The sequence below is a fragment of the Rhodocytophaga aerolata genome (assembly GCF_030503435.1).
GTDB classification, from domain to species: domain Bacteria; phylum Bacteroidota; class Bacteroidia; order Cytophagales; family 172606-1; genus Rhodocytophaga; species Rhodocytophaga aerolata.
Map to the genome: position 1 here is coordinate 519,044 of NZ_JAUKPO010000002.1, position 57,671 is coordinate 576,714.

At 40.6% G+C, this 57,671-nt stretch carries 47 protein-coding genes (1 of these 47 cut by a window edge); 28 read left to right on the plus strand and 19 right to left on the minus strand.

The window, feature by feature from the left end; translation table 11 throughout:
• Together Q0590_RS06590 and Q0590_RS06595 are read right to left on the minus strand one after the other, a co-directional pair.
• Window positions 1-508 carry the 5' portion of an NUDIX hydrolase gene (locus Q0590_RS06590; RefSeq protein ID WP_302036708.1) on the minus strand. Its footprint begins 185 nt before the window's first position, so 508 of the gene's 693 nt are visible here — the first part of the coding sequence; it begins with the start codon at window positions 506-508; its stop codon lies beyond the left edge, outside the window.
• A 160-nt stretch (window positions 509-668) separates the two neighbouring features.
• A complete protein-coding gene (locus Q0590_RS06595) occupies window positions 669-3,074 on the minus strand; it encodes an alpha-ketoacid dehydrogenase subunit alpha/beta (protein WP_302036709.1) in 2,406 nt (801 codons plus the stop codon).
• A gap of 214 nt (window positions 3,075-3,288) precedes the next feature.
• Between Q0590_RS06595 and Q0590_RS06600 the strand changes: the two genes are divergently transcribed.
• Complete coding sequence (locus Q0590_RS06600) at window positions 3,289-4,065, plus strand: DUF1573 domain-containing protein (protein ID WP_302036710.1); 777 nt, start codon at window positions 3,289-3,291, stop codon at window positions 4,063-4,065.
• 49 nt (window positions 4,066-4,114) lie between these two features.
• Here Q0590_RS06600 and Q0590_RS06605 read toward each other — a convergent pair whose 3' ends face one another.
• Window positions 4,115-5,665 (minus strand): bifunctional metallophosphatase/5'-nucleotidase, encoded by a 1,551-nt coding sequence (locus Q0590_RS06605; RefSeq protein ID WP_302036711.1) that lies wholly within the window; start codon window positions 5,663-5,665, stop codon window positions 4,115-4,117.
• Between the two features lie 213 nt (window positions 5,666-5,878).
• Here Q0590_RS06605 and lpdA point away from each other — a divergent pair, with 213 nt between their 5' ends.
• The 5 genes from lpdA (at window position 5,879) to Q0590_RS06630 (ending at window position 10,367) form a co-directional block, all read left to right on the plus strand.
• Window positions 5,879-7,273 (plus strand): dihydrolipoyl dehydrogenase, encoded by a 1,395-nt coding sequence (lpdA, locus tag Q0590_RS06610; RefSeq protein WP_302036712.1) that lies wholly within the window; start codon window positions 5,879-5,881, stop codon window positions 7,271-7,273.
• Between the two features lie 133 nt (window positions 7,274-7,406).
• Window positions 7,407-7,790: a RidA family protein gene (locus tag Q0590_RS06615; protein WP_302036713.1), complete on the plus strand. Its 384-nt coding sequence runs from the start codon at window positions 7,407-7,409 to the stop codon at window positions 7,788-7,790.
• An 83-nt stretch (window positions 7,791-7,873) separates the two neighbouring features.
• Complete coding sequence (locus Q0590_RS06620; RefSeq protein ID WP_302036714.1) at window positions 7,874-8,350, plus strand: hypothetical protein; 477 nt, start codon at window positions 7,874-7,876, stop codon at window positions 8,348-8,350.
• A gap of 98 nt (window positions 8,351-8,448) precedes the next feature.
• A complete protein-coding gene (gene gltX / locus Q0590_RS06625; protein WP_302036715.1) occupies window positions 8,449-10,005 on the plus strand; it encodes a glutamate--tRNA ligase in 1,557 nt (518 codons plus the stop codon).
• Between the two features lie 71 nt (window positions 10,006-10,076).
• Window positions 10,077-10,367, plus strand: coding sequence for a hypothetical protein (locus Q0590_RS06630; protein WP_302036716.1), 291 nt, complete (start codon window positions 10,077-10,079; stop codon window positions 10,365-10,367).
• Window positions 10,368-10,434: 67 nt separating this feature from the next.
• Here the strand turns inward: Q0590_RS06630 and Q0590_RS06635 are convergent, their stop codons facing one another.
• Window positions 10,435-11,202, minus strand: a complete 768-nt coding sequence (locus tag Q0590_RS06635) for a creatininase family protein (RefSeq protein ID WP_302036717.1) — start codon at window positions 11,200-11,202, stop codon at window positions 10,435-10,437.
• Between the two features lie 88 nt (window positions 11,203-11,290).
• Window positions 11,291-12,955, minus strand: a complete 1,665-nt coding sequence (gene ettA, locus Q0590_RS06640) for an energy-dependent translational throttle protein EttA (RefSeq protein WP_302036718.1) — start codon at window positions 12,953-12,955, stop codon at window positions 11,291-11,293.
• Between the two features lie 403 nt (window positions 12,956-13,358).
• Between ettA and Q0590_RS06645 the strand changes: the two genes are divergently transcribed.
• The 3 genes from Q0590_RS06645 (at window position 13,359) to Q0590_RS06655 (ending at window position 15,852) form a co-directional block, all read left to right on the plus strand.
• Window positions 13,359-14,654, plus strand: a complete 1,296-nt coding sequence (locus Q0590_RS06645; RefSeq protein ID WP_302036719.1) for a DUF349 domain-containing protein — start codon at window positions 13,359-13,361, stop codon at window positions 14,652-14,654.
• A 180-nt stretch (window positions 14,655-14,834) separates the two neighbouring features.
• Window positions 14,835-15,056: a DUF2795 domain-containing protein gene (locus Q0590_RS06650; RefSeq protein ID WP_009284883.1), complete on the plus strand. Its 222-nt coding sequence runs from the start codon at window positions 14,835-14,837 to the stop codon at window positions 15,054-15,056.
• A gap of 76 nt (window positions 15,057-15,132) precedes the next feature.
• Window positions 15,133-15,852 (plus strand): ABC transporter ATP-binding protein, encoded by a 720-nt coding sequence (locus Q0590_RS06655; RefSeq protein ID WP_302036720.1) that lies wholly within the window; start codon window positions 15,133-15,135, stop codon window positions 15,850-15,852.
• A 9-nt stretch (window positions 15,853-15,861) separates the two neighbouring features.
• Here Q0590_RS06655 and Q0590_RS06660 read toward each other — a convergent pair whose 3' ends face one another.
• Together Q0590_RS06660 and queA are read right to left on the minus strand one after the other, a co-directional pair.
• Entirely contained in the window at window positions 15,862-16,539 is a 678-nt protein-coding gene (locus Q0590_RS06660) for a 2-C-methyl-D-erythritol 4-phosphate cytidylyltransferase (protein ID WP_302036721.1), read from the minus strand.
• A gap of 67 nt (window positions 16,540-16,606) precedes the next feature.
• Window positions 16,607-17,653: a tRNA preQ1(34) S-adenosylmethionine ribosyltransferase-isomerase QueA gene (queA, locus tag Q0590_RS06665; RefSeq protein WP_302036722.1), complete on the minus strand. Its 1,047-nt coding sequence runs from the start codon at window positions 17,651-17,653 to the stop codon at window positions 16,607-16,609.
• Window positions 17,654-17,999: 346 nt separating this feature from the next.
• On the opposite strand from queA, the gene Q0590_RS06670 reads away from it, so the two are divergent.
• Window positions 18,000-19,469 carry a M20/M25/M40 family metallo-hydrolase gene (locus Q0590_RS06670; protein ID WP_302036723.1) on the plus strand — a complete coding sequence of 490 codons (1,470 nt, stop codon included), beginning with the start codon at window positions 18,000-18,002 and terminating at the stop codon, window positions 19,467-19,469.
• A gap of 53 nt (window positions 19,470-19,522) precedes the next feature.
• On the opposite strand, the gene Q0590_RS06675 is transcribed toward Q0590_RS06670, so the two are convergent.
• Complete coding sequence (locus Q0590_RS06675) at window positions 19,523-19,969, minus strand: DUF5004 domain-containing protein (RefSeq protein ID WP_302036724.1); 447 nt, start codon at window positions 19,967-19,969, stop codon at window positions 19,523-19,525.
• A 721-nt stretch (window positions 19,970-20,690) separates the two neighbouring features.
• On the opposite strand from Q0590_RS06675, the gene Q0590_RS06680 reads away from it, so the two are divergent.
• The gene (locus Q0590_RS06680) at window positions 20,691-27,332 is read left to right on the plus strand and encodes a T9SS type A sorting domain-containing protein (protein WP_302036725.1); all 6,642 of its coding nucleotides are present in this window, start codon (window positions 20,691-20,693) and stop codon (window positions 27,330-27,332) included.
• Between the two features lie 107 nt (window positions 27,333-27,439).
• On the opposite strand, the gene Q0590_RS06685 is transcribed toward Q0590_RS06680, so the two are convergent.
• The 3 genes from Q0590_RS06685 to Q0590_RS06695 all read right to left on the minus strand — a co-directional run bounded on the left by Q0590_RS06685 (window position 27,440) and on the right by Q0590_RS06695 (window position 30,424).
• Window positions 27,440-28,036 carry a DUF6992 family protein gene (locus tag Q0590_RS06685; RefSeq protein ID WP_302036726.1) on the minus strand — a complete coding sequence of 199 codons (597 nt, stop codon included), beginning with the start codon at window positions 28,034-28,036 and terminating at the stop codon, window positions 27,440-27,442.
• A 122-nt stretch (window positions 28,037-28,158) separates the two neighbouring features.
• A complete protein-coding gene (locus tag Q0590_RS06690; RefSeq protein ID WP_302036727.1) occupies window positions 28,159-28,779 on the minus strand; it encodes a LysE family translocator in 621 nt (206 codons plus the stop codon).
• 91 nt (window positions 28,780-28,870) lie between these two features.
• On the minus strand, window positions 28,871-30,424 hold the full coding sequence (locus Q0590_RS06695) for a GH3 family acyl-acid amido synthetase (protein WP_302036728.1): 1,554 nt from the start codon (window positions 30,422-30,424) through the stop codon (window positions 28,871-28,873).
• A 172-nt stretch (window positions 30,425-30,596) separates the two neighbouring features.
• Between Q0590_RS06695 and Q0590_RS06700 the strand changes: the two genes are divergently transcribed.
• A complete protein-coding gene (locus tag Q0590_RS06700; protein WP_302036729.1) occupies window positions 30,597-31,262 on the plus strand; it encodes a YggS family pyridoxal phosphate-dependent enzyme in 666 nt (221 codons plus the stop codon).
• A 44-nt stretch (window positions 31,263-31,306) separates the two neighbouring features.
• On the opposite strand, the gene Q0590_RS06705 is transcribed toward Q0590_RS06700, so the two are convergent.
• Complete coding sequence (locus Q0590_RS06705; protein ID WP_302036730.1) at window positions 31,307-31,750, minus strand: hypothetical protein; 444 nt, start codon at window positions 31,748-31,750, stop codon at window positions 31,307-31,309.
• Window positions 31,751-32,078: 328 nt separating this feature from the next.
• Between Q0590_RS06705 and Q0590_RS06710 the strand changes: the two genes are divergently transcribed.
• From Q0590_RS06710 to Q0590_RS06730, 5 genes are all read left to right on the plus strand, one after another.
• The gene (locus Q0590_RS06710; protein ID WP_302036731.1) at window positions 32,079-32,903 is read left to right on the plus strand and encodes a hypothetical protein; all 825 of its coding nucleotides are present in this window, start codon (window positions 32,079-32,081) and stop codon (window positions 32,901-32,903) included.
• A 66-nt stretch (window positions 32,904-32,969) separates the two neighbouring features.
• A complete protein-coding gene (locus Q0590_RS06715) occupies window positions 32,970-34,058 on the plus strand; it encodes a glycosyltransferase family 2 protein (protein WP_302036732.1) in 1,089 nt (362 codons plus the stop codon).
• Between the two features lie 71 nt (window positions 34,059-34,129).
• Window positions 34,130-34,552 carry an HYC_CC_PP family protein gene (locus Q0590_RS06720; protein WP_302036733.1) on the plus strand — a complete coding sequence of 141 codons (423 nt, stop codon included), beginning with the start codon at window positions 34,130-34,132 and terminating at the stop codon, window positions 34,550-34,552.
• Between the two features lie 99 nt (window positions 34,553-34,651).
• Complete coding sequence (locus Q0590_RS06725; protein ID WP_302036734.1) at window positions 34,652-36,958, plus strand: TonB-dependent receptor; 2,307 nt, start codon at window positions 34,652-34,654, stop codon at window positions 36,956-36,958.
• A 31-nt stretch (window positions 36,959-36,989) separates the two neighbouring features.
• Entirely contained in the window at window positions 36,990-37,346 is a 357-nt protein-coding gene (locus tag Q0590_RS06730; protein ID WP_302036735.1) for a heavy-metal-associated domain-containing protein, read from the plus strand.
• Between the two features lie 78 nt (window positions 37,347-37,424).
• Here Q0590_RS06730 and Q0590_RS06735 read toward each other — a convergent pair whose 3' ends face one another.
• On the minus strand, window positions 37,425-38,150 hold the full coding sequence (locus Q0590_RS06735; protein WP_302036736.1) for a 1-(5-phosphoribosyl)-5-[(5-phosphoribosylamino)methylideneamino]imidazole-4-carboxamide isomerase: 726 nt from the start codon (window positions 38,148-38,150) through the stop codon (window positions 37,425-37,427).
• Window positions 38,151-38,459: 309 nt separating this feature from the next.
• Between Q0590_RS06735 and lysA the strand changes: the two genes are divergently transcribed.
• From lysA to Q0590_RS06760, 5 genes are all read left to right on the plus strand, one after another.
• Window positions 38,460-39,692 carry a diaminopimelate decarboxylase gene (gene lysA, locus Q0590_RS06740; protein WP_302036737.1) on the plus strand — a complete coding sequence of 411 codons (1,233 nt, stop codon included), beginning with the start codon at window positions 38,460-38,462 and terminating at the stop codon, window positions 39,690-39,692.
• 59 nt (window positions 39,693-39,751) lie between these two features.
• Window positions 39,752-40,639 (plus strand): DMT family transporter, encoded by an 888-nt coding sequence (locus Q0590_RS06745; RefSeq protein ID WP_302036738.1) that lies wholly within the window; start codon window positions 39,752-39,754, stop codon window positions 40,637-40,639.
• A 288-nt stretch (window positions 40,640-40,927) separates the two neighbouring features.
• Window positions 40,928-43,471 (plus strand): AsmA-like C-terminal region-containing protein, encoded by a 2,544-nt coding sequence (locus Q0590_RS06750; protein ID WP_302036739.1) that lies wholly within the window; start codon window positions 40,928-40,930, stop codon window positions 43,469-43,471.
• A gap of 266 nt (window positions 43,472-43,737) precedes the next feature.
• Window positions 43,738-44,058, plus strand: coding sequence for a hypothetical protein (locus Q0590_RS06755; RefSeq protein ID WP_302036740.1), 321 nt, complete (start codon window positions 43,738-43,740; stop codon window positions 44,056-44,058).
• A gap of 188 nt (window positions 44,059-44,246) precedes the next feature.
• The gene (locus tag Q0590_RS06760) at window positions 44,247-45,851 is read left to right on the plus strand and encodes an alpha-amylase family glycosyl hydrolase (protein WP_302036741.1); all 1,605 of its coding nucleotides are present in this window, start codon (window positions 44,247-44,249) and stop codon (window positions 45,849-45,851) included.
• An 86-nt stretch (window positions 45,852-45,937) separates the two neighbouring features.
• Here the strand turns inward: Q0590_RS06760 and Q0590_RS06765 are convergent, their stop codons facing one another.
• The 4 genes from Q0590_RS06765 to Q0590_RS06780 all read right to left on the minus strand — a co-directional run bounded on the left by Q0590_RS06765 (window position 45,938) and on the right by Q0590_RS06780 (window position 49,048).
• Complete coding sequence (locus Q0590_RS06765) at window positions 45,938-46,276, minus strand: hypothetical protein (RefSeq protein ID WP_302036742.1); 339 nt, start codon at window positions 46,274-46,276, stop codon at window positions 45,938-45,940.
• An 85-nt stretch (window positions 46,277-46,361) separates the two neighbouring features.
• Window positions 46,362-47,432 (minus strand): hypothetical protein, encoded by a 1,071-nt coding sequence (locus tag Q0590_RS06770; RefSeq protein ID WP_302036743.1) that lies wholly within the window; start codon window positions 47,430-47,432, stop codon window positions 46,362-46,364.
• Window positions 47,432-48,193, minus strand: coding sequence for an ABC transporter ATP-binding protein (locus Q0590_RS06775; RefSeq protein ID WP_302036744.1), 762 nt, complete (start codon window positions 48,191-48,193; stop codon window positions 47,432-47,434). The genes Q0590_RS06770 and Q0590_RS06775 overlap by 1 nt, the downstream gene beginning before the upstream one ends.
• Window positions 48,194-48,319: 126 nt before the next feature.
• Window positions 48,320-49,048, minus strand: coding sequence for an MlaE family ABC transporter permease (locus tag Q0590_RS06780; protein ID WP_302036782.1), 729 nt, complete (start codon window positions 49,046-49,048; stop codon window positions 48,320-48,322).
• Between the two features lie 284 nt (window positions 49,049-49,332).
• On the opposite strand from Q0590_RS06780, the gene Q0590_RS06785 reads away from it, so the two are divergent.
• The 6 genes from Q0590_RS06785 (at window position 49,333) to Q0590_RS06810 (ending at window position 55,105) form a co-directional block, all read left to right on the plus strand.
• Entirely contained in the window at window positions 49,333-50,037 is a 705-nt protein-coding gene (locus Q0590_RS06785) for an SDR family oxidoreductase (RefSeq protein ID WP_302036745.1), read from the plus strand.
• Between the two features lie 50 nt (window positions 50,038-50,087).
• Window positions 50,088-52,091, plus strand: coding sequence for a (E)-4-hydroxy-3-methylbut-2-enyl-diphosphate synthase (ispG, locus tag Q0590_RS06790; RefSeq protein WP_302036746.1), 2,004 nt, complete (start codon window positions 50,088-50,090; stop codon window positions 52,089-52,091).
• A 103-nt stretch (window positions 52,092-52,194) separates the two neighbouring features.
• Entirely contained in the window at window positions 52,195-52,374 is a 180-nt protein-coding gene (locus Q0590_RS06795) for a DUF6728 family protein (protein ID WP_302036747.1), read from the plus strand.
• Window positions 52,375-52,467: 93 nt separating this feature from the next.
• Complete coding sequence (locus Q0590_RS06800; protein WP_302036748.1) at window positions 52,468-52,800, plus strand: hypothetical protein; 333 nt, start codon at window positions 52,468-52,470, stop codon at window positions 52,798-52,800.
• 18 nt (window positions 52,801-52,818) lie between these two features.
• Entirely contained in the window at window positions 52,819-53,166 is a 348-nt protein-coding gene (locus Q0590_RS06805; protein WP_302036749.1) for an MmcQ/YjbR family DNA-binding protein, read from the plus strand.
• 208 nt (window positions 53,167-53,374) lie between these two features.
• Window positions 53,375-55,105 (plus strand): phospho-sugar mutase, encoded by a 1,731-nt coding sequence (locus tag Q0590_RS06810; protein WP_302036750.1) that lies wholly within the window; start codon window positions 53,375-53,377, stop codon window positions 55,103-55,105.
• Between the two features lie 71 nt (window positions 55,106-55,176).
• Here the strand turns inward: Q0590_RS06810 and feoB are convergent, their stop codons facing one another.
• Window positions 55,177-57,303 (minus strand): ferrous iron transport protein B, encoded by a 2,127-nt coding sequence (feoB, locus tag Q0590_RS06815; RefSeq protein ID WP_302036751.1) that lies wholly within the window; start codon window positions 57,301-57,303, stop codon window positions 55,177-55,179.
• Window positions 57,304-57,365: 62 nt separating this feature from the next.
• Complete coding sequence (locus tag Q0590_RS06820) at window positions 57,366-57,596, minus strand: FeoA family protein (RefSeq protein ID WP_302036752.1); 231 nt, start codon at window positions 57,594-57,596, stop codon at window positions 57,366-57,368.
• Window positions 57,597-57,671: the final 75 nt, after the last annotated feature.

Sequence of the window (57,671 nt, forward strand, 5' to 3'; positions counted from 1 at the left end):
ACAAGTGCTGGAGTTGAGAAAGCGTAAATTTTTTCGGAAGCAATTCAAATCCGATAGGCTGGTAACGTACCTTACCTTTTAGTCTTTCCAGGGCTGTTTGCAGAATTTTTGCATGATCGAAAGCCAGGGGCGGTACTTCCGAAATATTGAACCACTGGGCATTATCGGCATCCGAACCTGCCTGTAGCAGATAATCTGATAATTTAATTAAAGCATAATAGGCTACTGAAACAGTACGTCCCCTGGGATCGCGGCCTACGTCGCCAAACGTATATAACTGCTCCATAAACACATTTTTCAATCCGGTTTCCTCTTCCAGCTCACGTTTGGCAGCAAACTCAATAGTAGGATCTTCCATATCCAGAAAACCACCTGGAAATGCCCACAACCCTTTGAATGGATCAGAAGCCCGTTGAATGAGCAGTACTTTTAGTTCTCCATCGTCGAACCCAAATAAGATACAATCTACTGTTACAGACGGCCGCGGATATTCGTAGGTATAGGACATGAGGTTAGTTAATTTGCAGGAATGGTTTCTATGCGTTTACTGATATGTAAAGTAAAAAGATTTTCCTACATTAAAATATACAGCATTCGCCTTTCTGAAGAAGCAATAAAAAAACTGGCTTATTTACTTGCCAGTTTCTTGATGTTGCCTAGGATTTGTGTTAATAAATAGACGGAAATTTATCCGGGTCGGCTTCGTGCATCATTTCATACACTGTGTCAAACACATCTTCGACATTAGGCTTAGAGAAGTAATCGCCATCGGAAGCATAAGCCGGGCGGTGTTCTTTGGCAGGAAGCGTGCGGGGCTTTGAATCCAGCCATAGGTAGGCATTCTGCTCTTCTACTACCTGCTGCATCATGAAGGCAGTAGCTCCGCCCGGTACATCTTCATCCGTAAACAATACCCGGTTGGTACGCTTTACTGAATCGGCAATAACATGGTGTATATCAAAAGGCAGCAGTGTTTGCACATCAATCACCTCACAGGAAATTCCGATTTCGGCTAGTTGCTGAGCAGCATCCACTACAATGCGGCACATGGAGCCATACGTAACAACAGTTATGTCTGAGCCTTCGCGCAATATTTCCGGAACACCCACAGGCACACAAAATTCAGCAATGTTGGCAGGTAGTTTTTCCTTTAACCGGTAACCGTTCAGGGTTTCAATAATTAATGCAGGCTCATCCGACTGAAGCATGGTATTGTAAAACCCTGCCGCCTGGGTCATGTTACGAGGCACTAATACTAGTACTCCCCGCAAACTATTCAGAATCATGCCCAGGGGTGAACCGGCATGCCATACACCCTCCAGGCGGTGCCCTCTTGTACGGATAATAACTGGTGCTTTTTGCCCGCCTTTGGTGCGGTATTGCAGATTGGCCAGATCGTCAGAGAGAATTTGAATGGCATAGAGCAGGTAATCCAGGTACTGAATTTCGGCAATAGGCCGTAAGCCCCGCATGGCCAAACCAATTCCCTGGCCGGCAATAGTGCATTCCCGTATGCCAGTATCTGTTACGCGTAGTTCACCATATTTATCCTGCAAACCGGCAAAAGCCTGGTTTACATCGCCTATTTTACCTACGTCTTCCCCAAAGGCTACTACTCTCGGGTCTCTGGCTAACATCGCATCAAAGCAGGTGCGAAGCACTTCCCGGCCATCCATTACTGGACTGGATTCAGTATAAACTGGTTTTACACCTTCTACATGCACCGCGGCTTCTGCCGACTGGCTGTATAAGTGAGAGCTGAACCTGTCAACATTTTCGGTTTTAACCCGATTTACCCAGGCTAGCAAGTTTTCTTTAGCCGGGATATCTTCTGAACGAAGATGCCGCAATGTTTTCTTAACTGCGCTTATGGCATCCGCCCGTATAGGATTAATCGTACGGACCAGCGTTTCGCGAATAAGTTTTATTTTTTCTCCAGCTTTGCTTTCTTTTACCGTTTGCTCCAGCAGTTTTAAGGCTTCTTCATAATCTGGCTGCATGGAATCCATAAACTCTTTCCAGGCGGTATTTTTAGCGATTCTGGCTGTTTCTTTTGCTTTTGCTTCTATTTCATTTAATTCGTCGGCTGTAGCAAACTCATTACTGATCAGCCATTCACGCATCTTTTTAATACAATCGTGCTCTGCTTCCCAGGCCAGGCGTTCTTTAGACTTGTAGCGTTCATGCGAACCAGAGGTTGAATGGCCCTGGGGTTGGGTCATTTCCACTACATGCACCAGTGCTGGCACATGCTCTTTGCGGCAAACCTGCTCGGCCTGTGAAAATACTTCACACAAAGCTGGAAAATCCCATCCTTTTACCCGGTAAATTTCATAGCCTTGTTCGTCTTCTGTCCGCTGGAAGCCAGAGAGTATTTTGGAAATATCACCTTTGGTTGTCTGGTAAGCAGCCGGTACCGAAATGCCATACTCATCATCCCATACAGCTACCAGCATAGGTACTTGAAGTACGCCGCCAGCATTGATGGTTTCAAAAAACAATCCTTCGGAAGTAGAGGCATTGCCAATGGTCCCAAATGCCACTTCGTTACCTTGCCTGGAAAATGTAGTCAGGTGTTGTAAGCCAGGGTTGTTCCTATATAATTTAGATGCATAGGCCAGGCCCAAAAGCCGGGGCATTTGTGCAGCTGTAGGAGAAATATCAGCAGAAGAATTTTTTATCTGCATAAGGTCTTTCCAGTTCCCATTATTGTCCAGACTACGCGTAGAAAAATGCCCATTCATCAACCGGCCTGCTGTAGCCGGATCTGCTTCTATATCTGTATGTGCGTATAACTGGGCAAAGTATTGCTGCAAGGTAAGTTCGCCAATAGCGAGCATAAAGGTTTGGTCGCGGTAGTAGCCAGACCGGAAATCTCCCTTTCTGAACACTTTTGCCATGGCTAGCTGCGCTACTTCTTTTCCGTCTCCAAATATGCCAAACTTTGCTTTCCCCATGAACACCTCTTTGCGCCCCATCAAACTTGCCTGCCTGCTTTCACAGGCGATGCGGTAGTCCCGGAGAACCTCCTCTTTAGTAAAGCTGAGTTGAGTTTGTATATCGTGTGTTATCACTATAATTTATCTTAGGTTAAATATGATATTTTACGGAAAACCTAAAGGGATTGTAACAAAAATATATAAAAAGTTGTAGCTTTCAAACCTATTTATTACATACTAGCACACCTCATACTTTTTCAGCACAAAACGATTCTGGCATAATCCTTCTTATTTCCATATATTTGTGTATACCCCGTTGAGAACAAACTATTTTCTATTTTATATTCTTATGAAACTGAAATTTTCATTTTTTTCCGTACTTATGGCTTTACTAGCGCAGGTCAGTTTAGCCCAAGGCATTATTACGTTCACTAAAGACACCCATGAGTTTGGCAATGTAGAAGAAGGCAAGCTGGCCACTTACGAATTTGAATTTACGAACACAGGCAAATCGCCGGTTGTTATCTCTAATGTAAGTGCTTCATGCGGTTGTACTACCCCTTTCTGGACTAAAGACCCAGTATTACCAGGTAAAAAAGGTAAGATAACGGCTTCGTATAATAGTGCCGGCCGTCCAGGGGCATTTCACAAAACGATTACTGTTACCAGCAATGCTGAACCTGCTACCAAAATGCTCACTATTAAAGGCGCCGTAGTACCCAAAACAGACAAAGCCGTAACACCAGAGGAAATAGCTACTTCGCCTACCTTGCAATTAGATAAAACGCTGCACAATTTTGGTAAACTGGAAAAAGGACAGCTAGTGAGCCAGCTATTTACAGTAACCAATATAGGTAAAAGCGAATTACAGATTCAACAGATTCAGAGTGCCTGCGGCTGTGTGAGCTACTCAGTAACTAAATCTACTTTGGTGCCAGGTGAAAAAACCACCTTGGAGCTTAAATATAGTCCCAGAGCTTTACAGCAGCAGAATGAAGTAGTTACACTATACTCTAATGATCTAAAAAATCCTGGCACTAAAATTACGTTACAAGCGAACGTGGTGGAAAGCCTTTCTTCACAGAATATGCTGAAAGAGCAAAAATCAGTGGTACCCTTCAAATAAATATATTACTACTCTACTCTATAAACTAAGGGAAGTCTAACGGCTTCCCTTACTTGTTTAAACTCTTTAGATAGCTAGTAACTGCCATTCGTATATCATTCCGCACGTCTTCCTTATTGGTTACATCAGGCTCATAGATTTTTAGCAGCCCTTGTGCTCCAGGTTTTAAATACCCAAAATTAGTTTCTAAGCCAGTCAACAGGTAATCAGATAGGGCTACCCGGTAGGTTTTAGTTTTATTTAATGGTTGGCCATTTACTAACCAGGATTGGGTGTCTGCGTTATAAATAACCTTATCCAGTTGCAGGAACCCACCTTTCCCTTTGTTGCTCCGGCCAGTAGTTAATACTTTTTCTAGTAGTTCTCCCGTCATATCAGCCTCCAGGATTTTTCCGCCAAAAGGCATTGTACGCAGAATATCATACTGGGAAATGTTGCCAGTGAGCTGATCGTCCAGGCGAAGAGAGCCGCTGTTTACCATAGCCACTTCTGCTTGCGGTGCAGCAGCAGACATAGCTTTAGCAATAATATCTCCCATATTGGTCTGCTGGTGCCGGATGTGGCTTTCGCGGGCCTCCAGAGGTTCGTGAGCTATATATACAATTTCATCTGGGTTAAAGCCCTGTTCTGTAAAACTATTCTGGGCAATACTCGTCCACTTAGATACTACAAGGGCTGTAGAAGAATCAGCAGGAATAGACGTATCAACGTTAATTAAGGAGGAATTTATTGTTAGCTGCTTAGTTGTTTTATTGTATAGCAGTTTATGAACATATACTGTTTTGGCATTGGCATCGGCTTTGGCCACATAGGAGCCGCCTACTTTATCATAACTATTGGTGTGATCGTGGCCTCCCATAATCAGCCGGATGCCCGGATTCTGTTTACTTAACTTTATATCATCTTCCAGATCAATATGTGTAATAGCCACTACCACATCTGCTTGGCTTTCTAGATTTTTATATGCTACCGCAGCAGTTTCGTTGAAGTCCGAATACGCAACCCAGTCTACCTGGTTGGAAGGCAGGGTTACACCGAGTATGCCTAATTTTATAGAAGTGCCATCTGTATCCTGTACATCCAGTACCAGCGTTTTAGGAATAGGTTTTGCCTGATCTCCGGAACCGGCTACAAAAGGCTGCATGCCAGTTGAATTTTTATGCAATACATTCGCTGACACCCATTTAAATTTTGATTCCTGCAAGCGGCTTAGCAATTCTGCTTCTTTAATATCAAACTCATGGTTACCGAAGGTAGCTATATCTAGGCCTGTTTCATTCAATACATCTATCATTTGTTTACCGCTAATGCGGCTACCATCGTATTTCAATGTATTTATCAAAGAAGGATTAAGGAAATCGCCGGCTATCACAGCAAACGTATTGGGGTTTTCCTGTACTAACCTTTTTTTGATCGTAGCTACTCTGGCTAGCCCGCCTACTCTGCCTCCATCCAGGGGAGCAATTTCGTACACATCGTTCATTTGCAAAAACACTACCTCTATTTGTCCGTCATCCGCTTGGGTGGTTGTAGGGCGAACAGTTTTGCAAGAACTGTAGAAAATGAGGAAAGAGACTATTAGTAATCGTGCATGATTCATTGGCCAGGTATTTTACCGCTTCAAATAACTCAATTTTTATAAAAACTTACCAGCAACTTATAAGGTTTATCTGTAAAAGAGTTTACCAGAATAGTAAACCCAACCCAATAAAACGGCTACTCTCTTACCAAGAGGCAGGCATAGATTAAATATAAGAAACTATAATTTTTTATTATAAATTTGCGTCGAAATCACTAAACCCATAGAAAAAATATGTCTGCACAATATGATTTGATAGTAATAGGAAGCGGTCCGGGTGGCTATGTGGCTGCCATCAGAGCATCTCAGTTAGGGCTGAAAGTTGGCGTAGTAGAAGTAGCGGAACTGGGAGGCATCTGTTTGAACTGGGGCTGTATTCCTACCAAAGCATTGCTGAAAAGTGCCCAGGTTTTTGAATATATAGAACATGCAAAAGATTATGGTATTGATGTAAAAGATGCCACTGCCGATTTTGGTTCTATGATTAAGCGGAGCCGCGATGTAGCTGCCGGTATGAGCAAAGGGGTTCAGTTTCTTTTCAGAAAAAATAAAATAGATATTATTGAAGGGTTTGGTAAGCTGTTGAAAGGCAAGAAAGTAGAAGTAACCAACAGCAAAAAAGAAAAGACTACCTATGAGGCTAAACATATTATTATAGCCACTGGTGGACGTGCCCGTGAATTGCCTAACTTGAAAATAGACGATAAAAAAATAATTGGCTACCGCAAAGCCATGGTGCTAGAAAAGCAGCCAGCTTCTATGGTAGTTGTGGGTTCTGGAGCTATTGGGGTGGAATTTGCGTATTTCTACAGTTCTATCGGTACCAAAGTAACCATTGTGGAGTTTCTGCCCCGTATTGTTCCCAATGAAGACGAAGAAATCTCTAAGCAACTGGAGCGAAACTACAAGAAAGCAGGCATCAACATTATGGTTAACTCTTCAGTAGAATCGGTAGATACCTCTGGCAATGGCTGTAAGGTAAAGGTAAAAACGGCTGCTGGTATGGAAACGCTGGAGTGTGACATTGTGCTTTCAGCGGTAGGCTATTCACCTAACCTGGAAAATATTGGCCTGGAAGAAGTAGGTGTAAAAGTAGATAAGAACCGTGTGATGGTGGATGAATTTTACCGCACTAATGTAGAAGGTGTATATGCCATTGGCGATATTGTAAGCGGTCCTGCTCTGGCCCACGTTGCTTCGGCGGAAGGCATTATCTGCGTGGAAAAAATAGCCGGGCATCATCCGGAACCATTAAACTATAATAATATTCCCGGATGTACCTACTGCCAGCCAGAAATTGCTTCGGTAGGGTATACCGAAAAACAGGCAAAAGATGCAGGCTATGAAGTAAAAGTAGGGAAATTCCCTTTTACGGCTTCTGGTAAAGCGAAAGCTGCCGGTGCGTCGGATGGATTCGTAAAGGTGATTTTTGATGCTAAATATGGTGAGTGGCTAGGTGCCCATATGATTGGCTCTAATGTAACAGAAATGATTGCGGAAGTAGTGGTGGCACGCAAACTGGAAACCACCGGGCATGAAATTATCAAATCTGTTCACCCTCACCCAACTATGTCTGAGGCTATTATGGAAGCAGCCGCCGCTGCGTATAATGAAGTAATTCATTTGTAAGTATATCTTGTCATTTTGGTAAAGGGAGCATTTCTGTAGACTTCTGTCAGCAATAAACTTCCTTTACCAAAATGACAAATGTATTGCTCGTCATCAGCACAGTAACTTATCAACCCATCAGCCTATAAAACTTATGTCTAAAAAAATAATTAACAGCCCGAAAGCTCCGGCTCCCATTGGTCCGTATAGCCAGGCAGTATTAGCAGGTAATACCTTATATGTTTCCGGGCAAATTGCCCTGGATGCTTCCAGTGGTGCACTTATTACAGCTGATATTGTAAGCGAAACTAACCAGGTGATGCAAAATCTAAAGCACATTCTGGCTGAAGCTGGCGCCGGGTTTTCAAACATTGTTAAGTGTACTATTTTTGTAAAAGACCTGAATAACTTCGGCAAAATTAATGAAACGTATGGCAGCTACTTTGACCACCAGCCGCCTGCCCGCGAAACAGTAGAAGTAAGCCGCTTGCCAAAGGATGTAAATGTGGAAATTTCCTGCATAGCCGTGTTATCATAAAAAATTGAGACTTACGTAAGGAATACATTTCTCCTCCGGGTATCTTTACTTACGTTTAGTATTTTTTGTAATTGAGCTGATCCATGAACCTGCTTCCCTATAAAAACTCTATTTTAATTTTGCCTTTTAAAGCAAATGAAGTAGAGTATAAGCTGAGGAAGCGGATAAAACCCTTGCAAGACGACCTGCCTGAGTCTCCTTTTGAGCCTACTAAGTATTTGTTTAACGGATGGATTAAAAATTATAAGTTCCGTATTTCTAAGCGGATACAGCATGCCGACAATTTTCTTCCCTTGATAGTAGGCAAAATAGAAGCTACCTCTAAAGGAAGTATTTTGTTTGTTACCTACCGCATGTTTCCTTCTACGTTATTTTATTTAAGCTTTTTCTCCCTGATGCTGCTCCTTTCATTTCTATTTTTCCTGCTGATAGAAAAAAACTGGCTAACCTCGGGAAGCTTGCTGTTATTGCTACTGGGAATTTATCTGATTTCCATTCTGGATTTTAATCAGAAAGTTAGGATCAGCAGGCGTCTGTTAGAAAAAACAGTAAGTGAATAATGAAAGACCTGTAAGCTTTTGAAAACCCTTGGGTCTGTAATGGGGTTATTTTGTAGTTTTGCACCAGTAAAATTTAATTGTATTTAATATAAGAGATAATGGATAGAGAAGTACGTGTACGTTTTGCTCCCAGCCCAACCGGAGCTTTACACATTGGCGGCGTGAGAACGGCATTATATAATTACTTGCTGGCAAAAAAACTAGGCGGAAAAATGTTGTTACGCATAGAAGATACTGACCAGAACCGCTTTGTACCCGGAGCCGAAGAATATATTATTGAATCATTGAAATGGGTAGGAATTGGCATAGATGAAGGCATAGAACAAGGAGGCCCGCATGCGCCTTACCGCCAGTCGGAACGTAAAGATATTTACCGCGAGCATGCCCTAAGGTTACTAAATGAAGGCAAAGCCTACTATGCGTTTGATACACCTGAGGAGCTGGAGGCTATGCGTGAACGGTTAAAGGCAGCAAAAGTAGATAATCCTCAATATAATTCTATCACGCGTCTTCAGATGAAGAACTCCCTTACCTTGCCAGAAGCTGAGGTAAACGAACGGATAAACGCTGGGGAGCCCTATGTAATCCGCCTGAAAGTGCCCCGCAAAGAGGAGGTCCGGCTAAATGATCTGATCCGGGGCTGGGTAATGGTACACTCTTCTACTATTGATGATAAAGTGCTGATGAAATCTGACGGAATGCCTACCTACCACCTGGCAAACGTAGTAGACGACCACCTGATGGAGATTACGCATGTAATCCGTGGAGAAGAATGGTTGCCTTCGGCCCCTTTGCATGTGCTGTTGTACCGGTTTTTAGGATGGGAAGATACTATGCCACAATTTGCTCATTTACCTCTACTACTTAAGCCGGATGGCAATGGCAAGCTGAGCAAACGGGAGGCAGATACGTTAGGCTTTCCTATATTTCCACTGAACTGGAATGGAATTGACCATAAAACTGGCGAACAGGTGTTTTCGCAAGGGTACCGGGAAGCAGGCTATTTACCGGAAGCATTAATTAATTTTCTGGCGTTTCTGGGCTGGAATCCTGGTACACAACAAGAATTGTTTACTATGAACGAATTGGTTGAGGCGTTCACCATTGAGAAAGTAGGTAAAGCTGGGGTGAAGTTTGATATTAACAAAGCAAAATGGTATAATCAGCAATATATCCGGATAAAAACGGATGAAGAGCTGGCAACGAATTACTTGTTACCTATCCTGAAAGAAAAAAACATAGATTGCTCGCCGGAAAAAGCCGCTAAGATCAGCAGCATTATGAAAGAACGGATTACTTTTCCAAGTGAACTATGGTCGGAAGTAACGTATTTGTTTGACAGACCAGAGTCGTATGATGAAACCGTTGTACAAGCTAAATGGACTTCCGAGGCCGTTCGTGTAATAGCTGATTTTAAACAGGCTTTGCAGGGTTTGAGCAGCATCTTAAAAGCCGATACGGCAAAGGATACGTTGCATACCGTATTAGAAAAGCAGGGAGTAAAAATAGGAAAAGTGATGCAAGCCTTACGTCTGGCTATTACTGGGGTAGGCGCTGGCCCTGATTTGATGCAAATAATGGAGATTTTAGGCAAAGAAGAAACAACTACCCGATTAGGTAATGCGTTAGACAAACTGCAGGACAGAGCAAAATAAAGGAAATAAATAGGTGGATTTAAAGCTCAATATTTTATTAGATTCATCTAGCTGTATAAACTCCTACAAACATGGCTAAAAAGAAAATATCCAAAAATGAAAAACCCAGAGTAAATCCTGAATTGGAAGGATTTGAAATTAAAGTAAATACATTCGGGGAAATCATTACCAATTACGACATCAATAAAATCAATGAGTTTCTAAACAAGAATGTAGACGATAAAAAACTACGCGACCGGGATGATTTATTAGAGGAACCCGAAGAAGGAAAGCCCCGTGGTAAATTTATTAAGAAGGAAAAGGTAAAAAAATCAACTGATGAGCAGGATGAAGAAGAGAAAGCAGAGGATGAAGAAGAATAAAACAAGCTAACGCATACATAGGTTGATGCACTAATATCAGGCAGCGCATCAACCTATGTATGCTTAATTATTCATATAAATCTTCTATGGGGCAACGGGCTAATTCTGTGTAAAACTTAGCAATATTGGCTGTAATAGCATCCAGATAAATCTTCCCCTTTTCTGCAGTAGACTCTGCCGGATTACCCACACCGGTATCTTTAGTTACCTTGCTCCATTCGCGTTGTGCCCATACCCATCCTTCCTTAAATCCACTTAATTTAAATTTTTTATCTTTCCCATCGCCAGCTTCTGATAAGTCCAGAACTAGATCCGGGGCAATATGCATCATGGCACTGGTTTCCATAGCACCTGCGTGGTCTCCAGGTTCTACAAAATAGTTATTCCAGTTTACAGCTTTGTACCAATTCATCGTGCAGATGAAGGTAGTAGGGTATTGTGCCTGAATCTCCCGGATCATCTGCCGGAAATCATTGCCCCCATGGCCATTCATTACTACAATCTTATTGATTTTTTGCCTGGCAAGTACATCAACTATATCGCGTAGTACAGCCATCTGGGTACTGGGATTCATATTGATGTCCAGTGTAATATCTAACTGGCCAGTATTTACACCAAAAGGAATAGTGGGTAACACAATTACTTTGGTGCCATTTTCCCAGGCCATACGGGCAGACTCAGCCGCTACATAATCGCATTGCATGGTATCCGTAGCATACGGCAGATGATAATTATGCGCCTCAGTAGCTCCCCAAGGAAGTACAGCTACATCATAGGTCTGATCTTTTACAGCTTTCCAATTGGTTTCTGCTAATATATAGGGTCTAGGTGGCATAAGACGATTGTAAATTCGAATAAAATGTAACAAACATAAAAAAGAACACCTCACAGATTTCCAGAATCTATGAGGTGCTGCTTAATTCTTAGGCTAATTTTTTGTACCGGATTCGTTTAGGTTCAGCATCGCCCAGCCGTTTCTTTTTATTGTCTTCGTATTCCGAATAGTTACCCTCAAAGAAAACCACCTGCGAATCGCCTTCAAATGCTAGGATATGCGTAGCTATTCTGTCTAGGAACCAGCGGTCGTGGGAGATCACTACTGCACAGCCTGCAAAATTCTCCAGGGCATCTTCCAGAGCACGCATGGTGTTTACATCCAGATCGTTGGTAGGCTCATCAAGCAGCAATAAATTAGCCCCTTGTTTCAAAGTCATGGCCAGGTGCACCCGGTTGCGTTCTCCACCCGATAAGTTGCCTACCTTTTTCTCCTGGTCGGCACCACTAAAGTTAAATTTACTTACATAGGCTCTGGAGTTTACCTGCCGGCCGGCCAGTAGCATTTGCTCTGTTCCTCCAGAAATGGTTTCAAATACTGATTTATTCGGTATTAGATTATCGTGTTCCTGATCTACATAAGCTACTTGTACAGTATCTCCTACATCAAATGTTCCAGCATCAGGTTTATCACGTCCGGTAATGAGCTTAAACAAAGTCGTTTTACCAGCACCGTTAGGCCCTATAATTCCAACAATTCCACCTTGTGGCAAGGAGAAGCTAAGGTTCTCGAATAGAAGTTTATCGCCAAATGCTTTTGATACACCTTTTGCTTCTATTACTTTACTACCCAAACGTGGACCTGCGGGAATAAATAGCTCCAATTTATCTTCTTTCTGTTTAGTTTCTTCACTCAACAGCTTATCGTAAGCACCTAAACGGGCTTTAGACTTAGCATGGCGGGCCTTTGGAGCCATACGAACCCATTCTAATTCACGCTGCAACGTTCTCTGGCGTTTAGATTCTGTTTTCTCTTCCTGGGATAACCTTTTTTGTTTCTGCTCTAACCATGACGTATAATTACCTTTCCACGGAATACCCTCTCCCCTATCCAGCTCCAGAATCCATCCGGCTACATTATCCAGGAAATAACGGTCGTGGGTTACGGCAATAACAGTACCTTTGTATTGTTGTAAATGCTGCTCCAGCCATTGCACCGATTCCGCATCTAGGTGGTTGGTTGGCTCATCTAGCAATAGTACATCCGGCTCTTTCAATAATAACCGGCAAAGGGCGACCCGGCGTTTTTCACCACCAGAGAGATTCGCAATTAAGGCATCCGGTGGTGGCGTACGAAGAGCATCCATGGCTTTTTCCAGCCTGGTATCCAGTTCCCAGGCATTGTAGTGATCCAGTTTCTCTTGTACTTCTGCTTGCCTAGCTATTAATTTATCGAAGTCCGCATCAGGGTCTGCAAATTTTTCGTTGATCTGGTCAAACTCTTTCAATAGGTCTACAATTTCCTGCACCCCTTCTTCGACTACTTCTTTTACTGTTTTGTTCGGGTCCAGTTGAGGCTCTTGCTCTAATATGCCTACAGTATATCCAGGTGAAAAAACTACTTCTCCTTGAAAATTTTTATCTACTCCGGCAATTATTCTTAATAGGGAAGATTTACCGGAACCATTCAGACCGAGCACACCTATTTTGGCACCATAAAAAAAAGACAGGTAAATATTTTTTAATACTTGTTTCTGAGGCGGGTATATTTTACTTACCCCCGCCATCGAAAATATGATGGTTTCGTTACTCATCGGCTTAAGTTGTTGATATATTGCTACAAATATGGGAAAAAATATGCTTAGGGCGTTTTTTTTAAAAAGTAATTAATTAAAATTGTAACTGAAACACATACCGTTTTATACAATAAAGATATAGGATTATTTATAAAAAAGTTTAGTCCGCTTTTCTTAAGAAGCCAGGCAATGGTTGATCCATTTAGATTGATCAACTTTAGAGTCGCCAAACAGATAGTAAAAGGTACAGGTTTAGTAAAAAAATAAAATAGTATACATCCTGATTTTATAATATTTATTGAAAATTTTATTTTACCATTGCTTTTTATATTTTAAATTTAGCATATAAGCGCAAATAAAAATAACCTGGTAATTAGAATAGAGATATCAGTATATTTAAGTAAAACAAACAACCTGCAAAATGATGGAAGAAATTCAGTGGTCGGATGAATATGGATATGTCCGTGATAATAAAGTCTACCTACGGGGCTTTTTGGGCTATCCTGACCGGCAAATAGGAGAGGTAAAACAAAGTGTAGAAGCAAGTGTAAAATATTTCAGAGACCGGTTTGAAACTGCGACACAAAAAGTAAATGAACTACATGAACTCGTAAATGAGGCTCAAAATAAAGGTTCATATCTGATGAAACTGCTGCACCTGCGTCAGTACCTAATAGAATTTGATGGATTAGGCGATTATCCGGCCTTGCTTGACAGATTAGACAAACTGGAAGCCGAACTCCGGACAACGATTGTACATAACAGAGGACGTAACCTGGAAATTAAGCGGGCATTGTTGCAGGAAGCTGAAGCGCTTGCCGATAGCACAGACTGGAAAGAAACCTCCGAAAAGTTTAAGGAACTTAAAGCCAAGTGGATAAAAACTGGTGCTGTAGACAAAGAACACGAAGAAATTGAAAGCCAGTTTGATGCCATAGTTAACGGGTTTTTCGACAGACGTAAAGCTTACTTTGAACAAAAGAATGAAATATCCCGCAGAAGAGTGTCTCGGTATGAAGATCTGGTAAAACAGGCAATGTACCTGAAAGATTCTACCGATCTGGATGTAACAGCTTCCAAATTCAAGCGACTGCAGGAGCAGTGGAAAAAGGTAGGAAAAGTACCAAAAGCCATGGCAGGTACTACCTGGGAAGACTTTAAAAAAGCTAACGATGTATTTTTTGAGCGGTATAAAAAAGCAAAAGGACAATCAGGTACATATGTAAAACGGGTTGATCCAAAAAAACTTGCGCAGGAGAAACTCACCAAAGAAGCAGAAGAATTGCTGCAAAGCAGCGATATTACGCATGCTTCGGAAAGAGCCAAACAATTACTGATGGAATGGAAAAATGTAGGGGTTAACCCCAAATTCCAGGACAGGCAGTTATCTGACCGGTTCAGAGCAGCGTGTGATAAGATTTTTGAAATGAATTATTTGATGCGGGTAGTAAAGAGGAAAAACTTCTTTTTTGATAAAAAACCATTGGTAGATCAGCTTCAAATAAAAATATCCGTTATGTCAGATCTGATCAGAAAAGATAAAATGGAACTGGATACCTATGAGGGCAATGTAGATGGCATGAATATGTTGAATAAAAGCCAGACAATGGACAAAATGGTAGTATCTAAATTGAATGTACAGAAAAGAAAGATTAGTGTAAAAGAATTGCTGCTGAACCAGTTTAAAGCAGAACTTGCTGCCATTAAATCCAGATAATACGTATCAAGTGCTGGTAGTAGATACAATAAACGCCACTTGACAAATAAAACCAGAGATAATTCAAACAATTTTGTAGGTTTTCGTTTATAAGATCTGAACAAACCAAAACACAAGTAGTTGATTAATCCGATTTACTTTTTATTTTCGCACACTATTTAAATTTAAAAGGAAAAGACTATGTATTGGACCTTAGAGTTAGCCTCTTACTTAGAAGACGCCCCATGGCCTGCCACAAAAGATGAATTAATTGATTATTCTATCCGCTCCGGTGCACCATTGGAGGTCGTGGAAAATCTGCAGGAATTAGAAGACGATGGTCAACCCTATGAGAGCATAGAAGAAATATGGCCTGATTATCCAACAAAAGATGATTTCTTTTTTAATGAAGACGAATACTAAGCAAGCAAAGGGGCAAAAGGATTTATAAAAATATATTCTTACACCCCATTTAGCTTGTTGAGGTACAAATAATAAAGTGTCAATAGTATTTGAAGTAAAAAATTTAATTGCGGATTATGGTGCAAAAACTATAATCCGCAATTTATCTTTTAAAATATCCCATCCTGCTTTTGTAGCAATTGTCGGCCATAATGGCTCTGGAAAAACTACGTTGTTTAAAGCACTTTCAGGCCAGTTACCCTATCAGGGAGAAATTATTATTAACAACCAATTATTAAAGCATACCAGCAATCCCTTTACTTTGGGAGAACTAGCACTACTAGCTCAAAAAAACAATGTGGGTTTTTCTATACCTGTAGAAGAATTGGTAGTAATGGGAAGGTTCCGGATGAAAAAGTTTTTCCAGGCATATAACCAAGCGGATTATATGGCCACACATCAAGCTTTGGCTTTGCTCAAGTTATTACCCCTTGCACAACATAATTTTGTAGACTTATCCGGAGGCGAACAGCAGTTAGTATGGCTGGCACAGTTGATGGTGCAGGATACACCAGTGTATTTGTTGGATGAACCTACACAGCAGTTAGATTTATATAATAAAAAGCAGGTTTTTACGCTGATGATGGAATGGGTAAAACATTATCAGAAAACAGTATTTTGCATTACACACGATCTGCATAATTTGTTTACTATGGAAGGCTATTTGCTTAATCTTTCTGTAGACCGGCCTATGTTAGAGCCATTGCATCCGGAGGTAATACAGCGGCATATTACTTTACTGGAATCTGGCAGATAGGTAATTGCGTTATGCTTTCTTCTTCAGAAAAGCCTCTGCCCACAATAAATCCTCAGGTGTAGTAATTTTAATATTCTCATAAGAGCCATCTATCAGGCTTAGCTGAAAACCGGCTGCTTCCGCTACACTGGCATCGTCGGTAAAATGGGTATGAACAGCCTGTAAAAAACTTTGTCTGATAACAGGTAGCTGAAAAGTTTGAGGGGTTTGTACAAGTCTGAAATGTGTGCGGTCTACTGTCTGGCTAGTTCCATCCACACTAACTTTTCTGATTGAATCCTTCAGCGGAATTACTGTAATCGCACACCCTTTTTCTCTGGCTACATCAAAACTATGCTTAATAGTCGCTACAGGAACAAATGGCCTTACACCATCGTGAATTGCTACTAATCCATCCGTTGCTGTAATAGCTTGTAAACCATTTTTTACAGAATGAAACCTGGTTTCTCCACCGGGCACTTGTAAATGGGGCACAGTAAAAGTATACTGCTTACACAGTGTATTCCATGTAGAGATGTCTTTTTCTGGTAATACAAGAATGATTTGTATACTTGGAAACGCCTGATAAAAGCGAGTAAGCGTATGCATTAAAACAGGCAGGCGGCCTACAGGTATAAACTGCTTTGGTACCTCAGATTGCATTCGGCTACCAGTACCACCTGCTACAATAATTGCATATAAGGACAAGAGAGTGAGTAGAATAGTATAAGAGCCGGAGCTACGTTTATAGGTTAGCTCCGGCTCTAAAAGTATATCAGATAATAAGCATTACATCTCCATAACTGAAGAAACGGTATTTCTCCTTTACGGCTGTATTATATGCTTGCATAATTAAGTCGTACCCGCCAAAAGCACACGTCATCATCAGCAAGGTAGACTCTGGCATATGAAAGTTGGTAACCAGCGCATTAGAGATTTTAAAGTCGTAGGGCGGGAAAATAAATTTATCTGTCCAGCCCTGGTTTGCTTTTAAACGTCCGTTGGCAGATACAGAAGACTCTAACGCACGCATGGTAGTGGTACCAATGGCACAAACCCGCTTACGGGCATCCAACGCATCATTTACTCTGTCTACGGTTGGCTGAGGCACTATAAAATTCTCAGAATCCATTTTGTGCTTAGTTAAATCTTCCACATCTACCGGGCGGAAGGTACCTAAGCCAATATGAAGGGTGATGGGAGAAATTTGTACACCTTTAATCTCCAGGCGTTTCATTACCTGTTTGGTAAAGTGCAACCCTGCTGTAGGAGCTGCCACAGCACCAGTATGCTCTGCATAAATGGTTTGATAGCGTTCCCTGTCAGCGGGCTCTGCTTTTCTTTTTATATATTTAGGTAGTGGTGTTTCCCCTAGTTCATCTATTGTTTTGTAAAATTCTTCATCTGAGCCATCATACAGAAAACGGATGGTACGCCCGCGGGAAGTAGTATTATCTATTACCTCAGCCACCAAGTCACCGTCGCCAAAATATAGTTTATTTCCAACGCGAATCTTTCTGGCCGGATCTACCAATACATCCCATAAATGCGCTTCTTTATTCAGCTCACGTAGCAGGAATACTTCAATCTTAGCACCAGTTTTTTCCTTATTGCCATACAAGCGGGCAGGAAATACTTTTGTATTATTGATTACCATTACATCTCCATCATCAAAGTAATCAATAATATCTTTAAAAATTTTATGTTCAATAGTTTTAGCCTTCCGGTTTACTACCATCATTCTGGCTTCATCACGGTTTTCGGAAGGATATAAGGCTAGTAGATTGGCGGGTAGATCGAATTTAAATTCTGACAGCTTCATATATATGTGCAAGTATAAGAATATGCTAACGAATGGGTATTTTTAAACTTTCTGCAGAAAAGATTAATCCCACCACTTAGTCAACAACTAAAAAGGAAGCATCCAGAAACATATCTGGGCTGCTTGCCATTGGGGTGCAAAGGTAACATAATACTATTAAACCTGGAACAAATTTACCAAAAACTAATTTTTGTCTTTTTAAGAGCTCTCCTGCCAATTTGTGCGCCATCTTTTATAGAATCTAACCAAGGTCAATACATTTACAGGCAAGTCTGGATTGAACATTCCAAAATATTTTGCCTTTACGTATATTACAGCAAATTTTAAAGAAGCCCCTGATAAGTAGATGAGAAAGCATTACTTACTTATTTTTTCTTTTTTTATAGTTGTTCTCACAGCTTATTATACAGCTGAAGAGCAGCCTAATGCTGTTTTTCAAAAAATTAATGAAGAAGTACTTAATCACTCTAAAGCATACTCCTCTCTGCAACAAGCTACTTCGACCATTGGTCACCGGTTGACAGGAAGTCCCAATGGTAAAAAAGCGGAAGAATATGCCCACCAATTGCTGGAACAATACGGATACAAAGGAGTAAAATATCAGCCATTTGAGTTAGAAGCATGGATCAGAGACACCGTTTCTCTAGAGATTGTGCCTAAAAACAGTGATAACTTCCGGGAGATTAAAGCTGTAGCGTTGGCTCATTCACCTGTTCAGTCGCAGATGAAAGGGCTGATTGTGGATGTGGGCAATGGACTGGAAAATGACTTTGAAAACTCAAAAGATGAAGTAAAAGGCAAAGTTGTATTGATGAACATAGGCATACTGCCTCCCGATAAAACTCTTAAAAATTTGCACCGGTCTGAAAAAACAGCGCTGGCTATAAAATATGGTGCAACCGGAGTAATTATGGTAAACGGGGTAAAGGGCGGAGTATTACTCACTGGCACTGCTTCTGTTACAGGGCAACTTATACCTATTCCTGCTATATGCGTTTCTCTGGAAGGGGGAGAGATAATCCGGGAATGGATGCAGGAAGAACCTAATCTGGAAGCTCATATTTCGATGCATAACATTAGTAATAGAGTAACTGCCCGGAATGTAATTGCTACGTTGAGAGGCTCTAAATTACCAAGAGAAAAAATTATCATTGGTGCCCACCTGGATTCCTGGGATTTGGCTACCGGAGCAATTGATAATGGCATAGGTTCGTTTACCGTGCTTGAGATTGCCAGAGTATTTAAAGCTTTGAAACTTAAACCCAAACGTACTATTGAATTTGTCATGTTTATGGGCGAAGAACAAGGGTTAGTTGGCTCCAAAGCCTATATTCATACGATGCTGAAAGATAAATCCATCAGGCAGCTCAGGTATATGGTTAATCTGGATATGGCCGGAAATCCTATCGGGTTTAATGCTTTCGGCCGCGAAGAAATGGTATCCTTCTTTACAGAAATTGGCAGCACAATAAGAGCCATAGATACTACTTTCCGCAATTCCGTTACCAATACTGCTGGTTTACATAGCGACCACCAGCCATTTCTTTTACAGGGAATACCCGTTACAGCCCCGGTAAGTAACTTGGACCGACGAGTTTACCAATGCTATCATTCCAGTTGCGATAATTTTAAGCTAATCAACAAAAAGCATCTCGACAATTCTGTCCGCTTTACTGCTATGATGCTGTATGCGTTAGCTAATGCAGACCAACTACCAGCCAACAAATATGCTGATGAACAAACGAAAGAGTTTTTAATAAAGCAGGGGTTGAAAAATGAATTGGTTCTGGGAAATGAATGGAGATGGAATGAATAAAAAAGCGAAAGCAGATGTATCTGCTTTCGCTTTTCAACGTATTTGGCTTCTGATTACTGAGCCGGAATTAATATTATTCTGTATTCTGTATCGCCTGTTTTTGTACTTTGTACAACATAGCTGATTTCCAGGCTATTTTCAGCGAGTGATTCTAATTCTACCTCTAACGGGTTACCTGTGCTAAAAATAATCTTTTGTGGGTTTTCATTGTTATCAAACTGCCAGGTACCAGTGGTTACTGTGCCACTTACATCTGTACGTGAAAAGCCAGTAGCGCTTGTAAAATTTAATCGGTAATTCGCATAGTTCTGAGAGTTAGGAGTAGACACAGGAGGATCTGTATAAACAGGACTATCATTAGCTGTTACCTGCCTTACTTTCCAGTTCTTTTGTATTAATTCTGTTTTGCTAGCAGGATTGGGTTCTTTCCCCGGACATGCATATAATAATGGCACCATCAGGCAAAAAACCAGCAGATAAAAGGTATTTATATTTTTCATAAAGTTCAATTTCAACCTCAAAATAGATCCTTAAATGTGTTGAGTAAACAGCTAAAAGAAAAAATAAAATTCAATGTGTAGTTGCTTCTTATGCGAATATACAAATATAATTCGATTCCTTTAAATGGTTAAAAGGCTTTGTAATATACAGTGAAACCTTATAAGAAGGCGCTTAAAAACCAGGTAATCATACATATGTAGGTAATGCTTTTTTCTAAAATGTTTTTAATTATTAATGCTGCGGCCGTTTACCTTTTATCTTAAAAAATATTTATCCCAGAGGTATCATTATTCTAATTCTTTCCCTGAACGGTATTTCCCTACATAGGCTGGCTATGTTTAAAGCTACGCTTAGAGAAAAGTTACCCCATTCTACAGATTACTTACAACGTACAAGTTGTTAGAACAATACTTTCTCCACACTGATGTCAAACAGTTCTGTGAAGCTTATTATTGGTAGTATAATAAGCTATTTATCAATATTTTACAAATAATCTATTTATATAGAGCAAATTTACAGAAGGTATATCTTATCCTAATATTCCCCCTAAACTGATTCAAAAATTGCTTCGCTTGAGAAGTTTCTGCCATTTAGACTTCCCAAACATACATTTTCCGTTCTTTTATAGGCTTTATCTTTTTCCCCAAACCAGTATTCAGAAGCAACTCTGCTAAAGTAGCAGCAATAATTGAATGAACGCTCAATAAACAGAGTATTGCTATGGGAGAAATTTTACCACAAGAGACACCTATCAGAATGACTACATATCGGAGTTCTGATGCCTATGATCCAGCTCGCAAAAACCTGAGGTTTATAAGTTACCAAGCAATAGTAACTATTGCTTTACTCTTTATTAGCCTTACAGGCTGGGGACAATCTTATTGGGTAGGTCCAGCCGGAGGCGACTGGAATACGGCTGCTCACTGGGTACCTGCAGGGGTACCTACTGCCAATACCAATGTTATTATACCTTCTGGCTTTACGCCCAATATAACAGGCACAGCATCAGTCTGCAGAAATATTTCTCTGAGCGGTATATTAAATATAGATGCAGGAGCTATGCTAACCGTAAATGGAGACTGGGAAGTAGACCAGTCAGTAGGGGGTGATTTAACAGGTACCGGAACCGTAATATTTGCTAATAACTCAGATGTTGCTGATGCTACTATATCTTTGGTATTTACATCTACAACTCATAAAGCTAATTTCTATAATATCTCAGTGGATAGAATAGGAGGTAGCCTATCTACAACTGCATTTTGGTTAAATGTTACCAATAATTTAACACTTACCAATGGCACTGTAAATGCAAACACCTCCCGCATAGATGTCGGGCGTGCTTTTACAGATGGGCCTTTAGCCACTTTCAATGCAAATACCTCCACGGTACAGTTTGTCGGTTCTTCCTTAGCAGCGCCTGTGTCCGCTGATCAGCCATTTTATAATGTTGAGGTAAGAAAAACGAATGGGAGCATAGCTATTACAAGTAATTTGATTATAAGAAGTTTATTGGTACAAGGCACTGCAACTACAGCTTCTAGTGCTGTTTTTTCAGTAGCAGGTATAACAGTGGATGTGCAAGGCACCCTAATGGTTGAAATAGGTGGGAATATAAACTTATCGGCTACCGGTAATACGAATCTGATGGTATCTGGTGCTACAACGGTTAGAAGTGGTGGCAGAATAGTTACAAATCTCCTCTCTAACACATCTGAAATAACATTTAATGGTGGCTTAGATTTATCCTCAAATATTCCATTGGTTAGTAGTGTAGAGATTGGCCCAACTATTGGAGCGCCAGTATTATCCAAATTAACAGTAACAGGTTCGACAAGAATCTGGGGAACTGCAAAACTTATTACTAACACTACTGCAACAGTAAATTTTAATGGCAATGTTGATCTGCAGCCAACAGGTGCAGGTTCAAGATTTGATGCCTTTAACAGTAAAATTGAAGTGACAGGCAACTGGCTGAGCAACCGTCCGGAATATTTTAATGCAGGAACATCTACTGTAAAATTTATTGGAAACATCTCCACCTTAATTCGGGAAAACTGTACGTTTGCTAACTTAATCGTTGAAAAAAGTGCGGGTGCAACGGTAACATACACCAATCTGAGCGCTATCAGCAATCTTTTAATTAATCAAAACTTACTGATTCAGAGCGGAAGCCTTATCTTGAGTGATGTACCACTGACAGTGGATATGAGTTTAAAAGGCGATTTGACTATTATCAAAGATGCATCTGTTGATATATCTATCCCATCTTTAGTTATAGAAATTGGGGGGAACCTGGAAGATCAGAATGTGGCCGAACCCACTAATATACCTCCAAGAAGAGGTTTATTTATAGGAATGGACCCTATTAATCCGATGGGTGTGCGGCCTTGTACCCCAGGTATCTATTCAGTTCAGCCAAAACAAGATCTTCCAACCATCCGCTTTAATGGAAATACAGAGCAACGGATTACAGGATATGTACCCTTACGTACATACTGTGGAGGTCTTTATCCAAAGAACGGAATTGCTTTACCTAATATAGAAATTTACAAAACAGACACAGTTCGTTTGAACTCTGATGTAAATGTACGTATCCACGGAAATTTAAATATTATACAAGGCGGCTTCAACCTGAGTTCACAAATATTGTATTTCGGCGATAACGAGAACGACGAAATCAATATTCAAAGTCTTGGTACTTTTACTGCGCCTGAAGGCTCACAAATATTTATGAATACCGGTACTACAGCCAATGGTACTTTTTTAAAAGTAAATGGAGGAGCCCTCAAACTACTAGGTAAAGCAAGCAATCCAGTGGTTATTACCCGCGAAGGAACAGTAAATCAGTATTTCCGTATGGCGGCTTTTAGCGGGACAGTAGAAGCTATTTACACTACCATTAGTTATCAAGGAAGTTCTAATGTTGGGTTTTATCCAGATGGTGGGTATGGTTTAGCACCAGATGCTATTACTTACCAAAGTGCCGGTGGTTTTAAAATTTACAGTTCTGCTGTTATTGATCCCGATAACCTGGGCTATAATTTTAGTTATTGTGTATTAGGAGCAAATGCCGCTTCTGGAACTACTTCTCTTACCATTAATACAGGACAGGACCTAAATATAAGAGGAACCATTTTTAATACATCTGGTACTGGAGGGATAAATGTAGTTAAGAATAATGCAGATGGCATCATTACATTTGTCCGTAGTTCTGGTGAATTAGGTGGAGTAAATGGCGAATTCTATGATGGAGGATATTATGCTGACCCAGTTCCAGGATATGACGAAGGCATTGTCTGGGAAACCTTTACCCGTATGTATTGGGTAGGTAATACCTACGATGGCCGTCTAACAACAGATGTTACTACAACTAGATGGAGCGATGCCCGAAACTGGTCATTGTCTGCCAGTAGCTGGGATAATCCAGATAACATTTACCCGGGTCAATATCCGGCTCCATCCCCATTGAGCGGAAAAACAGTTGCTCCGGACTATCTTCAGCAGTTTGAAGTGTTTATTAGTGCTTCTGCGAGAACGTCTCCTATTGTAGATGGAAACTATGTTATTCAGGGTACTGTAATAAATAATGCTGTCGGACGCTATGATAGCTTTGATCTGAATCCGGTTTTAATAAGAAATGGCAAAACGTTAGATCTGAATGGACATACCCTGACTGTCTGGGGCGATTTTGTAAATAACAACCGGGATGCTAACGGAAATAACCTTGCTGGTAGCAATGCGATTATAAGAGCAAATCCTGGTGGCACCGTACGATTCAGAGCTAATTTAGCCAGCTTTCATGGTAATTCTACTATTGATGCCGGAGCAGGATTTATTGTAGAAGCTTTTGATAACAATCCGCTACAGGAAATAAAGATTGCCGCGAACGACTTACAAGAATTTACTATTAACAAGCCAGAAGGCCGGGTGGTAGTACAAGGCTTTGGCAGTGACCGTTTAGATGTTCGCAGAAATCTGAATATTTTGTCTGGCGGTATGGAAATGCTTACGAATACTCCTTTATTAGTAGACGGCAACTTCAATATTTCTGGCGGATTCTTCACTTTCAATAGTAGTATTGCCATTGTGAGAGGTAACTGGAACAATACCGGCGGAACGATCAATACAGGTGGGGGTATAGTATATTTTTATCCTTCAGACAATGCCACCAAAATAGTCCGGAGCAACGGCCAGAGTTTCAACCAGGTAAATTTTGGTATGATCAATAATAGCACAGGAGCTTTATCCACACCTCTTGCACCTGCCTCTCCCGGTTTAACTACCTACAGAATTGTTGACCATTTTACTGCTACTAATCTAGTTACTATTGCGGCAAGAGGACAAATAAGCGGAACTATTTATACTGATGACCCTGCCGTAAATACAAGTACCCATCCTGCACAGCCTAGAATCGTGGTTGTAGAGGCGAATGTAACTGTACGGGTGAACGGGATGCGTGTACGTGAAAATGGCGAGTTGATATTAAAAGAAGGAGCTACCCTGCTGATAAGCAATAACACCAAAGATTTTACAGTGGATAACTATAATCCTTTCCCTGCTGCATTGAATCCATTGGGATTACGTATTGAAGGAGCAGCTTCATCTTTCCCTAATGGTAAATTAACGGCTATAGGTACAGCAGAAAACTATGTAAAAATCAGCCGCAATGGTATATCCGGCGTGTATAACTTCAAAGTAAATGGTACCTTAAGCAACCGGTATTATTTGTTTGAATTTATGGATACAAATGGAGTAGATCTGACAGCCTCTACTTCAACTACTATTAGCCCAGGTACTGCCGTAATTCCTGCCAATGGTGTTCCTGGTACACAAATGGTAAACGTAGCCAGCTTTAGCGACGGTATCTTAACTAATGGTACCATAGGTGGTGTATACATTAAATATACAGATAATGCATCCATTTTTGGTGCAGCGCCTGATACGATATATAACGTTAACTTTCCAGTGCCTTTGATAGATGGATTAGGCAATGGGGCCAACATCAGGCGCACAAGCCTTGTATGTGCTGCAGTTGCTACTGGTGTTGTATGGTTCAGAAATGCAACCGGCTCTTTTGCAGGTGAAGCTTTTGATGACGATGGCTCTGCTTGTGGCTTAGACCAGATACAGTGGAGACAGCCCCAGATAAGAAAGTGGGATGGAGGTGCAGGTAATTCATTCTGGCATGCAGCCAATAACTGGATACCCGACGGAGTACCCTTACCTGATGAAGACGTTGTGTTAGATCATACCTATGTTCCGGGAGTTTACACAGTAAATATTACCAATATTACCGGGGATGTAATCGCTAACAACTTAAGTATTATCAATAACACAAATTCTAATCAGATCACCTTGCAAGTATCAGATGCAAGAAACTTAAAGATAAATAAAGGCTTTACTATTGATGTGCCAATTGGTACAGCATTTGGGAAACTGGTACTAGATAATGGCACTTCGATGGAAGTGGGTGAAAACTGGAGTAATAAAGGAAGTTTTGTGGTAAATACAGCACCTGTCGCTTTTGGGGCAGGGTATAAAGGAAGCCGGGTAATTTTTAATGCCAAACCTACTTCTCCTGCTGCTTACAATGCGGCCACGAATCTGGAACCTTCAAAATACACAGATAACGTATTTCATAAAATCATTATGAAATCCGGAAGAACGGAATTGAATAGTGATTTAATGGTAAAAGACAGCCTGATTGTTAACACAGGAGCCAGACTCGATAACTCTTCCAGCTCTGACCCACAGTCTATATTAAAAGGTCCGAATGGAATCCATCCGAATACAATATTAATTGAAGGTAACTGGGTTAACAATGGTCGCTTTTATCCGACAGATGGTACAGTAAATTTTGTTGGTCTAAATGAACAAATTCTGGTACAACAGGATACTGTCACTGAAAACTTTTATACACTGAAAATAGAGAAACTATTTAATGCAAGTAATTTAGCTGATCACCGCAATGTTACGCTGTGGAGCAAAGCAACTGTATCCAATGAATTGAATTTACAACGAGGCCGCTTTATTACTAGACAGGGAAGGGAGTTGATTTTATTAACTGATAATATTATCCGTAACTCTGCAGCAGCTAATACAACGGCTTATGTAAAAGGTCCATTGGGTCAATTGTATAAAGGTATTGGTGAGATAAAACATAAATTTGCGGTAGGCGACCAATTATGGCCTGGCGACTTTGCTTACTTAACTATTAAGTTAACTTCTACCAGCACAGATAAAGGTACAGTATTCATTATGGAGCAGAAAGACAGTGATCCTGATCCAAGTTTTAATCCACTGTATCCTAATGACCCGGCACCTTATGGAGAAGACAGAGTATTACCAAGGCCATTGAACTTTTTGAGCCGGAGCCGCTACTGGAATGTAAAAAATATTATGTTTCCAATTACCAAGCCTACTGCAGGATTAAACGCTGACTTACAGAGAGGCAGAATTGAACTTCCCCTGGCTGTACAAGATGAAGATGCAACGGTTACCACCTCCAATGGTTGGGTAAGTACTCCAGATCAAACGTTAGCCGATGTATTAAGCGAATTGCAAGAACTAAGCATTGTTCAGGACTCTCTAAATATGGATTCTAACCCTGACTATGCGCCTGCCTCACTTACTACACAAGTAAATAGAGGATGGGCCGAACAGGGAGAAAAATGGGGTGATTTAGGAGGCGAATTAAATGTTAAAGAATCAGGAGGAGCTATCAAGGCAACGTATACATCTAATCCTTTTTACAAATTGGGAAATGGAGACTTTGCTTTTGCGTGGAATTACATACCCTTACCAGTTGAATTCTTAAGCTTAGAAGCAAGTAAAAAAGAGGGGGTAGTACCAGTAAAATGGATAATTGCCAGCGAACGCAACATTATACAATATGTGGTAGAAAGAAGCAGTAATGGAAAAGATTTTGTAAAAATAGGCGAGGTTCCTGCAAAAGGAAGCGAATCGTTAGCAACAACTTATCATCTTACGGATGCTTCACCCCTTTCAAGTACAGCTTATTACCGGATTTATTCAGTAGATATGTTTGGAGTAGCTCAATACTCTAAAACTGTGGTGGTAAATACTACTCATAAATCAACTTTATCTACTAATGATGCATTGCTTGTTTATCCTAACCCATTCAATGGCCGAAACCTCAATCTATCACTAGAAAATAATGAAGGTGACATACAAATAGCTATCTATGATATGATGGGTAAACAAGTATATACGGCTGCTATTCAACAGTATACTAAGTCAGCGATATCTATCAATATGGATACACCGCTAACACAAGGAATGTATATAATGCAAATAATTACAGAAAAAGGGGTATATAAAAAGAAAATACTAGTTAAATAACTGAGTATTTTTTAAAGAGAGTAAAAGCACGTAACTTTTCCATTGTTACGTGCTTTTGTTATTTATATATAATCACTTAACCCTCACAAAATTTATATTCTTATTAATTAAAAATATAAGATAAGGCCCATTGAATTATTACTGATAGCCACTTTGTTCACTATATTATGTAAGTTTTTCACATGGCTATGATGAATAAAATACAGGGCAGTATCAAATAATAACAAAAACCCTCCTTGTAATAAGATTGATTGCCCAAAACCTTTAAGTCGTTCTGCCTGTGCAGTAGAATTTTTTGCACGTTCTGTTAAATACAAACCTGTAGCCATATACGCTACATCCAACCCGGCATTAAACAATAATATTTTCTCCATACCATATTGTTCTTTTATAGAAGAAAACAACGTGAAGGAAGCCGGATCAGCTGTAGCAGAACCATAATATCCAAAACCCGCTAGTGCAAGGTTTACTACATTCCAGTAAGCATTCATTTGATGAAAATATTTATTGCTGCCCACAGCTTGCCGGGCAGCAATCGCCCCTGAGCCTATATTCACTAGCGCCCAGCTACCCAGAGTAATCATTCCAATTTTATTGGTTTGCAGCCGATGTTGATTAAAGTCGAGAAGTTCTGTGCTTTGCTGGGCAAACACATTAACTGAACAGCAAAGCAGAATAAATAGCAAGATATATTTGAATGGCATAACAGCAGAGGATTTTATAAATAACCATACTTACGCCAAATTGTTAGATCCGCCTAGTTTACTCTAAAGTAAAGATGTTTATTAGCTATATATAAAAGTAAGTAAGGGCATTTACTTATGTATCATAATCCTTCAAATGCATAATAAATCAGCCGGCAACCAAAACCAACTAAAGCCATGCCTACAGCACGGTTCATCCATATAAGAAAGGTTTGCGTCAGGTATTTACTTAACTTATGAGCTACATAAGCTTTACTGATATCTGTACAAAATACAGTGAGTATGGTACCTAAAAAAAATAAAAAGATATGAATTCCTTCCAATTTCTCCTGTACAGTAACCATACTCATAACGCCTACCCAGAATAAGATTACAAAAGGATTAATAGCATTTAAAGCAAAACCTTTAAATACATACCTGAAAGTGCCGGGTTTTTTGGGCTCAATTAATATATCCGCTTTGCTGCTTATTGGCTTCAAAATGGCAGAAATTCCAAACATAAACATAATAAGTCCACCGATCATCGCCAGGCTTTCTTTAAACTGCTCATGCTCAAATAACTGTGTAAAACCAATATAGCAAATAAGTATATATAGTGTATCGCTTAAGGAAATTCCCAGCGACAACAATACACCCGACCGGAATCCTTTCCGGATGCTTGTTTGAATAAGTGCAAAAAAAACTGGCCCTATTAAAATAGCCAGCAGTAGTCCAAAAAGTATCCCTTTGAATAATGCGTGCATGAATCACTTGTACGAAAACCTCCTCTACATTTTTCAGCTAAGCAACTAACCTGCATAAAAGACTATACGATGGATAGCGCTTACTAATATATCATATACCGGATTGTTCATATTGCTTAATAAATTCTTCCCACTCAGTAAAGAGAGCCTTCTTCATCACCCTTGGAAACTTATTCTGGCCGCCTTCTTTTCCTTTCACCTTCATCCATTTATAAAAAGCTTCCGTTGGAAGCAGCTTTACATATACATCCTTCAAAGCTGCACTGCGTTCTACCCGGTAATCGTCATTAAGTACACACAATTTTTCATCGATTTTATTGCGAAGCAGTTCCGGGTCTACCATATTATCTGTACCAATATACCATTTATGTGCAAAAAGTGTGTCGTGCGGTATACCTGCTACAGTAAACTCCTTAATATTGATATTTAACTCATCCGACACCAGCTCAACGGCTTTATTCATATTATCAACAGAGAGATGTTCGCCACATAAGCTCAGAAAATGCTTGGTACGCCCGGTAATTACTATTTCTGATTCCTTTTTTGAAACAAACTTAATCACATCGCCGATTAGGTATCGCCAGGTGCCCGCACAGGTAGAAAGCAACAAGGCGTATTCTTTGCCTTCTTCTACCTGGTCTATCATCAATGTTTCCGGATGTTGAATCATCTCTCCATCGGCATCAAAATTTTTGTCATTGAAAGGAATAAACTCGTAGAAGATGCCATTATTCACTACCATCCGCATAGACCGGCGATTGGGTAATGCTTGAAAGGCAATAAAGCCTTCTGAAGCAAGGTACGTTTCAATATAAATTATTGGGTGTGCCAGCAGTTTTTCGAAGCCTTTGCGGTAAGGGTCAAAGGATACGCCACCATGTGTATACACCATTAAATTTGGCCATATGTCATGTATAGTTTTAACCTTGTAGTGTGCTATAATTTTTTCCATCAATATTTGAATCCAGGCAGGCACACCCACAATAAAGCCAATATCCCAGCTGGCGGCTTTTTCAGTAATTTCATCCAGCTTACTATTCCAGTCAGAAATTTTAGCTATTTCTTTTCCGGGTTTGTAAAAGTGCTGAAACCAGAAAGGAATCTGACTGGCACTTATTCCACTTAGATCTCCCTCAAAATACGAACCGTTAAAATTTAAATGGGTGCTGCCTCCCAGCATCAGAATACCAGTTTCGAATAGTTTACTAGGAAGTTCCTTATAGTTAGATAGAGACAGAATCTGGCGGATACTGGTTTTCTGTATCGCCTTTATCATAGATTTGGTAATGGGGATGTGTTTAGTAGAAGCTTCAGAAGTACCAGAACTTAAGGCAAAATACTTTACCCGGCCAGGCCAGCAGATGTTTTTTTCGCCTGCCAACGAGCGGTTCCACCACCGGTTAAATATATCATTATAAGTATAGACTGGTACCTGTTCCCGGTATCGTTTATAAAAATCCTGATGATGGTTGATATCTTTTATTACTTCTTCAAACCCGTAGGCTTTACCAAATTCCGTACTCTTTGCTTTAGACAATAGCTTTTTAAGCTCTTCCCGCTGTAATTCGTAAGAATTTATGCGCTCCTGCTCAATTATTTTCCTAATTTTTATTCCATTCTTTAAAAGTGTACCTAATATGGGCATTACTTACTGGGTTTTGTTGATGAATTATGGCAAAAATACTGTTATTAATATTTATATGAAATAAATAAAAAGCTAAGTTGCTTTTTCACCAGATAAGGGATGTAATTTTGCAGCAGTCCTTTTAATTTTAGCAATAAGAAAAAATCTAAAATACCCTTCCAACGCACTACTTATGAGCATACGTACCCATATAGAAGCCATTACCAGTACTCTACAAAATACGCCTTGCCGGTTAATTGCTGTAACAAAAACTAAACCAGTAGATATGCTCATGGAAGCTTATCAGGCTGGGTGTAAAATGTTTGGCGAAAACAAAGTGCAGGAAATGGTAAGTAAATATGAAGTGTTGCCCAAAGATATAGAATGGCATTTAATTGGGCATCTGCAAACCAACAAAGTCAAGTATATTGCCCCTTTTGTAAGTATGATTCATTCGATAGATAGCTTTAAGTTGCTACAAGAAGTAAACAAGCAGGCACAAAAAGTAAACCGGGTTATTCCTTGCTTACTGCAGATACATATTGCAGAGGAAGATACTAAGTTTGGGTTGTCTGTTGAAGAAGCAGAAGCATTGCTGCACTTACCCGAACTTCCCATCTTACAGCATATAAAGATTTCCGGATTAATGGGCATGGCTACTTTTACAGAAAATCTCACACAAATACGTAAGGAATTTAAGGGGTTGAAATTATTTTTTAATCAACTAAAATCCCAAAAGTTACCTGCTAATGTAGAGATGCAAGAACTTTCAATGGGTATGAGCGGAGATTACCACATTGCCATTGAAGAAGGCAGCACTCTTATAAGGGTAGGCAGTTCTATTTTTGGAGCCAGGTAAATTTACTTTGGATTTCAAACAAAGCACTCACCTAACAACTTGCCTTACAGTATACGGCTAGAAAGCACTTTCCAGGAGATGCTCCCAGTATCAGTAAATGTATACTCCAGCAGTAGTTCTCCCGCACTATGGCCATCTTCGAAATATGCCATCACCCATTGTCGGTTCAGAATCTGAATCCGTTCTTTATAGAATTGCATCGTCCCTCCTAAATTGCCTTTTACAGGAATCAGCTGGTTATTTTTCAGAAGATCTGCTTTGATAGTTTCTGCCGGATTGGTCAACCCTCTTCTTTTGAAAAAATCTAGGTCACTTTGGCTTAATAAGTCTTTTCCACTCCTGGCATCCTGCGTGTAAACTTGTTTATCCATTAATGAATCTATCTGTAGACGCAAGCTATCCAGCTGTAGCTGAAGCCTGGTATTTGCCTCGGTAAGTGAGGTAGCAGTAGGCTCAGTACTGTTCGAGCAACTATATGAAACAAACATTAGTACTCCGGCTACTAAGAGGCATCGTATGTAAATATGCATGACGATTGATAAGTATTTCTCACAAGTATACTAATCAATGACTAATAACTACGGTTATTTTTTTTGCTATTTAAAGTCAGCAGCCGTCAGCAAATGTAGCCTGTGGTAAGGAGGCATGCTGTAGCGTTTATAATAGCTTTTTCAAAGGTAATGGACTGTATTACATTCCTTATCTAACAGACAGCAAAAGTTTTGTTTCTGAAAGGTTACCTCAACCAGACATACTCATTAACGTTTGTCTAAGGCTTTTTAAGCCGGATAAAGTAACAAACACTACCACCCAACCATGAAAACAATTATTGCCACTTTTGCATTTGCTTTAACTAGCCTAGTAGTAACTGCCCAGAAAAGACTGGTAGCAGAGGTGTATCCCAGCGCTGTAATGATGCATGAATCAGACGAAGTAGTATTGACCAGAAACTCGGGATATAGCACGGCCAATGCAGAAGTTTACCTAGTAAAAGATGACAAAGCCAAAGTGATGGCTTTTTATCATAAGAAGCACAAAAGATCAGAAAAGATACTTCCCTGCGAAAATGGTGATCAGTATCTGGAAGTACAAACCCAGCAAAACGATGACCATGGCTTATTATCAGCAGGAATAGTTATTAGTAGTAATCCTTATAAGAAAACAGATTACGAAGATATTGGCGGATTTGATGAATTAAGAGAGTTAGTGAAGTTGGGATATCATTCGCAAGAAGAATTTGATAAAGTATATGACCGGTACAAGTATTTGAACCATGCTTTTTTCAACTCTACATCTGAAGAAGATAAAACTGAGGGTGGTTTACTTACCGTACAGGAACAGCTCTACAAAAAATACCTGGAAAAAGTGCTGCCTGTTGATATGGCTGCTCAATTAGAAGCAATGGTAGTTAGCATAGAAAAATTAACGGAAGAACGCAAGTATGAAGAGGCTCATACCTTAACTGGTAAACTTCAGGCTGAAATGGATAAGGCTGCTACTGGTTTTCATCAAACCGATACCTGGGCTACCTGGATGGAATATTTCGCTACATTAGAAAAAAATGCTTTCAAAACGATGGTTATTATTCATAAGCCGATAAGCCAGTGGCATATGGACGATGCTATAGTATTACAAAACTAACATATACATATAGTTTAATTAACTTGAATATAATAATCACGTAAAAAACCTCTATATTCTTGAATTATGGAGGTTTTTTTTACAGTATTAGTGTATACAGGGTTGCTTGTGGTTGTTACTCAAAGCTGGCCCTATTTTTCTCCCAAACCGCCTGCATCCAACATCTTTCCATTATCAGAGCCGCCTTTAGTATCTATTATTATTCCTGCCAGGAATGAAGCCAGAGCCTTGCCAAAACTTCTGGAGTCTCTTCTCAACTCAGCCTATACCAGCTATGAGATCCTGGTTATAGATGACCATTCAGAGGATCAGACCTACGAAGTAGCAAATAGGTATCCGGTTACAGTCATTAAAGCTCCACCGAAGCCCATTGGCTGGATAGGTAAAAGCTGGGCATGTTATATCGGGAGCTGCTTTGCTAAAGGCGACTTATTTTTATTTACTGATGCGGATACCATACATACAACCAATGGGTTACAAGATGCAGTAACAGCTCTTAAAAATACCCATGCTGTATTGCTATCTGCACCTTCTTTTCATCAGAATAAATTTTGGTGGGAAAAACTATTAGGGCCGTTTCATTTCCTGATCACCGTAGCCGCTACACCATTTAACAAACCTAATTTGAAAAATCCGTATGCAATAGGGCAATACTTACTCTTCGAAAAGGAGTTCTACCTGTCTATAGGTGGGCATACAGCTATCTGCAGTAGTTTAGCCGAAGATGCAGATCTGGCACGCATGACCTTGGCTAATGGCGGACAATACCAGCTGTATACCGATACTAAATTATATGAAGTACAAATGTACAATAGCTTTGCTGAGTTTATATCCGGCTGGAGTCGTATCCTACGGGTAGGTATGCAGCACATGGAAATCTCCTCTATGATTATTTCTATGCTAGCAGTTTTTGCTTTGCTTTCTATATTTCATGAAAGTGGCAGTATCATCTATTGGGTGCCTACTCTACTTACGCTTATTTGTATAGGGCAGGTACAGCAAACTACTGGTAACTATAGCTTATGGGGGATAGTATTTTTTCCAGTTGGGCTAGGGCTATTCATTTTACTAGGGGTGTGGGCTACTATTTCTCAACTTTTGCGTTTGCCATTGCAGTGGCGTGGGCGGATGTATCCACAGCCAAGTAATATTTAATGAAAAAACACTGCCAACGGGAATTTTGATAGACTTGCATGGTGTTAAATGATTGTGTAAATTTGCAGTATATGAAAGCAAGATTCAGGCAATTTTTGGCTATATTCCTTATGGGAGTGATATTTATCACAACCACAGGATTTGGCTTGCTTGAACATTCCTGCTTGATGAACAGCAAAAAATCTGCTTCTGTCTTTGAGAAACAGGCTTGCTGCCCGAAAAAGAAAAACACCGCTACTGATACAGCAGGTACAATTATTAAACCAGCCGTATGCTGTGAATCTCAGGCCCATGTAGCCAATATAGATTTAGCACCAGCAGTAGAAAAAGTAGCTACTTTCCTTGAAAAAGCTTTTTTTACTATAGTAGAAACAACTATCCGGATGTTTGTATCGGTTATGCAAACTGCGGAAGCTGTACTTAATTCTTCTGACTCATCTCCCCCGCTGGCCGGAAAAGATATTTCTATCCGCCACCGTTCCCTATTGATATAAAATTGAATAGACCTGAGAGGTATAGCTATACACAACCTGTGTAGCTATACCTCTTTGTTTTCCTTTCCAACTTCAAAAAGGTTACTATTCAATTTTACTATGAATTCTATTTATAAAAGCTATACTAAACTTATTCGCATTGCCGCTATATTTTTATTACTGCCCCAGCTTATTAATGCACAAACCATTAAAGGAACTGTACTGGATGGTTCTGAACCAAATACGCAAATTCCACTGCCAGGCGCAAATGTTTATTGGCTGGGCACCACACAAGGCACCATTACCGATTCTCTAGGCAACTTTTCCCTAGAACAACGTGATGCCGCTTCCAACCTGGTAATCAGTTATGTAGGATTTACAGGCGATACCATTCAGGTGAATAACACCACACAATTTTACCGCATCAGTTTAGCCCCACAAGGCTCGCTAAATGAAGTAGTAGTAAAATCTTCGCCAACCTATATTTCCCGAACCGAAACAGCCAAGATAGAAACAATTACTACTAAAGAATTGCAAAAAGCTGCTTGTTGTAACCTATCCGAAAGTTTTGAAACCAATGCTTCCGTAGATGTATCGTATAGCGATGCAGTTACAGGTGCCAAACAGGTACAAATGCTTGGTCTGGATGGAACGTATGTGCAAATAAATTCTGAGAATATTCCCTCTATCCGGGGTTTGTCTACTACCTATGGGCTCAGCTTTGTTCCAGGCACCTGGATCTCAGCTATTGATGTAGGCAAAGGAGCTGGCTCTGTGGTGAATGGCTACGAATCCATTGCCGGACAAATCAATGTAGAATTGCAAAAACCTGAAACAAGTGACAGGCTATTGCTGAATACCTATATTAATGATATGGGCCGGACAGAATTGAATCTCACTTTAGCTCATCCATTCAATAAAAAATGGAGTACCGGTTTACTGTTACATGGCAGCCGCATGGGCGACGAACTAGAGAGCAAAATGGACAGAAACAAAGATGGTTTTCTGGATCTGCCTATGTCGAAACAATATAATGTGGTGAACCGCTGGAAATATAACGGAGAACGGGTCCAGAGTCAGTTTGGCATAAAAGCCTTGTATGACAGCCGTAAAGGTGGGCAAATGAACTATTACCAGCCAGAACATCAGGAAATGGATACTATTCCGGTAGATATGGATCATGGACCTGGACACGAAGATATGCCCAATTATTATCTGCAGAAAAAACCTTACTATGGCACCAGTACCGAAACACGCAGAATAGAGGGATTTGCTAAAACAGCTTTGTTGTTTCCCGAAACACCTTATAAAGGCTTAGGCTTAATTTTATCTGGTATCAATCATGAACAAAACTCATTTTTCGGGTATAATACCTATAATGGAAAGCAGCAAACGGTATATGCTAACCTGATTTACCAGACGATTATCAATAATACCAACCACGGATTAAAATTCGGGGCCAGCTATCTGCTGGATTCCTACAATGAACAGTACAGGGATTCTACCTTTGCCCGTACCGAATCAGTACCTGGCGTATTTGGGGAATATACCTACACTATTCCAGAAAAATTTACGGCTGTAGTGGGTTTGCGTACGGATTTTCATAATATGTATGGCCCCATTGTTACACCTCGGGTACATCTAAAATATAACTTAACACCACAAACCACGTTGCGGGCCTCTGCCGGCAGTGGATTCCGGGTAGCCAATCCTATTGCAGAAAATACATCTGTCTTAATCAGTTCCAGGCAGTTGCTGGTAAAAGGCCAGTTAGAACCTGAAAAAGCCTGGAACTATGGAGTAAACCTAACGCATGAGTTTACCATACTCGGCAAAAATGGATTGCTGGGTGTAGATCTTTACCGGACAGATTTTATTAACCAGATTATTACCGATATGGATACCGACCCCAGGCAGATTGCTTTTTATAACCTGGACGGAAAGTCTTATGCCAATAGTGCACAGGTAGAATTGCAGTACGAGCCGCTAAAATCATTGGATGTGAAGATGGCCTACAAATATTATGATGTAAAAAACACTATCAATGGAGAGTTGCTTGCGAGGCAGTTTGTTAGCCGCAACCGGTTTTTCCTGAACCTGGGCTATGCTACCAAATTTGATAAATGGAAGCTTGATTTCACTACCCAATGGCATGGAGCTAAACGGATTCCAAGTACTTCTGCTAACGAGGAAGTCTACAGAAGAGATAGTTATTCGCCGGCGTACCTCTTATTTAATGCCCAGGTAACAAGGGCTTTCAAAAAGTGGGATATATACCTAGGAGGAGAGAATCTGGGTAATTTTAGACAATCAAATCCTATTATAGCTGCTGATCAGCCTTTTGGCCCGAATTTCGATGCTTCCCTAATTTGGGGACCCGTATATGGCCGGATGATTTACGCAGGTATGCGTTTTAAAATTAAGTAACTAAAAACTAATAATTAATACTATGATTGCCATGAAAAAGAGAAAAAATGTATTAATGGCTTTTGCGCTGATGCTATTTGCTACCCTAAGTGCAGCTGCTCAAACCAAACAGGAGGAAGTAAAGATCAAGACATCGGCTGTATGTAAAATGTGTAAAGCCACCATAGAAAAAAGTTTGGCTTATGAAAAAGGAATAAAAGAGGCTACGTTGGATGTACCTTCTCAGATTGTAACAGTAACGTTTAATCCAACAAAGACAAATGCCGCCCGTATTAAGAAAGCTATTAACGAAACTGGATACGATGCCGACCAGTTACCTGCCGATGCCCGGGCCTATGACCGTCTGGATGATTGCTGCAAAAAAGATAAAGGTATACATGAGAATTAATGTAATCGTGCATATAACAAAAGAGCTGTCACTGACGGCTCTTTTGTTATATATGGTAGCAACTTTTTGACTAGGGTTTTAAGCCACCATCATTTTTTCTAACTCTTCTATTTTAATTTTGCCATCGTAGTACGCAGTACTGAACATTACTGCATGTACACCCATCTCTTCCAGCTTCATAATATCTTCAATAGAACTCACCCCCCCGCTGGCAATCAAATAAATATCCGGAAAGCGTTGCAATATTTCTTTATACAGATCAAAGGAAGGCCCTTGTAACCTGCCATGACGGCTAACATCTGTGCATTTTACATATTTAATTCCGCGGTTAGCATAAAACTCTATATGCTCCATTACATCAATTTGAGTATTTTTTTGCCACCCTCTGGTCATAATTTTACCGTCCTGTGTATCGGCAGCTAAAGCTATTTTTTCGCGGCCATAGCTTACAATCCAGGAGGAGAAAAAGTTTCTTTCTTTAGCTGCTACACTGGCCGCAGTAATATACCTAGCACCATTTTCAAACACAATCCGCACATCAGAGTCAGTATAGATGCCACCACTGAAGTCAATAGCTAAGCTGGTATAATTGGCAATCATGCGGAGTATATTATAGTTTACTACTCTTCCCCGTTGGGCTCCATCCAGATCTATCAATTGTACCCGTTTAATTCCATGTCCTTCAAACGTTTGTGCAAGCTCTATGGGGTCCACAGAATATACCACTGGATGCTCAAAGTCACCGGGCGCCATTTTTACACATTTTCCATTATAAATGGTTATTGAAGGAATAATTTCTATCATAGAACAAATAGGTTAAGGCTGAGTGTATATTATATATTATAAAATTTACTGGAATAATACCAAAATATAGGCATTTTAGTATTATCTCCTTGCCATATAAATTGTATGCTGAACGGGCAAAGAGTGCTCAAAGAAATTTAAAAGGTTCAATGTAATAAATTTTTCTTATAAAATATAGCCATTTGCAAAATTTCATTTGCCCTAGACAAAGCAGAAATAATACAGTTTATTGGATAAATACTTTTTTGAAGTCTATTCGCCCTATATAACTATACATTCCTGTATATTTGCAGGCTCAAATCTACCCCTATGCAGTTAAAAGAAAATCAGTATTATATTGGGAATGTACCTGTGCTGGATATTTGCCGGGAGTTTGGAACACCGGTATATGTATACGACGGAAATACCATTGTTGAAAAACTACATATACTTCAGGAAGCTTTCTCCGGAGTTCCGGTAAAAATAAAGTACGCTGCTAAAGCACTTACCAATATCTCTGTGTTGAAACTGTTAAAAAAAGAGGGTGCCGGACTAGATACCGTTTCTATACAGGAATCCCGTATCGGGTTAATGGCGGGTTTTGCTCCGGAAGATATTATGTATACGCCTAACTGTGTTTCTTTTGACGAAATAGAAGAAGCAGTTGAACTGGGATTAGGGATAAATCTGGATAATATTCCGATGCTGGAACATCTGGGCAAAAAATATGGAAGCACAGTACCTTGTGCTATCCGCCTGAATCCACATATTGTTGCTGGGGGCAACACCAAAATTCAGGTAGGGCATAAATATTCTAAATTTGGTATTTCTGTGGAACAGATGCCGCAAGTGATGGAGGTGGTACATAAATATAAGCTTACCATTAATGGCCTGCATATTCACACAGGTTCAGATATTAAAGAGGCCGATGTATTCCTGCAAACAGCCAGTATTTTATTCGATCTGGCCATGCAGTTTCCACACCTGAAATTTATCAATTTTGGTGGAGGCTTTAAAGTACCCTACAAACCCGGCGACCACACCACAAATATGAAAGAGCTGGGCCGCAAACTGAGTGATGCTTTTCTGGGATTCTGCAAACGATATGGCAAAACGCTGGAAATGTGGTTTGAACCGGGCAAGTTTCTGGTAAGTGAGGCTGGCTATCTGCTGGTACAGACGAATGTAGTAAAGCAAACGCCTACTACCGTATTTGTTGGCGTAAACTCTGGCATGAATCACCTGATACGCCCTATGATGTACGATGCCTACCATGATATAGTAAATGTATCTAACCCGGACGGAGCGCCTAAAGAATATAATGTAGTGGGATATATCTGCGAAACGGATACCATAGGAGCCAACCGTACGCTGGATGAAGTGCGGGAAGGCGATATTCTGGCTATAAAAAATGCCGGTGCTTACGGGTTTAGTATGAGTTCTAACTATAATTCGCGTCTGCGTCCGGCGGAAGTGCTGGTGTACCAGGGACAGGCAAAACTTATCCGCCGCAGAGAAGTGCTCGACGATTTGCTGAAAAATCAGGTAGAAGCCAATTTTTAATCTGATAGCAAAATAATTTTGTCTTCAGCTGGCAAAGGCTACCTAGCTACTTTTTTTCTATGCGTTCCACTTCAGTTGTAGGTTCTATACTGGTTTTTGTAGCGGCAATCTGTTTTTCTGCCAAAGCCATTATGATCAAGCTGGCATTCAATTACCAGATAGACCCGCTTTCGCTGTTGTTTTTGCGGATGGTATTTTCCTTGCCCTTTTTCATAGGTATTCCCCTGTTACTTCAAAAACAGAAGCCGCAAACGGCGCCTACCACAGCTGATTATCTGAAACTGGGGATGTTGGGTATTTTGGGATATTATGCATCCAGTATGCTTGATTTTTTAGGTCTGCAATATGTAACTGCCGGCTTGGAGAGACTTATTTTGTTTGTATATCCAACTATTGTAGCCATCCTGCTATTTGTGTTTTTTAATAAATCTATTGGTAGAAAAGGAATAATTGCCCTTATACTAACCTATGCAGGCATTTTGCTGGTGTTTCTGAATGGCCATAGCCCTCAGCAGCCACATATGTACAAAGGTGCCTTACTGATATTTGCCAGTGCTTGTACCTATGCGCTCTACCTGGTTGGTAGCAGCCGGCTCATTCCAAAATTTGGCTCTGTCCGTTATACAGGCTATGTCATGATGGTTTCCTGCGCATCCGTAATTGTGCATTTTCTGTTCCTGCAAACTGGCTCTATTCTGCAATATCCTATGCCTGTGTATGTGCTCGGCATTTCCATTGCTTTAATTTCTACTGTATTTCCCACGTTCATGATTTCAGAGGGTATTAAAATGATAGGCGCTGGAAAAGCAGCTATTATTGGCAGTGTAGGTCCGGTAGCCACGATTATCCTTGGCTATCTGGTTTTACATGAGCCTATTACATGGAATGAAATTTTTGGTACAGGCTTGGTTCTTACAGGAGTCTTACTGGTAAGTGCAGATAAGTAATAAGGCTTTTCAGGCAACAACATTCTCTCCGCTCCAGGTTGTTGTATAAAGCAGCCGGAATAAATCTTAGTTAAACCAAAAAGGGCAACATCATGTTAGCAATGGGTAACTTAGGTATACCATACGTAGGAAGATGCGCTATAAGAAGCAGCTACCGGCAAAACACAACCATCTATCAATATATTAAGTTAAAGGAGATACTTTTAGTGCCTTACTAAAGCCTGCCTGAATATACACGAACATGCTTCTCTACGTATATCTGCTGCAATAGCTTGGGATGTAAAATTTATGAAACTGCTGATTAAAATAGGGATATATGTAATAGCTTTCCTTGCTTTCTTGCTGGGCGTGGCCTATTTTATTACAGTTACTTACAAAGAAGAAATACTGGCAGCTGTTAATAAAGAGTTCAGCGATAGGATGAATGGCGAACTACGTATCAAAGACCTGGATTATTCCATTCTGGAAACATTTCCTAACTTCTCTTTTACGCTTGTAGAACCCATTATTACCGACACTTTATACGCTGTACATAAGCAGCCTATGTTTCGTGCAGAAAAGGTGTTTATGCAGTTTTCATTAACAAAGCTTTTGCGCAATGAACTGGATATACAGGCTATCCTGGTAAACAACGGCTCTGTTTCTTTGTATAAAACCAAAGATGGGTACGATAGCTGGCGGATTTTTAAAACGGATTCGGCTTACCAAGAATCGGCATCCGAAAAAAAAGCTTCTCTGGACTTCATGCTGAACAGAGTCCGGCTAAATAATGTAGCTGTCAGTTATGTAGACTCTACCTTGCATGCCGACTCTACGCTATACAAGACGCTTCGTTTCCACCTCACCAGATTGCAGGCTAACATTGATACAAAACCCGATGGAATGGCTCTAGACATTAATGGCCCCGTCATTTTTGATCAATTAACATTTAACCCTAATAAAGGCAGTTTTATGAAGGATGCCAAAGCGGAAGTGGCGTTCGATTTATTTTATAACAAAAATCAAAAAAACCTTCAGATCAATGAATCCAAAGTAAAAGTTAATAAACAGGAATACAGCCTGACAGGAAGTTTACAGGCAGGCAAAGTTCCTGTACTGTCTCTTACTTTTCATACCGACGGAGCCCATATCACCGACATTTCGCCTTTGCTCACTTCCAGTATTGCCGAGAAAATAGAACGTTTTAAAATTAGCCAGCCAGTAAAAGCTACTGCCCAGATTAAGACCCTGCTTAAGAAAGGAAATCAGCCAGAAGTAGAAATACTGTTCTCCATTAACAAATCAGCTATTACCTATAAAGATAAAACCTGCACCGACGTAAGCCTGAATGGAAAATTCTATAGCAAAGTGGATTCCACCAGTAAGGAGGGCAAAAAAGAATATATAGAAGTAACAGATTTTTTTGGCCGGTACGAAAAGCTTCCGATACAAGCTAGTTTTATTATTGATAACCTGAAATACCCCGATATTGATTTAAAATCTACCATCCGGTTTGCTCTGCAAGAGGCTAATCACCTGTTGGATGAGTCTAAAATGAATTTTACGAAAGGAACAGCCAATATTAATTTTCATTACAAAGGTAAAATACACAAAGTACTTGATGAAGACAATAAAAAGCTGCCAGGTGTTTTACAGGGAAAAGCTACCTTGAAAAATGCCAGCTTTGCTTACCTGCCCAGGCAATTTCAGTTTGCCGGCATTAACGGATCAGTTGTATTTAACCAGTCGCATGCCAGTATAGATTCGCTGCATTTTAAGGTTAATGAAAATCCGGTAAAAATTTCCGGCAAAATAAATGACCTGGTTCCCTTTGCTTTATACAAATACGACAGAATAAATGCCAATTTACAGATGCATTCCCCCTCTTTCGATTTTGGAAACTTTAAATCTCCGGGAACACTGCGTAAACTAGGCTTGCTGAAAGAAAACAAAAGCCAGCAGGCAGGCACAAATTTAAAGAAAGCCATAGGCCGGAAATTAGAAGCCCTTATTGAAAACATAGATTGCCACCTGGCCTTTTCGATAGATGAAGTAAAATACAAGCAATTTTCAGCAAATCAGATTGGGGGTAATCTAACTCTGGAAGATAATAGCATTGGGCTTGAAAACATTGCTCTTCAGAATTCTGGCGGCACCTTACACCTGAATGGAGCTATCCGGAATATAAGTCAGCCTAAGGGAGATTTTGAAATACAAGCAGTTATACAAGATGCCGACGTACGCAAACTGTTACACTCCTTCGAAAACTTTAAGCAGACCACTATCGGAGAACATAATCTGATGGGTGAACTGCATGCCAATATAGCTTTTTCCTCTGCTTTTGACGATTCTTACAACATTCTCCCGCAGAGCATGCAGGGCAATTTTGAAGTACAGCTTACTAATGGCCGGCTGATAGATTTTGAGCCTTTAACCAAAATAGGGAAGATAGTATTTAAACAAAGGGATTTTACCAATATAGAATTCGCCGACATTCGCAACAACTTCGAATTACAAGGCCAGGACCTGCACATCTCCCGTATGGAAATAGCCTCCAGCGTGCTCAATTTATTTGTGGAAGGAATTTTTAGTTTCAATAAAGAAACAGATATGGTCATACAACTGCCATTAAGTAATCTTAGCCTGAAAGAAGAGAAAGATTTAGTGCCCGAGAAAATAGGTGTTAACCAGGATGCAGGCGCTAGCGTTTACCTGCGTGCCAGAGCGGCCACCGGCCAGGAGAAGGTAAAAATCACCTATGATCCATTCAAAAAAGGCTTAAAAGAAATCCGCAACGAGGCAGAACCTGCCCAGAAGCCGAATACCAAAAAAAGATCCAGAAGGCAGAGATAGTGTCATAAGCGTAAATTTACCAGAAATAGTATCTGGTATACTGCTTACACAATGGCAACTTACAGCTTTGCTGAACCATTCATTAATTACCTGCCAGTATTTATTCTGAGTATACCTGCGTAAGTATGTTGAAAAAGCATGTGCTGATGGAGGTTGTTTGTAATAAAATGTAAACGAATACATTTTCAATTCGTCAGTTTCCCGCTAAATTTGTTTAAGATATCAGATAAGCAACAAACATCATTATTTTATAACTTCTTTATACTATGGCCAATGAACTAGTTGTACAATTGAAGGGCATCCGCGATAAGGTAAACGATATGCCCATTGATGATGCCAAGGCGAAAGAGCTGGAAAACCTGATTAGCAAATCCATAGAAATTATCGAAAAAATTAAGAACCCAGCCGACGATTTTTTTGAAAGCAGAAGACAAACTGCCTTAATTGATCTGAATGAAGACTTGCATAAGCATATAAAAGGATACTGGGGAGCCAATACCAAAACCGAAAAAATTGCCGAATTCAGCCGTGCCCGCAACGATGTTAATTTTGTTTTAAACCGCATTTTGGCTTCTTTCCGCAGATAGGTTTTACAGCAAGTATGATTTTCTTACTTAAAAGAAAAGCTTTATGGCGTTCAGGCTGTAAAGCTTTTTTTATATATTATCTGTGTTGTCTGCAACTTTTGTAGACAATACCCGGCTAATTTCTTTTTCTGGTTAATCAAACTGGCTCTCCCTGTATCCTTACGGCAGTATACTCGTACATTAGGGACATGAGCAATCACACAGATAATCATCTTTGGTGGCAACAAGGCGTTGTTTACCAGATTTACCCACGTTCCTTTATGGACAGTAATGGGGATGGGGTTGGTGATCTTCAGGGTATTATCAGTAAACTGGATTATTTGCAGTGGCTGGGTATCGATGCCGTATGGGTATCCCCTGTGTATCCTTCACCTATGGCCGATTTCGGATATGATATTTCGGATTATACCGGCATTCATCCCCTATTTGGGAGCATGGACGACTTTGATGCACTTTTAGCAGAAGTTCACTCCCGCAAGATGAAACTGATTCTCGACCTGGTGCCCAACCATACCTCCGACCAGCATCCCTGGTTTCTGGAGTCTCGTTCTTCCAGAGATAATCCCAAGCGCGATTGGTATTTGTGGCACGATGCAGCCGAAGATGGCAGCCCTCCCAACAACTGGTTAAGTGTATTTGGAGGCAGCGGCTGGGAATGGGACGAGAAAACCGGCCAGTATTATTACCATGCTTTCTTAAAAGAACAACCAGACTTAAACTGGCGTAATCCGGAGGTGCAGCAAGCCATGTTGGATGTAATGCGTTTCTGGCTGGACAAAGGGGTAGATGGCTTCCGGGTAGATGTCATGTGGCATATGGTTAAAGATGACCAGTGGCGCAATAATCCGGCTAATCCCGATTATCAGCCGCATATGGCTACCTATGAAAAACTGGTTCCGGCTTATTCTACCGACCAGCCCGAAATTCACAACATTGTTTCTATGATGCGCCGCCTCACCGATGAATACAATGAACGGTTGATAATAGGTGAAATCTATCTGCCTATTCACAAGCTGGTAACTTACTACGGTGCAGACAATTCAGGGGCACATTTACCATTCAACTTCCAGTTAATTGGTTTACCCTGGAATGCCCGCACTATTTCTACGGCTGTTGATTTATATGAGGCGGCTCTGCCCAAAGGTGGATGGCCCAACTGGGTGCTGGGCAACCATGACCAGTCGCGTATTGCAAGCCGTATTGGAAAGGCGCAGGCACGGGTAGCCGCAGTTATGTTGCTAACGCTACGGGGTACGCCCACTATTTATTATGGAGATGAAATAGGCATGCGGGATGTACCCGTACCACCGGAAGAATGGCAAGATCCACAAGGCCTCAATATGCCTGATTTAAACTTAAGCCGCGATCCGTTCCGTACGCCCATGCAATGGAATGATGGTCCGAATGGAGGGTTTTCCCTTGAAAAACCCTGGCTCCGCTTGCCTGATAATTATAGGAGGGTAAACGTGCAGGTACAGCGAGACAACCTGGAATCTATACTAACCTTATATCACCGGCTTATTAAAATGCGGCAAATGGAACCAGCTTTACGTATAGGAAATTACATACCTGTAGTAGCAGAAGGAAACACCATGGCATTTATCCGTGAATGGGAAGGGAAGCGATTTATGGTTGTACTCAATTTAGGACATGGGGTTTGTCATTTTTCTCCGCATAATATGGAGCTTCACGGTAAAATTGTATTGAGTACTATTCCAGAACGGGAAGGAATTACTATCAGCAAACGCGTGAATTTATATGGCGACGAAGCTGTAATAATTAAATTACAATAACCAGATAATTGTTAACTAAACAGGAGGCCGGAAAATATAAGTTCTGGCCTCCTGTTTTACTGAATTGGCTTACTGACTAAAACTTATTATTGTTCAAACCGCTCCCCATCCAGCAGCATATATGTAATACCGTTTGCATCTACAGCAGGTTTCTGCTGAATGGTGAATTTTACACGGAAAACATGCGAATCCAGAGAGCTACTGGTAAACACCATCTTATGATCAGTAATAGTAACATAGCCATTACACCGCAAACGCAGCTTCTTTTGAATACAGGCCCCTTTGCCATGGCTGTAGATAATAAGTGTGTGCTCAGCAGATTCCCATTTTCCCTCGTATACTAACTGGCCATCATCCAGGTTCCTCCGGCAGGAAGAGATGGTTAACAAACTGAAAAGAAATAATGACAGGGAGATTTGTTTCATTGAATACGTTGGCTGAAGTAGTGCTACGAGCTGTCAACGTAAAAGAATATGGCAGTGTTAATAGGATTAATTCTTATTTATACAATTACTTGATTAGTAAGAAAGATTTTGCATACCCCTTTGGATTATCTACTTCTTGCACCTGAATTCTGTACCTGCGGATACCTGCGGCTATAAACTTGCTTACATCAACCGTAAGCTGATTTTTCTTTTTAACCGACGTCATCATATAGCCTTCTTTTAGCAATTCATTTGTTTGGGCATCAAATACCAAAACACGCAGATTCAACTTCCGGCGTACAGGTATTTCTAGCATAAGCAAGTTTTCAAAGTTGCTCGGGATACGCCTTCGGCCATCGTAATACAGATCCAGTTCTTTTACTAAATAGCTTTGTTGCTGGGAGTTGATGCCAATAATTTTATACGTATACATTCCTTTAACGGCCACCGTATCTGTATAGGTGTAACTCGTTTGCCGGGTACCATAGGCGTTCGTCTCAGCTGCAAACCTGGTAATCTCCTGTGATTTTTTTTCTGCTGCTTGTCTTCGTATAATGGAGAAAGCTGTAAAATCTTCTTGCAATGAATCTGGCAATGTCCATTGCAGGTGTACCAGACTATCGGAAATCTGACTGGTAACTGGCACTTCTACGAGTGTGGGAAAAAGAGTAAAGGCTGGTGGCTGCGTACTTACAGCAATAGTAAACTGGCAGAAGTCATTTAAGTAGCCATCTACATTAATCAGATACGTATGGCTGGCTTGCAGATTATTCAGAATAAGGGCAATATCGTCCTGGGCTCCGGTTGAATGGCAAATGAGATGTTGGTATGCATCAGGGTAGCAGGGTATTCCATCTACCACCATCACCTGCACGCCTCTTACATCACGGCACTGCTGCCCGGTAATACTTAAGTAATACTGTCCGGCTGCTTGTGTGGTAAATTCAAACCACTGGTCGTTATGAAATTTGATGCACCCTTGCACAGCTTTAGTGTTTACACATGTCCACTGAACGGTGCAATTTGTTGTGTTAGATTGACGGGAGGAGTTGAGCTGTAAGGTGAGCCGTTTATCTATATCATCATTCACAACCTGGGAAATGGCCGGGAGAATCCATATAAAATAGCTGCTGAAGAGGAAAAAAAATTTATACATTACCCATTGGCTTCATTCTCTTTCATATGCTTGATAAACTTATTGGCAAACAAAAACTCCTTTAACTCAGGCACATTTGTTTCTACAATATTCTGGCTGTCTCCCTCCCATAACTTGCGGCCTTTGTACAAAAACATCACATACTCACCAATACCCATTACCGAATTCATATCATGGGTTACTACAATGGTGGTAATTTTATATTCATCGGTAATTTCGGCAATCAGTTCATCTATGGTAACTGCCGTAAGGGGGTCCAGGCCAGAGTTAGGTTCGTCCACAAACAAGTATTTTGGATTCATGACAATAGCCCGGGCTATGCCTACCCGCTTCATCATACCGCCACTGATTTCGGAAGGCATGCGTTTGTTCACATTCTCCAGGCCCACCCGTTTCAAACAGAAATTCACCCGGTCCAGCTTTTCGTTTTTAGGCATATCAGTCAGCATATCCAGGGGAAACATTACATTTTCTTCTACGGTTTTAGAGTCGAACAAGGCACTCCCCTGGAATAACATGCCAATTTCCCGCCTGATTTGCGTCCGTATTGTCCGGTCTCCATTAATAAAATCGCGGCCGTCGTAATATACGCCCCCACTATCTGGTTTTATTAAGCCTACAATGCATTTGAGCAACACACTTTTACCAGTACCGCTTCCGCCAATAATTAAACTGGTGTTGCTGTCTTCAAAACGTCCACTAATGCCTGCCAGTACCTCTTTCCCGTTGAAAGTCTTTTTAATGTTTTTTATCTCAATCATGTAGGTATATGAGAAAATGCGAAGATTAAAGAAGTTATATCTGCTTTTATCTAGGTAGCTTCTATTGTATAGAAGACAGAAAATTCAGTGTATTTGTTCAATTCTTTAAATACTTGTAGCCTCAACTTATAGAAGTAATTGGGCCAGAATAAAGTCGAATAACAATACTGCAATACAACTGTTGGTTACAGCATTGGTACTGGACTTACCTACTTCCAAGGCTCCTCCTCTGGTATAAAATCCTTGAAAAGAAGATATAGTCGAAATCAAAAAGGCAAACACCACGGATTTGATCAGGGCAAATGTTACATTGTACTGGTTAAAATCTGCCCGGATACCATAAATATATTCATTAGGCGTAATAACTCCGGTAAGGGTGCCTGACAAATACCCTCCAAAGATACTCAGGAAACCTGCCAGAATAACCAGCATTGGAAATACAATAATAGAGGCCACAATTTTGGGCAATACCAGGTAAGAAGCTGCATTAATTCCCATCACTTCCAGTGCATCAATCTGCTCTGTAATCCGCATGGTGCCAAGGCCACCCGCAATATTAGAGCCTACTTTTCCGGAAAGCACTACACAAGTAATGGTTGGCGCCAGTTCCAGCACAGTCATATCCCGCACAATCAAGCCAATAACATAGGTAGGAATCAGAGGGCTTACCAGGTTATAAGCCGTCTGCACAGCTGTTACCGCTCCAATAAACGACGAAACTATTACTACAATAAAGATGGAATCTATCCCGATCAGTATACATTCGTCTACAATACGGGCTATGTACACATTAAACTTTTCCCGGTTTCTGAATAAACTGCCTATAAATTCAAGGTATCTGCCTAAATGGCCAATGAGTGTTAACATAGAATGATGGATCTACAAAGAGCCTGCTACACAAGTAACAGGTTTATCAGGATAAAAATGCAGGTATCGGGTGAAATATCCAAATCAAAAGAGATTTTGCGTATTGAATAAGTATCTTTCGGAAAAATTACTTACGCAAAGGTAACGTATAAGTTGTAAGGGATAGTTGTTCACTGCAAATCTACAAGATATTTCTTACCAGCTATAAGTAGATCAAGCTCAATATCCGTTCTATATGTTGAATCAGACAGTACATACTCTTATTTTCACCTATGAATAAACTATTAGTCATAACCGGCGGCACGAAAGGAATTGGGCGGTCTATTATTGAATTATTTGCACAAAATGGATTTGATATTGCCACCTGTGCCCGCAATGAAAAAGATCTGGAACAATTGAAAAAGGAAGTAGAGGCTTCCTTCCAGGTAACTATTTTTACACAGAAAGCAGATTTATCTAACAAGCCGGAGGTAGAGAAATTTTCCGCTTTTGTAAAAAGATTAAACAGAAAGATAGATGTATTAGTAAATAATGCTGGTTACTTCATTCCAGGCCAGATTCACAACGAACCGGAAGGCACCCTGGAGAGCATGATAAATATTCATGTATACAGTGCTTATTACCTAACCCGGCAGTTGATTGACAACATGATAGAGAATAAAGATGGCTATATCGTAAATATGTGTTCTATTGCCAGTATTATGGCTTACTCCAATGGTGGCTCTTATTCAGTAGCCAAATTTGCTCTCTACGGCATGACGAAAGTTCTTCGCGAAGAAATGAAACCGCACGGCATCCGGGTTACCGCTATACTTCCCGGAGCCACCCTTACCGCCAGCTGGGAAGGTGTAGATTTACCAGCCGAACGGTTTATAAAACCAGAAGACGTAGCCCAGGCAGTATATGGGGCGTATGCTATGTCGAAGCAATCCGTGATAGAAGAAATCATTATCCGTCCGCAATTGGGAGATCTGTAAGAACATTTTTATCTGGATTTAGGTTAACTTAGCAAGTATTATCTCTTACAATGACACTTACTACTTCTGATATTTCGCAACTAAACACCAGGTATTGCAACTCTCTTACGCAATACTCCCGCCGGCAGACTATAGATGTACACATAGGCGATATTCCTCTGGGAAGCAATTATCCAATCCGGGTACAATCCATGACCACTATCGACACCATGGATACCATGGGCTCTGTTGAGCAAAGCATCCGGATGATTGAGGCAGGTTGCGAATATGTGCGTATTACGGCTCCCAGTGTGAAAGAAGCGCAGAATCTGGAAAACATCCGCAAAGAACTCCGGAAGAGAGGTTATAAAACTCCACTGATAGCCGATATACATTTTACGCCTAATGCCGCTGAATTGGCTGCCAGACTGGTAGAAAAAGTACGGATTAATCCGGGAAACTATGCAGATAAAAAACGGTTTGAAGTAATAGATTATACCGAAGCAGGCTACCAGGCCGAATTAGAAAGAATCCGCGAGCGGTTTATTCCCCTGGTAAAAATCTGCAAAGAATACGGCACCGCCATGCGCATTGGCACCAATCACGGCTCATTGTCCGACCGTATTCTGAGCCGCTATGGCGATACGCCACTCGGAATGGTAGAATCGGCTCTGGAATTTTTGCGGATTTGCGAAGATCTGAAGTATTATAACATAGTGCTTTCCATGAAAGCCAGCAATACACAGGTAATGGTACAAGCGTACCGCTTACTCGTGCAGAAACTGGATAAAGAAGGTTTCAAACCGTATCCTTTGCACTTAGGTGTAACCGAAGCCGGCGAAGCAGAAGATGGCCGGATAAAATCGGCTGTGGGTATCGGCACCTTGCTGGAAGATGGCCTGGGCGATACCGTGCGTGTTTCCCTTACAGAAGAACCAGAACTAGAGGCCCCGGTAGCCAAAGCTTTAATAGACCGTTATACCAACCGGGCTTCCTTACAAAAACCCATAGCTCCGGTAGAAGCCTCCCCTATTAACCCATTCCAATACTTCCGGAGAAATACGCTGGAAGTACTAAATATTGGCGGACATAATGTGCCGAGAGTAGTTGCCGATTATTCTGCCATAGAAAACATCCAGATAGAAGACTTAAAAGGGATTGGGCATTTTTATTTGCCACTGCCAGATAAATGGCGGATGAATGACCTGGGAGCCGATTTTATCTATACTGGCACCAACAAAATATCGTTCATGCTGCCCAATGGCTTGAAAGAAATCACTGATTACAATTTATGGAAGGATATTGCTGATAAAGTTCATACGTTTCCGCTGTTCACACCCGGACAATACATGCAGCAATCTGCTAAACACGGAAGCCTTAACTTTCTAAAACTAACCATTGGAGAGCTAACGGATACATTGCTGAATCAGATAAAGCATGATGCTACATTGGTATTACTTATAGATACCTATAATGAACATGCCATGCCTGAGCTGCGCCGCTTGTTCTTTACACTGATTGAAGAAGAAATCCAGTCGCCAGTGATTATTATGCGTCAGTTTCCGCTTTTAACGAACGATATGCTTCAACTGTATGCAGCTACGGATGTAGGAGGCTTATTAATTGATGGCCTGGGAGATGGCGTAATGCTTGGCACTGCCCTGCTAGCCTTAGCCGATAAGCAGGAATTAGTAAAATTGCTAACCAGATATAATCAGACGGCTTTTGGCATTCTACAGGCGGCTCGCACCCGGATGTCGAAGACCGAATACATTTCCTGCCCTTCCTGCGGCCGTACCTTGTTCGACCTACAGGAAACTACCGCCATGATCCGTAAGCGAACCGACCATTTGAAAGGCGTAAAAATCGGCATTATGGGGTGTATTGTGAATGGCCCTGGCGAAATGGCCGATGCAGATTATGGCTACGTAGGCGTTGGCAAAGGAAAAATTGCGTTGTACCGTGGCCAAAATGTAATAAAAAAAGCAGTACCTGCCGAAAAAGCAGTAGATGAGTTGATAGAGCTTATCCGCGAAGATGGCAACTGGCTGGAACCTGAAGCATTGGAACAATAGCCAGAGGCTGATTTATTTTCAGTTTACATAACTTTTACCACCATCCTATTGTTACTTAATAGGCAGTATATCAGTTGTTAATCAACCAAAACCAACTACATTCATGAGCAAAGTAAAAGAGTATTTCCGTGTGGGCGAGGTGTTCGGCTACTTCTTTCGAAAAAAAGATCCTAGCCGTCCGACTAATTTTAATCTGCGGATGATGCACGGAATCAATAAGATTTCCATCGTCATGTTTTTACTAGGTATCGTTTTTATCATTATAAAAAAGCTTTTTGCTTGATTATACTTGTTTTCGCATTAAATTTACAGAACCTATTGAGCCTTTTGCCTGATAGGTTTTTTTATGTTCAACTTTTAGTTAGTAGAAACCAACATGAGAAAAACTTACCGAAGTTTACTCCTTGTTTCCTCTTTGTTAATACTGCTGTCATGTAGCAAAGAAGACGTAGGTCCGCAGACAGGAGACCTCAAAATATATATTAATGTTTTGGATGCCACCTGGACATTATATTATGAACTGTATACGGAAGGCTCTTTAGCTACCAGAATGGTGGTTTCTCCTTTAAGAGAGGGAGAGGTAACGGTAAGGTCCAGTACTCCTTTCTATATAAGGGATCTGAATGCAGGGAATTATATATTGTCCATTGGAGGAAGTACCAGATCTGTGCAAGTAACAGGCGGACGTGAACGGGAATATAGATTTTAACTACAAACAATCATACCCTTGAATATAGAAGAATTCAGAGACTGCTGTTTACAGAAAAAAGGCGTTACTGAAGAAATGCCTTTTGGTGAGTATACGTTATGTTTTAAAGTAGGAGGCAAAATTTTTGCCCTTACCGATATAGAAAGCAAACCCCTCAGCTTTAATGTAAAATGTGACCCTGACAAAGCCGTAACCCTGCGTGAACAATACGATTCCGTAAAACCGGGTTACCACATGAATAAAAAACACTGGAACACCATTATAGCCGATGGTTCCGTAAACAGACAATTATTGCAAGAATGGATTGATCATTCCTATGACCTGGTGGTGGCTTCTCTTCCAAAATCTCAACGGCAGAGTTTATAGGCAAATCATCAATCTATCAGGTTTGTAAGGAGTATTCTGGTAGCTGATCACAACCCGGATTGCTATTTCCCGTGCAAAGCTGATAATATCTTTGCTATACATTATACTGGATATTCTCTGCAAAATCATTTTATTTTAGAAAACATATTCTAATTTTATTGCCACAAGCTAAACAGCATTTTGTGGCCTTATAAACTATACAGCTTTCATGGAAACAGCAATCCGATCCAAAATTGATACCTGGCTCACAGGTAATTACGACGACGATACTAAAAAAGAAATTCAGCAGTTGCTGGATGCCGGCAATGAAACCGAACTATCCGATGCCTTTTATAAAGCCTTAGAATTTGGTACTGGCGGTTTACGCGGCACTATTGGCGTAGGGTCTAACCGGATGAACAAATACACCGTAGGCATGGCTACTCAGGGGTTGGCAAATTACCTGAAACAAAGTTTTCCTGGCGAGCAGATCAAAGTAGCCATTGCCCACGACAGCCGCAATAAAAGCGATTATTTTGCCCGCATTACAGCCGATGTATTTTCTGCCAATGGGTTTAAAGTATATTTCTTCAAAGAGCTTCGCCCAACACCAGAGCTTTCTTTTGCTGTACGTCACCTAGGTTGCCATAGTGGGGTAGTTATTACAGCTTCTCATAACCCGAAAGAATACAACGGTTACAAAGCCTACTGGAATGATGGCGCCCAGATGATCTCTCCACACGATAAAAATGTAATTAAAGAAGTAGAGAAAATTCAGTCGGTAGATGAGGTAAAATTCAACCGGGTAGAATCAAACATAGAACTGATAGGCGAAGAAATAGATAAGGTGTATATAGATAAGATTTTATCGCTGTCTATCTCTAAAGAGGCCATCAAGCGGCAGAAAGACCTGAAAATTGTTTTTACCCCTATTCACGGAACTGGCATTACCCTGGTACCCAACGTACTGGAGAAAATGGGCTTTACTAATGTTACGGTTGTACAGGAGCAAGCAACACCCGATGGTAATTTCCCAACCGTGGTATACCCAAATCCAGAGGAAAAAGAAGCCATGAGCCTGGCCGTGAAAAAAGCTGAAGAACTCGATGCTGACCTGGTAATGGCCACTGACCCTGACTCCGACCGGGTAGGTATTGCCGTAAAAAACCATCATGGCAAGTTCCAGCTTATGAATGGCAACCAGACTGGCAGCTTACTAATTTACTATATGCTGCGTGCCTGGAAAGAAGCCGGTAAGATCACTGGGAAGGAATATGTAGTAAAAACTATTGTAACTACTGACCTGATTGATAAAATGGCCGAATCATTCGGTGTAGAATGTTTTAATACATTAACTGGCTTTAAATACATTGCCGGCATTATCCGGGAGTTGGAAGGTAAAAAGCAATTTATTGCCGGAGGGGAAGAAAGCTATGGATACTTAGTGGGTGATTTTGTGCGGGATAAAGATGCTATTGTCTCCTGCGCCATGATTGCTGAACTGGTAGCTTATGCCAAAGATAAAGGAGTGAGTTTGTTTGACATGCTAATGGAAATGTATCAGCAATACGGCTGCTACTATGAAACCCTGGTTTCGCTAACCAAAAAAGGCATGACCGGCGCCCAGGAAATTAAGCAGATGATGACGGATTTGCGGAACAACCCACCTAAAACTATCAACGGCTCTCCCCTGGTAGCTTTACTGGATTATGATAACAGGGTAAAGACTGATATTCAGACTGGCAAAACTTCCCCTATGGAGTTTGAAAAATCCAACGTGTTACAGTTTATTACAGCTGATGGCAGCAAAATTTCTGCCCGTCCGTCCGGTACTGAACCCAAGATTAAATTCTACTTCAGCGTAAATGCGCCGCTAACCAATAAAGAAGATTTTGATAAGGTAATGGTGCAGCTGGATGAGAAAGTAAAATCCATCGTGAATGAAATGAATCTGAAGTAGTCTTGCGCTACTATATTTTTAACCGAAGCCTGTGAGATGTAAATAAACTCACAGGCTTTTTAGTCTAAGCTTTACTTGAGCAAATTGTATACTACAAAAGCAGAGACATAGGCCAAGGCAGTCATATAGAATAGCTGAATCATAGGCCACTTCCAGCCTTTGGTTTCGCGGTGCACAATAGCCAAGGTGCTCATACATTGCATGGCAAAGGCATAAAAAATCAGCAGCGAAAAAGCCAAAGCAGGCGTGTATACAGGTAATCCTGTATCGGCATGGGTTTCTTTCAGCATCCGCTCTTTAATGGTTTCTGTATCTTCAGTATCACTGCCTACACTATAGATCGTAGACAATGTACCTACAAATACTTCTCTTGCTGCAAATGAAGTAAGTAAGGCAATACCTATTTTCCAATCGTAGCCCAGGGGCTTAATAACAGGTTCCATCCACTTACCAAAATGCCCGGCATAGGAATATTCCAGCTTACGGGAGGCAACTTCATTAGCTAGCGCTTCTTCGGTTAAATACGGTTTTTCGGTTTTTATTTCTGCCTCTGCCCTCTCCATTTTATCTGACGGTCCATACGAAGCCATTACCCAGAGCACAATAGAAATAGCTATAATAATTTTCCCAGCTTCTAGTACGAAAGCTTTTACTTTTTCAATAATAGTTATACCTACATTTCCCCAACGCGGCATTTTATATACTGGCACTTCCATAATTAAGAAGCTTCTGCCTTTCGCTTTCAGAATCACTTTCATGAGCAAAGCTGAAAAAATAGCGGCGAGGAAACCCAATAAATACATGGCCATTAAGGCAATACCCTGCAAATTCAGAAATCCTGCAACGGTAGTATCTGGTACGACGAGTGCGATAAGAATAGTATAGATAGGAATACGGGCCGAGCAGCTCATCAGGGGAGTTACCATAATAGTAATAAGCCGGTCTTTCCAGTTATCAATGTTACGGGTAGCCATAATAGCTGGTACTGCACACGCCATACCTGACATAAGCGGAACGACACTTTTGCCATTTAAGCCAAACTTACGCATCCACTTATCCATTAGAACCACCACACGGGCCATATACCCTGACTCTTCCAGGATGGCTATAAAGGCAAACAGAATGGCAATCTGCGGAACAAAAATAAGGATACCCCCAATACCGGCAATAAGGCCGTCTGTCAGCAAACTTACCAGCATACTTTCAGGTAAAACAGATTGCAGGTATTCATTCAGTGCGGCTATACCGCCATCTATCAGATCTTGCGGATAACTGGCCCAGGCAAAAATGGCCTGAAACATTAAGAGAAGAACCGTAAAAAACACCACATATCCCCAAAATGGGTGCAGGAGTACTTTGTCTATCTTGGTGCTTAGGTCTTCTTTCTCTTCTTTTTGTTCTTCTCGTATGGCCTGCCCAATAAGTTCGTCTATGCGTTCGTAGCGGGCTATGGTTTCTTTGGCCTGTAGCAGGGAATGTTTGAAGTTATATTTCTGGCGGAGCTGTTCTATCTGCTCTTTTTCACTCAGACTTAAAAATGGCAGGCTTTCTGCCTGGTGGGCATATTGAATAGCTAAATAATCATTGTGTACACCAAATACATCCTTAATCTGGCCTACTACTTCCGGGGCAAATATGCTGGCATCAATAAAGCTATGCACTTTGCCATTTGTTACCTCTTTTGTGGCAGGAATGTGTTGAGCAATCGTATTTTTTAAATCCGCTATCCCTTCTCCGGTCCGGGCATTAATGGCTACTACCGGAACCTGTAACTTCTTTTGGAGTAGGCTTTTATCTATATTAATACCTGAATCTTTCGCTACATCCAGCATATTCAGCGCCAGTATCACTGGTAAGCCCAAGTCTCGAATCTCAGTAAATAGCAGTAGGTTTCTTTTTAAACTGGCCGCATCTACTACTACCACTACCATATCCGGATACGATTTATCCTTTGGATTGGCCATAATATCCATAACCACCCGTTCGTCCAGAGATTTGGGATATAAACTATACGTACCAGGAAGATCTATAATTTGTACAGAAGTAGTGGGGGTAATAGGACATATCCCTGTTTTCTTATCCACCGTAACGCCTGGAAAATTACCTACTTTTTGATTTAAGCCAGTAAGCTGGTTAAATAAAGAAGATTTTCCGGAGTTAGGATTCCCTACAAGTGCAATTTTGGCATATGTTTTCAAGAAGCAAAAATCAATTCAGAAAGATTGGGTAAAACTCAACAAAAGTTGCCAGGCAATATGCCTTATCTAATCATAATAGTGGCTGCTTCATCCTTGCGCAACGAAAGCGCATAGCCAGAAACTTTAATACAAACAGGCCCGCCAAAAGGTGTTTTGTTACTCATTTTTACTTCCGTACCAGGCAAACACCCCATTTCCAGCAGTTTTAATGACATATCTTCATCCTGAAAACAACAAATTACCCCTTTTTCACCTATACTCATATCTGCTATGCTCTTTTGCGGATGGGCCATTGTATTAGCTTATTTAGATTCATTATAAACAACGCAATTTACGTGCAAAGCAGTTCTGTTGCAAAAAAATATGTT

Excerpts from the sequence above, each read along its gene's own strand:
- Q0590_RS06620 (WP_302036714.1), top strand. The coding sequence starts at position 7,874 with ATGAACCTGCTTCCCTATAAAAACTCTATTTTAATTTTGCCTTTTAAA.
- Q0590_RS06775 (WP_302036744.1), bottom strand. The coding sequence starts at position 48,193 with ATGATTGAGATAAAAAACATTAAAAAGACTTTCAACGGGAAAGAGGTA.
- Q0590_RS06645 (WP_302036719.1), top strand. The coding sequence starts at position 13,359 with ATGATGGAAGAAATTCAGTGGTCGGATGAATATGGATATGTCCGTGAT.
- Q0590_RS06755 (WP_302036740.1), top strand. The coding sequence starts at position 43,738 with ATGGCCAATGAACTAGTTGTACAATTGAAGGGCATCCGCGATAAGGTA.
- Q0590_RS06680 (WP_302036725.1), top strand. The coding sequence starts at position 20,691 with ATGGGAGAAATTTTACCACAAGAGACACCTATCAGAATGACTACATAT.
- queA (WP_302036722.1), bottom strand. The coding sequence starts at position 17,653 with ATGAAGCTGTCAGAATTTAAATTCGATCTACCCGCCAATCTACTAGCC.
- Q0590_RS06735 (WP_302036736.1), bottom strand. The coding sequence starts at position 38,150 with ATGATAGAAATTATTCCTTCAATAACCATTTATAATGGAAAATGTGTA.
- lysA (WP_302036737.1), top strand. The coding sequence starts at position 38,460 with ATGCAGTTAAAAGAAAATCAGTATTATATTGGGAATGTACCTGTGCTG.
- Q0590_RS06745 (WP_302036738.1), top strand. The coding sequence starts at position 39,752 with ATGCGTTCCACTTCAGTTGTAGGTTCTATACTGGTTTTTGTAGCGGCA.
- Q0590_RS06635 (WP_302036717.1), bottom strand. The coding sequence starts at position 11,202 with ATGCCACCTAGACCCTATATATTAGCAGAAACCAATTGGAAAGCTGTA.
- Q0590_RS06710 (WP_302036731.1), top strand. The coding sequence starts at position 32,079 with ATGAAAACAATTATTGCCACTTTTGCATTTGCTTTAACTAGCCTAGTA.
- Q0590_RS06605 (WP_302036711.1), bottom strand. The coding sequence starts at position 5,665 with ATGAATCATGCACGATTACTAATAGTCTCTTTCCTCATTTTCTACAGT.
- Q0590_RS06765 (WP_302036742.1), bottom strand. The coding sequence starts at position 46,276 with ATGAAACAAATCTCCCTGTCATTATTTCTTTTCAGTTTGTTAACCATC.
- Q0590_RS06685 (WP_302036726.1), bottom strand. The coding sequence starts at position 28,036 with ATGCCATTCAAATATATCTTGCTATTTATTCTGCTTTGCTGTTCAGTT.
- Q0590_RS06695 (WP_302036728.1), bottom strand. The coding sequence starts at position 30,424 with ATGCCCATATTAGGTACACTTTTAAAGAATGGAATAAAAATTAGGAAA.
- Q0590_RS06800 (WP_302036748.1), top strand. The coding sequence starts at position 52,468 with ATGAGAAAAACTTACCGAAGTTTACTCCTTGTTTCCTCTTTGTTAATA.
- lpdA (WP_302036712.1), top strand. The coding sequence starts at position 5,879 with ATGTCTGCACAATATGATTTGATAGTAATAGGAAGCGGTCCGGGTGGC.
- Q0590_RS06760 (WP_302036741.1), top strand. The coding sequence starts at position 44,247 with ATGAGCAATCACACAGATAATCATCTTTGGTGGCAACAAGGCGTTGTT.
- Q0590_RS06820 (WP_302036752.1), bottom strand. The coding sequence starts at position 57,596 with ATGGCCCATCCGCAAAAGAGCATAGCAGATATGAGTATAGGTGAAAAA.
- Q0590_RS06700 (WP_302036729.1), top strand. The coding sequence starts at position 30,597 with ATGAGCATACGTACCCATATAGAAGCCATTACCAGTACTCTACAAAAT.
- Q0590_RS06810 (WP_302036750.1), top strand. The coding sequence starts at position 53,375 with ATGGAAACAGCAATCCGATCCAAAATTGATACCTGGCTCACAGGTAAT.
- ispG (WP_302036746.1), top strand. The coding sequence starts at position 50,088 with ATGACACTTACTACTTCTGATATTTCGCAACTAAACACCAGGTATTGC.
- Q0590_RS06690 (WP_302036727.1), bottom strand. The coding sequence starts at position 28,779 with ATGCACGCATTATTCAAAGGGATACTTTTTGGACTACTGCTGGCTATT.
- Q0590_RS06705 (WP_302036730.1), bottom strand. The coding sequence starts at position 31,750 with ATGTTTGTTTCATATAGTTGCTCGAACAGTACTGAGCCTACTGCTACC.
- gltX (WP_302036715.1), top strand. The coding sequence starts at position 8,449 with ATGGATAGAGAAGTACGTGTACGTTTTGCTCCCAGCCCAACCGGAGCT.
- Q0590_RS06730 (WP_302036735.1), top strand. The coding sequence starts at position 36,990 with ATGAAAAAGAGAAAAAATGTATTAATGGCTTTTGCGCTGATGCTATTT.
- Q0590_RS06675 (WP_302036724.1), bottom strand. The coding sequence starts at position 19,969 with ATGAAAAATATAAATACCTTTTATCTGCTGGTTTTTTGCCTGATGGTG.
- Q0590_RS06795 (WP_302036747.1), top strand. The coding sequence starts at position 52,195 with ATGAGCAAAGTAAAAGAGTATTTCCGTGTGGGCGAGGTGTTCGGCTAC.
- Q0590_RS06770 (WP_302036743.1), bottom strand. The coding sequence starts at position 47,432 with ATGTATAAATTTTTTTTCCTCTTCAGCAGCTATTTTATATGGATTCTC.
- Q0590_RS06725 (WP_302036734.1), top strand. The coding sequence starts at position 34,652 with ATGAATTCTATTTATAAAAGCTATACTAAACTTATTCGCATTGCCGCT.
- Q0590_RS06615 (WP_302036713.1), top strand. The coding sequence starts at position 7,407 with ATGTCTAAAAAAATAATTAACAGCCCGAAAGCTCCGGCTCCCATTGGT.
- Q0590_RS06720 (WP_302036733.1), top strand. The coding sequence starts at position 34,130 with ATGAAAGCAAGATTCAGGCAATTTTTGGCTATATTCCTTATGGGAGTG.
- Q0590_RS06600 (WP_302036710.1), top strand. The coding sequence starts at position 3,289 with ATGAAACTGAAATTTTCATTTTTTTCCGTACTTATGGCTTTACTAGCG.
- Q0590_RS06785 (WP_302036745.1), top strand. The coding sequence starts at position 49,333 with ATGAATAAACTATTAGTCATAACCGGCGGCACGAAAGGAATTGGGCGG.
- Q0590_RS06715 (WP_302036732.1), top strand. The coding sequence starts at position 32,970 with ATGGAGGTTTTTTTTACAGTATTAGTGTATACAGGGTTGCTTGTGGTT.
- Q0590_RS06650 (WP_009284883.1), top strand. The coding sequence starts at position 14,835 with ATGTATTGGACCTTAGAGTTAGCCTCTTACTTAGAAGACGCCCCATGG.
- Q0590_RS06750 (WP_302036739.1), top strand. The coding sequence starts at position 40,928 with ATGAAACTGCTGATTAAAATAGGGATATATGTAATAGCTTTCCTTGCT.
- Q0590_RS06630 (WP_302036716.1), top strand. The coding sequence starts at position 10,077 with ATGGCTAAAAAGAAAATATCCAAAAATGAAAAACCCAGAGTAAATCCT.
- ettA (WP_302036718.1), bottom strand. The coding sequence starts at position 12,955 with ATGAGTAACGAAACCATCATATTTTCGATGGCGGGGGTAAGTAAAATA.
- Q0590_RS06670 (WP_302036723.1), top strand. The coding sequence starts at position 18,000 with ATGAGAAAGCATTACTTACTTATTTTTTCTTTTTTTATAGTTGTTCTC.